The following is a 56,430-nucleotide window of genomic DNA, read 5'->3' on the forward strand; positions in this document are numbered from 1 at the left end:
ATGCACGAAAACACGGCGCTTTCGTTAAATTCAACGATGACCTGTTCTGGAACCAGCCCGTACTCTTTAATTGCCTGCACGATAAATTCAGCGGCACCAGGAACCTTGACCAGCGTCATGGGTAGCAAATTTACCGAGAGCGTCTGCGCACCCAGCTTTAACGCCGCGGCCATCGCGAAGGCGACGCGCTTACTTTGTAAATCGGCGGTGTAAATATCATCCCCGGCCATATCGTCGAACCAGTCCTGCGGCGAGCCGCCTACACGGGTGCGCAGCAGCGCTTCGACAGAGACAATCTGGCGGGCAAAGGGATCAACAATGGGCTGGAAAGCAAAATGGCAGTCGGCATGGCTATCCGGGACGCCTGGCGGCAGGGTTATCGCGTTGTCATCGGCAATAAACTCCCAGGCATCACCCGGTGGAATTTCGTAGTAGAACTCTTTCTCGCTGTCTTCAACGAAGGTCTGGAAGAACTGCAACGCGCGATCGCCGTAGGTCAGTTGGTATCGCGTTGTGCCTTTATCAAACACGGTCTGCAATACCGCTTCACGGTCGTGATCGCGCAAGTCGAACAGCTCCATCCCGGTTTTACCGAAGCGTCTTGACGGTGCGTAGTCCCTGAGTACTTCGACCAGATTGTAATGACGATCATCGCCACAGATGTCCTGATAAATAGCCGCAACGTTTTCTTCAGGCCCTTCAAGCAGTTGAAAGAAATGAGTGCCATTGAACAGCAGGATCCCCGTTACGCTGGCCTGACTATTTTTGATATTGGCGGCTGCGACCATCTCTTCAAGCAGCGTAAACGAGACATGGTCATGCAGGTGGCTGCGGTAAATGATGGTGGTAAGCATAGGAGTTCCGGCGGGATATTTAGGAATATTTACCTTAGCAGAGGATGCCCGGGTCGTCGCGCCGTTATTCCATTTGTTTTCAAATAGTTCGCGTATGTCCGCAGGCGATTATGCAGAAATGTTAACAACAACGCAGGCACCGATACAGGGAATTTGTACAAATCTGGTGCGCTTATAGATTCATGTTTTGTTTATAAGGCAATGATAAACATAAAGTTATTTGGTGTTTCTATAGGCGGCTAACTATTTTGTACAATTTCTATGTACATATTAGCAATCTTTGTATAACTTTAATTGTACTTACCTGACTCATGGACTTTAGAGGATTAACAGATGCAACAGAATGGTTTCCTTCCGAACACAGCGAATGCGGTTACGCGCTATTTTGAGAAAGCGACGCTGCCGACACAGCAAGAAACTTTAGGACGCATTGCTGTCGAGATCCTGACCGAAGGCCGCAATCTGAACCGTAAGGCTATTTGTACTAAATTGTTGTCGCGGCTTGAAAAAGCATCTGGCCCGGAAGAGGAGAGCCACTATCACACGCTGATTGGTTTGCTGTTTGATCGTTAAGATGAAAAGACCAATCGCAATAAATCACCTGGTTATTTGAGTCAATTCTCACGGGGCGCCATAAGCTCTGGCAGAACGCTACCACGTGAGAATTGGCTTCATGCCGCAATTGCACTTCGGCAACGGGCGGCAACCCGAGATGCAGTTATGAACAGTAGTGAAATAGAGCAACTGACAGATGAACTTATCGGAGTGGCCGTGTTGTCGCTCCTGAAAGACAACTCTCCTATCAGCACCCAGGCTCTGATAGCCCGGCTACGTTCGATGGAGAGCAGTGAACCAGACAGCCAACGGCGCAAGATGCTGGGGCGCATTATTGCCGAAATTAGCAATAACACGCTGGGCGAAATGCGCCATGGCGCAGACGCGGTAGGCATGGAATGGAATGAGGATCGCAGGGATAACATTTATCCACTGTTTGGCAACAAGCAGCCGGGCAGTAGTAAAAAACACTGACTTAAGTGCTGATAAGCATGCACTCAACATGGGGTAATGAAATGAGCCAGGCTATGCTTGAAAGTTCTGATGGGTACGAAAATCTTACCGATCTTCCTCTCATGGAATATTTTCGCAGCGGTGGTGAAAAACTTGCAGAGGAATCCGCCATTCTTGGTGTCGCCATCAGACGCATAGTTGCAGCCGATGAACGTATAACCCATAAGGCGTTGATTCTTGAACTTATCCGGATGATCGAAAGCACGGATGATGTGGTACGAAGCGACATTATCCGCAATACGCTGGAAATTGTTGTACACCATACGACGGATGATATCTGACCTCAGGAACGAGGGGTTATTGCCACCGCCCGCGAAACCAGGCGGTGGCAATGATCGGCCAATAGCGGTTTTTTGCCTTCCTTTATTGGCTTCTACTGGTCCTACTTGTTGAAACACCTATTTGCCAACACCTGCCACACCAGGGTTTTTTTACGCTTGCCTGCTGGCTTTGGGATTTGCCGCAATCTGAAAAGAGGCACTATCCTCTGTGCACAGTTTCGTAACGGCATCGCCGCACTTTGTGGCGATAAAGGGCAACAATGTTAGGTTTTAAGCTCATCCCACTTGCCAGAAAGCTTGCCGTTGGGCTGCTTGTGCTCGGCATCGTTTTTTTTATTGGCCGCGTTTATCAATCGGAAAAAGGCCCTTCGTTGCAGTCATGGCACCGCTGGTCTGCCGATGAAATGTCTGCCAAAGCGATCGACCACGCCAGTTTCGCCGACTATCTGGCGCACGAAGACACGCTTTTCCGCGACATGAAAACGCAGCTGACGGATGCGCTTAGCGATGATGAGAAAACACCGCTTAACCGGTTTTACGCGCAAAGCCAGGTTTACCCCGCACGTTTTCAACCCAACTGGAACCGTTCGCAAGTATTGATGCCGCAAGGCACCATTCGCGGCGCGGCGGTGTTACTGCACGGGCTGACGGATTCGCCCTACAGTATGCGCTACCTGGCGCAGGTCTGGCAGCAGCAGGGGTTTGTGGTGGTGGTGCCGCGCATGCCGGGTCACGGCACCGCACCGGGCGCGCTGACGAAAGTGGATCGCGACCAATGGCTGGCGACCGCGCGCCTGGCTGTGCGAGAAGCCACAAGGCTTGCGGGATCGTCTGTACCGCTGCATCTCGTCGGCTATTCGAACGGGGGCGCGCTGGCGATTCAGTATGCGCTGGATAGCCTTGGCAACACTGCGCTGCGCCGACCGCAACAAATCATTCTGTTATCGCCGATGATCGGTGTTCCGTCCTACGCGCGTTTTGCCGGGCTTGCTGGCTGGCCTGCGGCGTTTCCGGCGTTTGCGAAAGCGGCGTGGCTTAATGTGGTGCCCGAATTTAACCCATATAAATACAATTCGTTTCCGGTTAACGCCGCCCGACAATCATGGCTGTTAACGCAGGCGTTACAGCAGCGAATCCAGCAGGCTGCGCATAGCGGACAGATAAAAGACTTGCCGCCGGTGCTGACGTTCCAGTCGGTGATGGATTCCACGGTCAGTGCCCGCGCGGTGGTCGACGCGCTGTACCGCTATTTGCCGCCAAACGGCAGCGAGTTAGTGCTATTTGATATTAACCAGGCGGCCAATGCCGGTGCGCTGTTTCGTCCGTCATCCTGGCAAGCGGTGAACACGCTGCTGCCCGCGCCGCCACGTCGCTACACGACAATCGTCATTGCCAATGCCGCCGCCAACAGTTTTGAAACGGTTGCCCGCACGACGCCCGCGCAAGCGATGCAGGAGACGCAGGAGGACTTACACATCGCATGGCCGTCGGGGATGTTTTCGCTGTCGCACATTGCGCTGCCGTTTCCACTGAATGACTCCCTGTACGGCCTTTATCCGGCCGAGAATAACCAATACGGAATAAGCCTCGGTGCCTTTTCGCTACGCGGCGAAACCAACACGCTGGCGGTAAGTCTTGATACGCTGATGCGCGCCAGCTCCAACCCGTTTTTCCCATGGATGATGGCGCAGATAAACCAGCGCATTGCGTGCAGCGATAAGCGTGATATCGCCGCGTGCATTAGTGCTTTTCGCCCCCTGCCAACCGTCAGGGGCGCAGAATAATGCGCCCCAGCACGCGGTTTTCCTCGGCGTAGCGGTGGGCTTGCACCACCTCTTGCAGGGAAAATTCTCTGTCGATGATCACGCTGAATTTTTTATCCCTGGCATCCATCAGCAGCGTATCGACGGAATCTCTTGCCTGCTGGTGGGCAAGTTCGCGTCCCCAGAAAAGCCCACTCACTGTTTGATTGGCTTGCTGCAATGCCGCCAGATCGGCGCGGGCATTTCCCCCGGCGTTACCGGCCAGCACCACGGTTCCCCATTCACGCAGACAGGCGATCGATTGCTCCAGTGTCGACCCAACCAGATCGAGTACACCATCCACGCCGGCTGCGTTTGTCAGCCGTTTCACCTCGGCGACAATATCCTGCTGGCGGTAATCCAGCGCGACATCAAGCCCGAGTGTGGTCAGTTGGCTCACGCGGGCATCGCCGGAAAGTGTGGCGAGCACGCGTGCGCCTTGTGCCTTCGCAAGCTGAATGGCGGCAACCCCAACGCCGCCTGCGCCGCCCTGGATAAGCACACTATCGCCAGCTTTGATCTTTAAGCGTGAAAAGAGCGCCCAGGCCGCCGTGCCAAAACTTACCGGGATAACGGACGCGGAAACGACATCCAGCCCGTCGGGAATGACCCATGACCATTGCGCGGGCGTAACGCGGTACTGGGCATGGGAACCTTCCAGCGCGAGCGTCGCCACGCGTTGCCCTGCGTGGCGATTCTTTACCTGTTCACCGACTTCAATAATCGTACCCGCAGCGGAATAACCAGGAATGCAGCCTTGCGCGCCGGGGAAGGCCGTGGCGCGATTAATCACATCGCCGCCCTCAAGGGCAATGGATTCTACGCGGATCAGCACATCGTTCGGACCACAAACAGGTTCGGGGACGTCGGTATAACGTAAAACTTCGGGTTTCCCCGGCTGAAAATAGAGTGCGGCTTTCATCGTTGCCTCCTGTTTTTAGGTCTGGGTGATCATTACTACGCCGCAAGCTCAGCGACGCTATGTCGGCGTATGATGGTTCGCGACGACGTTCAGCGCTGTTCCTGTTTTCGCCGCAGGGTGAGTAACGGCGTGACCGAAATCCCATGTACCAGCACGCTTAACGTCACGATGGTGATGGCGGTATCGGTGATCGCTCCCGCGTTCTGAAGGCCATGCGTCCAGGCATAGGCGATATAATTAAGACTGCCGATCCCGCGAATGCCCAACCAGCCAAGACTTAACCGATGCAGCACGGATTCACCCGAACGCCAGGTCAGCAACCAGACGGCGAGGGGCCGGATGATGATAAACACGGTGAAGGCCAGCAGCAGCGCGTTGGCATCCCAGTGGCGTGACAGTGTCACACCAAGCACGATCACCAGCCCGGCGGCCAGCAGTCGCTCAACGGTATCGCCAAAGGAGAGCGCATCGCCCACCACCAGACCCACGGATTTGATCGGGTTATGCTCTTCGAGCCCGTGCCGGGTATGCGGATTCACCTGCATCTCGGCGGGCAGGTCGTGATCATCCTCGCTGGTATGGCGTTTTTGTACGCTCATCTCCGCACTGCGCAGGCCGATACCGGCAGCGAACGCCGCGAGAAAACCGGATGCGCTGAGCATCATCGCCAGCGAAAAGCTCAGGCAAATCAGCGCTAACGCAATAAAATCGCTGGGTGCCACTTCCCCCTGCGCGTGGCGTGAGCGTGTGGCGACCAGGCCAATTAAGCGTCCGAGAACAAAACCGATACCCAACCCGCCGACCAGCGCCCAGAGCAGATCGACACTCAACCAGTGAAACCATTCATCGGCGCTGATTGCGCCACCGGCTTTTTGCCAGACCAGCGCCAGCATCAAAAAGGGCAGCGCGGTGCCATCATTGAGACCCGCTTCACTGGAGAGCGCGATGCGCAGGCGGTCATCATCCTGCGCATCGTTGATAGCCACCAGGCTTGCCAGCACCGGATCGGTAGGGGCGAGAATGGCCGCCAGCGCCAGCGATAATGGCCACGAGAGATCGGCCATAAAATGGGCGGCGAGCATAATCCCGGCAATGGTCAGCAGCATCGCGGGCAGCGCCAGTATGATGCCCATTCGCCAGTAAGGCGAGGTGAGCGGCAGGCGGATTTTTAGCCCGGTGATAAAAAGCGACGCCGCCATTGCCATTTCCGTTATCCGGCTGGTGAGCGGGGCGTGGCGAACAATATCGATGCCAATCAGCCCCAACATCCACGGCCCGCAGGCGATGCCCACCAGCAGATAGAGGCCAAAAATGGGCACCGGGACACGGCTTATCCAGCCGTAAGAGAGAGACATAAACAACAACAAACAACCCGCCGCAGCGGTCCAGGCCAGATATTCCATACAGCTCCCGAGCAAAATCATCTTCTTAACAGGTATAGCTGCTACCAAACGATGTGCCAGCAGAGCGCTTCCCGACACCAACACGCCGCTCTTCGTAAACGGCGTGTTGGTTGATTAATACATCGGGAAATGCGCGTGCAGGTTGCACGCCTGTTTACTCCGGTACGTTGCCTTCTCCTTGCTGTGATGGCCATTTCCAGTTCTGCACTTCAGGCAAGTCTTCGCCATATTCACGGACATACTGATGGTGCGCGGCAATTTTTTGCGCCAGCACCTCAAGGATGTCATCCGCTTTGCCCTGCAACGACGGCACGCGCAAAATCGCCTCCTGCGCCAGGTGAAAACGATCCAGCTCGTTGAGCACGGTCATATCAAATGGCGTGGTGGTGGTGCCTTCTTCCATAAAGCCGTGCACGTGAAAATGGCGGTGATTATTGCGCTGATAAGTGAGGCGGTGAATCAGGCTCGGGTAGCCGTGGAAGGCAAAAATCACCGGCTTATCAGCAGTAAAAATCGCTTCGAAAGCCTCTTCGCTCAGGCCATGCGGATGTTGCTCCTGGGTTTGCAGCGCCATTAAATCCACGACGTTCACCACCTGAATACGCAGATCCGGCAGGTAATGACGCAGCAGATCGACCGCCGCGAGGGTTTCCATAGTCGGTACATCGCCGGCGCACGCCATCACCACATCCGGGGTTTCGTTCTGCTGCACGTTTCCGGCCCAGGGCCAGATGCCCATTCCTGCGGCGCAGTGTTTTGCCGCGTCGTCGAGATTTAGCCACTGAGGCGCAGGCTGTTTCCCCGCCACGATGACATTAATACGATCCCAGGTTTTCAGGCAGTGGTCGGCAACACACAACAGCGTGTTGGCATCGGGCGGCAGGTAAATGCGCACAATATCCGCTTTTTTATTGGCGACATGATCGATAAAACCGGGATCCTGGTGGCTGTAACCATTGTGATCCTGGCGCCAGACATGCGAAGAGAGCAGGTAATTGAGCGACGAGATCGGCGCGCGCCAGGGCAGGCTGCGCGTCACTTTTAACCACTTCGCATGCTGGTTAAACATCGAGTCGACAATATGAATAAACGCCTCATAGCAGTTGAACAGCCCGTGACGCCCGGTCAGCAAATAGCCCTCAAGCCAGCCCTGGCATTGATGTTCGCTCAGGATCTCCATCACCCGGCCATCGCGTGCCAGTTGCTCATCATAGGGTTTAAGCGGCTCCTGCCAGGTGCGATTCGTTACGTCGAAGACTTTGCTCAACCGGTTTGACGCCGTTTCGTCGGGGCCAAACAGCCGGAAATTGTCGCGGTTGTGTTCGAAAATAGCGGCCAGGTACGCGCCCAGCGCGGCAGTAGATTCTGCCTGCGTCTCGCCCGGTGAGCTTACTTCGACGGCGTAGTGGTGCAACTCTGGTGTCACCAGCTCCCGGCGTAAGCGGCCACCGTTGGCCCACGGCGACGCGCCCATGCGTTTGTCGCCTACCGGGGCCAGTGCTTGTAGTTCTGTTTTGAGTTGCCCCGATGCATCGAAAAGATCGTCGGGCTGATAGCTGCGCATCCAGTCTTCCAGCAGTTGCCGGTGTTCATCGTTTTCACGGCATGACGAGACCGGAACCTGGTGCGCGCGCCAGAAATCCTCCACTTTCTTACCATCGACAGTTTGCGGGCCTGTCCAGCCTTTGGGGCTGCGCAAAATGATCATCGGCCAGCGCGGCACGGTGGTCTGCGCGTTGTCGCTTCGCGCCTGTTGCTGATAGTCGCGGATGTTGTTCAGCGCCTGTTCGAGCGTTTCCGCCATCTGGCGGTGCATTCTTGCCGGTTCATGGCCGCTGACAAACAGCGGTTCGTAGCCGTAGCCGCGAAAGAGCTGGTGTAAATCCTCATCGCTGGTGCGCCCGAGAAGCGTAGGGTTGGCAATTTTGTATCCGTTCAGGTGCAGGATCGGCAGCACCGCGCCGTCGCGGGCGGCGTTAAGAAATTTTATGCCGTGCCAGCTGGAGGCCAGCGGGCCGGTTTCCGCTTCGCCATCACCAATCACGCAGGCGGCGATAAGGGACGGGTTATCGAACACCGCGCCAAACGCATGAGAGAGTGAGTAACCCAGCTCGCCGCCTTCATTAATCGAGCCTGGCGTTTCGGGTGCAGCGTGGCTGGGAATGCCGCCGGGGAAGGAAAACTGGCGGAACAGCTTCTTCATGCCCTCGGCGTTCTGGCTTATCTGCGGGTAAATTTCGCTGTAGCTTCCCTCAAGCCAGGTGTTGGCCACCATCCCTGGCCCGCCATGGCCGGGGCCGCAAATATAAATCATATCGAGATCGCGCTGGCGAATGGCGCGGTTGAGATGAACATAGATAAAATTCAGCCCCGGCGTGGTTCCCCAGTGGCCCAGCAGGCGCGGTTTGATATGTTCTGGCCTGAGCGGCTCGCGCAGTAGCGGGTTATCCATCAGGTAGATTTGCCCGACAGAGAGATAATTGGCCGCGCGCCAGTAGCGATCAAGCAGCTGAATTTCGTGGTCAGAGAGAGACGATATCTGTGTCATGCTTTCCTCGCGTCGTCAGAAGGTAAACCAGGTTTTGCCTTTGCAGGCGAACAAATTTCCCTTTAAGCCTGGCACACCGTGTTTTCTGATGACGAAATGAACAGATTCACGCTCCCTTTTCCGCGCAAAGCCGGACGATCAACCGGGTCCTTCACTGCCTGCGGCCAGCAGCGGGACCACCACATCGCTGATGGGCGTGGCGATGCCATGCGTGCGACCATAGCGCTGCACCACGCCGTTACGGATATCCCACTCCAGCGGACGGTTCGCCTGGCGGTCGGCGAGAATTGACGTCCCCAAATCCGCAGGCGCACGGTGAAAACCGTCAACAATCTCCTGGGCCACGTTATCGCTGAGCACCGCACCTTCCGCCCGCGCAACCGTCAGGCATTCGCGCAGGTACGCCAGCGCCAGCGCGGTAATATCCTCGCGCGAGAACATGCCGGCACGGCGATTGGCGAGCACCATCAGACCGGCGACCGCATTCTGCAACAGCTTGCGCCAGGCAATCGACGTAAAATCTTCTGACAATTCCACCGCGCAGCGTGTACCGCTGAGTGCTTTCGCAACCCGTTTTGCCTGCGGCACATCCGGCAGCGTCAGACGCGGACTGGCGCGCAACCAGACAGACGCATCCGGCTCGCGCTGCGCCGGAAACCAGACGACGGACGGCAGCACGCTTGCGCCGTTAACCAGCGGGGCCAACTGGTTTTTCTGCTCGACGCCATTTTGCAACGCGCATACAACGGTGTTTTCATCGCATAACGTCGCCAGCCAGGCGGCGCTGTCCGCAACCTGCGTGGTTTTCACCGCCACAAATACCAGATCGAACGGCTTGTCCAGTGCTGCCGGATCGCTCAATACCGGGCCGGGTACCACAATTTCCCCCTCATCGTGGCGAAGTATTAGTTGCGGGTGGGCGGTACGCCCGCATAAAACGGGCGCACGGCCCACTTCATGCAGCGCCGCCGCGATAGTGGTGCCGATAGCCCCGGGGCCAAGCAGCGCAATTGTCGGAAAATCAGACATGGTGAGTTCTCCTGATGTGGTTAACCAATCATTACCGTGCCGGTCGCGATCACCGTACACGCCAGCACTTTTCTTAGCGTTAACGTTTCGCCGAGAAACAGATAACCCAGTAGTGCGGCAAACAGAACGCTGGTTTCACGCAGCGCTGAAACTGCCCCCATTGGCGCGGTCGCCATCGCATAAATAATGATGCCGTAAGCCAGCAGCGAAACCAGTCCGCCTGTCGCGGCAAGCAATACATCGGGATGCCAGCGCAGTAAACTTTTTGCGCCGCGAAGCCAGGTATAGAGCGCTGGCATCAACACGCCCCATAACGCACTCATCCACACGGTATAGGCGATGGCATCACCGGCGATGCGCACACCAATGCCATCCACCACGCTGTACGCGGCGATAAACGCGCCAGTGGCCAGTGAATATTTCAGACCCGTCAGCGCCAGACGGCGGTGTTGCAGGGCAAGCAGCAGAATACCGCCGGAAATCAACCCAATGCCAGCCAGCGCGTTCACGGCCATCTTTTCCCCGGCAAACAGCGCCGCTCCCGACGTCACCATCAGCGGTGAAGAACCCCGCGCAATCGGGTAGGTTTGCCCGAGATCCCCGCTCTGATAACTGCGTACCAGACACAGGTTATAGCCGACATGCAGCAGCGCTGACAGCAGCGCGTATTTCCAGCTGGCATAAGCCGGTAAGGGTAAAAACGGCGCGGCAGCAACGCAGGTGAGGGCTATCGTCGCGCACATGATGGTCATCGACCATAACCGATCCGTGCCGCCGCGTAAGAGCGTATTCCAGCTGGCATGCAGCAGCGCGGCGAATAATGTCAGCAAAACAAGGTAAGTGGGCATGTATCGATGCTAATCAGCACATGCCCGGATGAAAAGTGAAGTGTCGTCATTTGACCATGAGTAAATACTCATGCTTAGCGATAATTAAGCTGTGCCTGTTGTGATTCTGCCAACAGCCAGCTGCGGAAAGTCACAATATGCGGTTGCGTTTCGATCCCCTGCGGGCAGACAAAATAATAGGCAGCGGGCGACGGAAAAGGGACGTCAAAAAGCCGTACCAGCGAGCCATCGGCTATCTCTTTTTCAACGTGCCCACTGCGCGCCAGCGCAATTCCCTGGCCCAGCAATGCCGCTTCAATAGTCATATTGGTATCGGCGAAACGCACGTTCTCATGCAGCACATCCGTATTTACGCCAACCTGCTTAAACCAGGCGTCCCATTTGGGAACCAGATCGGCGCCATCGCGCGTCAGCAGCGGGTAGCGCAGCAGTTCGGCAGGTTCATCCGGCGTGCCAAAACGCTGCAAAAGCGCCGGGCTGGCGACCGGGAAAAGCTGCTCGCGGAACATAAATTCCGTGTGCAGCGCCGGATAATTCCCGTGACCAAAGCGGATCGCCACATCGGCATCGGTGCTGGCGAAGTTAATGGCCTGATCGGTGCTTTCCAGCGTCACCAGAATTTCCGGGTGTAAGCGCGCCAGACCCGGCAAGCGTGGGAGCAACCATTTCAGCGCAAAAGAGTAAGTGGTGTTGACGCGCAGCCGCACCCGGCCTTTTTGCTCGCGCAAATCCGCCAGCGTGGTTTCCAGTTTGCTGAAAAATTCACGCACCAGCGGTGCGAGCGCGGCACCGGCGGGTGTCAGGCTGAGGGTCTTTCCGCGCTGAAACAGCGGCAGTCCCCAGATTTCCTCGAGGTTTTTTAGCTGATGGCTGACGGCACTTTGCGTAATACACAGCTCTTCTGCCGCCGCGGTAAAGGTGGTGTGGCGGGTGGCCACTTCAAAGGCGCGCAGTGTCGCAGTGGGGGGAAGATCACGCATCATTCGGTTCCTGTTAATGAGCTAATGCTCATAACACCCTATGCCGAAACCGTGGTGAAAGCTACGCGAACCGAACAATAAACTACCGCGATCAGAGCAGGGTAACGGTGCTGTCTAACCAGACTGGCAGGTTTTCCCGGTACCAGTCGAGATAGCGCGGAAGATCGGTTTTCTGCCGCTCAGCAAGCAGCGTGACCACTTCGGTGACAATCCACGCTTTGGCAATGGCAATCTCCCGGCTGAGTTCACGCGGTGTTGCATGACCCGAAATACGACAATAGCGCCCGGCAAGCGCCTGAAAGGCGTGTGTGGCGCCCATCCCTTTTATCAGGGGGGCGAGGTCGATCGCCGGGCTTCCTGTGGAAAATCGCTCCCAGTCGAAAAGCACCAGCTCGCCGTTATCCCGTCGTCCCCAGTTACCCGCATTGCTATCGCCGGAAATTAGCCCCGGATGGCGAAAGAGCCCCTCGCTACATTGCTGAAAACAGCGCAGTTGTTGCGAAGCCTGTTCCGGCAACGCCAGCAGCGCCAGCGATTTTTCCAGCGCGGAAACTGACCAGCTGTGAGTGTGATAGCGCCATGCCGCGTCTGGCGCAAAGCGATGTAAGCGAGCCAGCATCGCTAACATCTCATCGCCTGCCACAGCATCCTGAGAAACCGGGTGGGGAATATACTCAAGCCTCAATAAATGCCGCGCAGGATTGGCGAATAACAACCCTGGCGAGGCAATCTTTGCTGCGTTGAGCCGGTTCGCCGCATGTTGATAGAAAGCATACTCGACCTCACTGACAGGATATTTTTCAATGACGCGCTGGCCGTGTTCATCAACAAAAAGCGCCACCTTTGCGGCGCCCATTTTTGATAAATCCTGAGCTGTCATCCCTTTTCCTTTGCGCGCTGGTCGAGCGTTTCAGTGTAGCCTGGATGGTGGTGACGCGAAGAGCGGTTTACTCCTGCGTCGCCTGCTCCTGAGCACGCAGGCGATACTGTCCTGGCGTTAATTGATACTGTTCGCGAAAGGCGCGGCAGAATGTCGATTGCTGCTGATAACCCAGCTGCAGCGCAATATCCGTAATAGAGCGATGCGTTTCGCTCAGTAACGCTTTTGCGATCATCATGCGGCGATAGCGGATATACACGCCAGGCGACATGCCGGCGATTTGTTTAAAACCGCGCTGGAAATGCCAGGCAGAGTAACCGGATTTTTTCGCTAACACGCCAAGCGGTAACGGCTCGGCAATATTGCTCTCTATCCACTGGAGAATATCCTGGATGGTTAATCTCATCAGATATAACGAGGACTTTTTTCTCATATTAATACCTGCTGTTAATACGCAGCGTTTGGGGAAGCCATCAATATTTCCTCCTCAAAACGCAAAAGAGTAATCACGGCACTCTATTAGCGGGCGGATGATATATTTCTGCCCGTCAGATTATCCGCATCAGCAATCTTCAATAATTAAGTAGACGGCATTCAGCGGCCCGTGGACGCCGACGACTTTAATCAGCTCAATATCGGCCGTCGAACTTGGCCCGGCGATAAGATTGATACACGAGGGAAGCGTTTCGCCTTCCTGCACCCGCTGGCGCAAAACGTGCGCCAGTTGCGTGACGCCGTACAGCAATCTGCTCTTATCGATAACGAACACGGTGGTGGTGGGCAGCAGGCTGATAGCGCGCCCCTGTAGCGGGGAGGAAAAGAGCACCACACCGCCGGTTTCGCACAAACCATATTCGGCGTAGACCACGCCAATACTGGCTTGTGCGGCACGACGCAGGTTCTCTTCTCCGCCCGCTGAGTCCCAGCAATGTGCTGGAAACGTGTTCCGCAAATGCGCGGTGATCCCGACGTTTGCCAGTCGGGCGTCGCCGCTAATCAGCAGCGGACCACCGCCGTATTGGTTACAGATCCGTTCGGCAAGCTGGGGAATTTTTGCCAGCGGAGCCACTTCGCAGTGAGCCTGCATAACCGTTGTCGCGTATTCGATAAAACTGTCGCAGGGGTGCTGCTGGATCTGCCCGGCATAGCGGCTTGTCAGCGGAGCGTGCCCGGCAAACTCCAGCGGCTGCGGTATCTGACGCGGTTCGCGACCGAGTCGACCAGCAATTTTTTGCATAAAAGCATCACGGTTTTCCATCAGGCTTGCTCCCCGTTTTGTTGCTGTTTTTGGTGTTTTTTAAACCAGCTACGGAAACTCTCACCATCGGCAGCGGGCAGATCGCGCGCCTCCGTCCACTTGCCGATGGCTGAGATGGTAAAGGGCATTTTGCCGTTGCGGATCATCAGTTGGGCGGCGCGCGCGCCAGCGACCATGCCTACTTTCCACAGCCGGGGATGGCGGTTGGCGTAATTGAACAGGTGTACGGTGTGCCTTTCCATCGCCGGCGTTCTTCCGCTTTCCGCCAGCGTGCGGCGGTGCTCAAGGATCAGTGACGACAGCGGAATGCGCACCGGGCAGACATCATCACAGGCGGTACATAATGAGCAGGCATAAGGCAGATTTTTGAAATCATCATAACCGCCGAGCAACGGCGTGAGCACCGCGCCAACCGGGCCGGGATAGATCGAGCCGTAACCATGTCCGCCAATATGACGGTAAGCGGGGCAGGTATTCATGCAGGCCCCGCAGCGGATGCAACGCAGGATGTCCTGGAAAGGCGAGCCCAGCACCTGTGAGCGACCATTGTCGACAATAACCAGATGGAACGATTCCGGCCCGTCGCTTTCCATGCTGCCTTTCGCGCCGGTAAGCCAGGTGTTATATCCCGTAAGACGGGCACCAACCGCGCTGCGCGCCAGCATGGTGAGGATGACGTCCAGCTCGGCGAATGTCGGCACTACGCGCTCCATGCCCATCACGGCAATATGTGTTTTTGGCACGGTGGTACAGAGCCGGGCATTGCCTTCATTGCTCACCAGGCTGAGCGTGCCGGTTTCCGCAACCGCAAAGTTGCAGCCGGTAATGCCGATATCGGCGCTGAGGAAATCCTCGCGGATCTTCTGGCGAATAAAGCGCGTCATGGCTTCCGGGGTTTCGGGGCCGTTATAACCCAGCTTTTCGCGCAACACGTGCTGAATTTGATGGCGATCTTTATGAATGGCCGGTACCACCACGTGCGAGGGGGCATCTTTGCCGAGTTGCAGAATATACTCGCCCAGATCCGTTTCCACGACCTCAATGCCAGCCGCTTCAAGCGCGGCGTTCATGCCGATCTCTTCGGTCACCATCGACTTCGATTTAACGATTTTGCGCGCCTGCTTTTCCCGGGCAATCTGCAAAATATAGCGGGTGGCATCTTCACGCGTATCGGCGAAAAAGACGTGACCGCCGTTAGCGCGGATTTTTTCGCTTAACTGGTAAAGATAGGCATCGAGATTATCGAGAACATGGGCGCGAATTTCAGCGGCGCGCGAGCGCCAGTCGGGCCAGTTTTCCAGTTCATCGACCATTTTCTGCCGGTTGATACCGATCCGATCCTGCGCGTTCGCCACGGCATGGCGCATTACCGGATCGTCAATTTGCTGCTGTACCCGGTCATAAAAAGGAACATTGCTGGTTTTTAGCGACATAGTGTTTCCTTAGCGGCTCATCAGCACATCAGCGATATGCAGCACACGCACGTTCTGGCCTTCACGCTGTAAACGCCCGCCGATATTCAGCAGGCAACTGGCATCCGCGCCGATCAGGTAATCCGGCCTGGCTTGCATGATATGCGCGACCTTTTCTTTCACCATTTCGCCGGAAATTTCGGCCATTTTGACCGAAAAAGTGCCGCCAAATCCGCAGCAGGTTTCCTGGGCGCCAAACGGCACAATTTCCAGCTCACGCACCTCGCGCAGCAGTATTAGCGGTTCATCACGCACGCCGAGCTTACGAAACAGGCTGCACGAGGGGTGATAGACCGCCCGCCCCGGCAGGCGCGCGCCGACGTCGGTTACGCCAAGCTGGTTAACGATAAAGGAGGTCAGATCAACCATGCGGCTGGCAACCTTCACGGCGCGCATCGCCCACTCAGGTTCATCGACCAGCCAGTCCGGGTAGTGGCGGATCGCGTTCATGCAGGAACCGGCAGGCGAGATAATCGGGTCGTCGTTGATTTCCAGCGCCGCAATCTGCGCTTTCATACCCGGCAAGGCGTCACGAATGTAGCCGCTATTAATTGCCGGTTGACCGCAGCAGCCCTGTTTTTCAGGAAACTGAACATGGCAGCCTAACTGTTCGAGTAGCAGGACACTGTTTCGCGCCATGCGCGATTTAAGTGCGTCCCCAATGCAGGTAACAAAGAAATTTACGTTCATATTATTTAGCTTCCAGCGAAGATAACGGCATAACGTTATTTTTCATTTCAGGCAGGCGGCGAGGGGGTTTGTGTTTGCCTGATTAATCATCTCTTTAGCGCGCCACTCGCAGTCCGCCGGTGACGCCGCGGCTTAATACGATTTGCCAGAGCTGGATATTTCTGGCGCGAAATGCGCCCGCGCAGGCGGTGAGGTAATAATTAAACATGCGGTGAAATTGCGTGGAGTAATTGCCTGCTATTTGCGGCCAGGCCTGATTAAAACGGCGATGCCAGGCCATTAATGTTTTGTCGTAATCGGCGCCGAAATTATGCACATCTTCGATAACAAAATAGGGTTCGCTGGCACCAGCAATTTGTTTAATGGAGGGCAGGCAGCCATTAGGGAAAATATATTTGTTGATCCAGGGATCGACATTATGCAGGGTTTTATTCGACCCAATGGAGTGCAGTAAAAACAGACCATCCGGCTTCAGGCAGCGATCGACGGCGTTAAAGTAGGTCGCATAGTTTTTCGGGCCGACATGTTCGAACATGCCGACGGAGACGATGCGATCATAACGTTTATCCAGATCGCGGTAATCCTGCAACAGGATGCGGATATCCAGCCCTTCGCTGTGGCTTTCGGCGTAGGCTTTTTGCTCTGCCGAAATGGTGATGCCTTCCACGCTGACGTCATAATGGCGCGCCGCGTATTGTGCTAAACCGCCCCAGCCGCAGCCGATATCCAGCAGCGTCATGCCCGGTTTAAGCTGCAGTTTTTCACAGATCAGCGCGAGCTTATCCTCCTGCGCCGCACAGAGTTCATCGGCGTTTTTCCAGTAACCGCACGAGTACTGCATATGCGGATCGAGCATGCGGTTAAACAAATCGTTACCCAGATCGTAATGGACTTCACCCACTTGCCAGGCGCGGCGACGGGACTGAGGGTTAATAATGCGCGCCGCGGCGATGCGCATCAGGTCGGCGAAACGCGCCGGGCGCTGCTCATCAAGCCTTGCGCGCAGCAGCTTGTCAAAAAACGCATCGAGCTGTTTGCAATCCCACCAGCCCTCCATATAACTTTCACCGAGCCCAAGTGAACCCTGCTGCAACACGCGCTTGAAAAAACGCGTGTCATGCACGCGGATATCCCAGGGTTCGGGGCCATTAATCCTGATGCCTGCCTGAGACAGCAGTTCCTGGACGATCCGCAGCCAGTGGCCGGGTTTACTGATCACATCGACGGTACATTCGTTAGCCATCATCTTTCCTTCAACGTAGCGTGCGCTCAGCCGGTAATTTCCCCGTCATTCACTGCCCGTCAGTGCGAAAAGGGCTTATCGCTCAGGCAGCTGGCTGGTAAATTGTTCACAACGGGTGAAATATATTTATGACCCGCTCATTATTCAGGAAACCCGTTTTGCCTGCGCTGTGCTATCAAGACAAACTTCATCGAATAGAGGTCAGGTTGTTATGTGCTCTAAGCTTGTGTTGCCGCCTCGTCAGCCCATTAGTGGCCAGCCCGCGCCGGTGCTGATGGCCTTGCCGCGCCCGGTGTACTTTCGCAGTTATCCTTTACGCGGCGATACGGGCGTGGACATGCACGAGCATCCGTTCGCGGAATTTCTCTATGCGCGCGAAGGAAGTATGCGGGTGGAAATTGAAGGCAAGACGCTGGTGGTGCCCGTGCTTTATGGGGTCTGGATCCCGGCGCGTGTGCCTCATCGTCTTCTTGCCGGCAGCGACGTATTGCTGGAAAGCCTGTATGTGGAAGCCGATTTCGCCACTATCCCCTTTAGCGCCAGTAAGGTGGTGGTGGTGAGTGATTTTGTGCGTGAATATATTCACTACGCCACGCAAAACGTGCCGGAAAAGTATGATGCTGCAGGCGATGACGCGCAGTTAGTGCAGGTGCTGATTTCATTGCTCAGAGGCTTACCCGACGCCGGGTTATCGGTCTCCTGGCCGGTATCACCGTTGCTGACGAAAGTTTGCAGCCAGATCCAGAAAACGCCCGGCGACGCGCACAGCATTGAACAGTGGGCCTCCTGTAGCGGTATGTCGGTGCGCACGTTTTCACGTCGTTTCAAAAAGGAGACCGGCGTGGCGTTCAGCGAATGGAAAAAACGGGTGCGGTTGCTGGAATCCGTCGTGATGTTAAAAAACAAGCGCAGCGTAACTCAGGTGGCGCTTGAGCTTGGCTATTCAAGCCCGGCCTCGTTTACCTTTGCGTTTCGCGCCATGTTCGGCGTGCCGCCAACGCGCTATTAATTAACCGCCGCCGCGCTTTTTCAGCCGGACGTCAATCATACTGCCGCGCTGTGCGAACGCCGGAAAAAAGACGGCGTAGCCACCAGATAACCAGCGCCAGCAGGGCTATTGCGCCCAGCACGGCAAACGCCACGCTGTAGGAGTATTTTGCCGCTATTGTTCCCGCCATCGCCGGGCTGAATGCGGCCCCGACACCTTGTAACAGCATGATAAAGCTCTGCCCGGCGTTGGTGTGCCCGCTGCCTTCCAGCAATTTAACGATATAACCGGGTACCGCCACGCCCAGTAGCCCTGCGGCCACGCCATCCAGTATCTGAACCGGGATCATAAAAAGCGGCCCGGCCGAGACGCAGGCCAGCGCCGCGCGCAGCGGCAAAACCAGTAACGCTGTCGTAATCAGCCACGGGTAACCATATTTTCCCGCCCTGGCGGCGGCGAATAAGGCGACGGGAATCATCACCAACTGCGAAATAATGACGGTCGCCGCCGCATACACACCGGCGCTCATTTCCCCGCCTGGCGCGGAGGCCACGCGCATACTGAGCATCGGCAGCAGCGCCGCGTTAGCCAGATGAAACAGCATCAGCGTCACGCCGGTCGCGATAAGGGCGGGGTGCGTGATAATCGCGGAAAGTCGGGGGACGACCGCCGGATCTTCATTGTGACCGAGACCCCGAGCGGCGCGGTTATCAATATCGTTATTGCGAATAGCAAACACCGCGAACGTTGCGCATATCGCCATGCCGGTCATCAGAATAAAAACGGCATCAGTACCGAAGTACCACACCAGTATGCCGGCCAGCATCGCGGCGCTCATATTTCCGCCGTGATTAAACGCCTCGTTCCTGCCCATCTGATGGTTAAACCCTGACGAGCCGGTTAAGCCAAGCGTAATGCCCATTAACAGCGGCGCAATAAACGCGGCGGATACGCCGGTGACAAGTTGTGAAAAACCAACGACAAAAAAAGTCGGAAACGCCCAGAGCAGCAGCGTGGCGGCAGTGATCAGCAAACAGCAGGCGACGAGAATGCCGCGTTTATGCCGCGTGGCGTCAGCGACCAGCCCGGAAGGCATGGTCGCCACCAGACCTGCCAGACCACCGGCTGTCATCATCCAGCCAATGTTGTCGGCTTGCCAGTGATGTTCAGTGAGAAAGATCCCCAAAAAAGGGCCAAGACCGTCTCTGACATCCGCCATGAAAAAGTTCACTAAACAGAGTGCCTGCAGCGATCGTAACGGCATAGAAGCCTTTTTTGTGTCCATGGTGCAGCGTTCCTGAGTATCGGTGGGTTCCGCATCCTGAAAGCGTATTGTTATCCCTTTCGGCGGCTGGCAAACAAAACAGATGCCGTATCGCACACCTGTGAGAAGGGATAATAATCGGCTTTCACGTCAATCATGTGATACATAAATGTAACATTCTGTCGCGCTGGCGAAGGGGCGTGTGAAAGGCGGTCGACTACAAACGTGTGATAAATCTGCATCGTCAAAGCGACTGACGATGCAGACGGTGTGTAACGGCTATGCCAGCAAAATCACGCCCCAGACAACGGCGACCATCAGCAGCGCCGTCGTTTGGGCGGCACTGCCCATATCTTTGGCGTTTTTAGAAAGCGGGTGGCGTTCCAGTGAAATGCGATCGACCACCGCCTCGATGGCAGAATTTAGCAGTTCCACTAACAGGCTGATAAAGCACACGGCCAGCAGCAGCGCGCGCTCAACCCCGCTGACGTTGACAACCAAAGCGGTAACCATCAATACGCTATGTAAAACAAGCAGCTGGCGGAACGCCGCCTCGCCATACACGGCGGTAAGAAAACCGTCGCGCGAATAAATTAGCGTACCGACAATCCGCGCGATGCCGGTTTTGCCGTGAGAATATTTGCCAGTTGCGCTGGGGCCTGACGATTGCATGTGCATCTCCTGAAGAAAGAGTTGAGCGCGCAGTATGCAAAACGAGATGTCAGGAAATTGTCAGAACCGTATCGGAAACAGAAACCTGGCAATAAACAGCCGTGGTTAGCGCGTGCGCTGCATATCCAGCGTAAAGCGGCAGCCTTGATCTGAGCTTTCAACCGTCATGCGCCAGCCAAGATGTTCCACAATGCGTTGCACAATCGATAAACCAAGCCCCTCGCCATTTTGCTGCGTGCCGGACTGAAAGCGCTGAAAATGAAGCGGATCGATACTCGACGGCAGGCCCGGGCCGGTGTCTGAAATGGTCAGGGTTGCGCCGTGCAGCGCCAGGCGGATCTCTCCCGCTGCGGTGTACTGACAGGCATTGCGCAGCAGGTTCCAGAAAACGCTGCGCGCCAGCTCAGCATTGGTCTGTATGTGGGTCTGCTCCGTGGCGTCCAGTATCAGCGCGACGGGCTTTTTTGCCAGCCAGGGCTGGCAGCGCGCGATGCACTCTTCGAGCACAGGACGAAGCGCGACCTCGCTGCGGGGAAGGGTTTGCGGATCGCGTGAAAGCAGCAGCAGGCACGTCAACTGGCGCTGCATCTCCTGGGTGGTGCGCACGATCCGCTCCGCGCCTGGCACAAGATGGCTGTCGGCAGGTAACTGGTGCACGATGGTTTCCGCGGCTCCGCCAATGATCGCCAGCGGGGTGCGCAATTCATGACTGGCATCGCCGACAAAGCAGCGCTCACGCTGGAGAAACCGCTCCAGTTCATCGCTGTGTTGGGCAAACGCGCGCGCCAGCACGCCGATCTCATCACTCGCGTCCTGGAAAGGTAACGGCTTTTGATTGCGCTCGACGGCGTTGGCCAGCCGTGTAATGGGAACGGTAACGCGCGCCGATGTTAAACGGCCAATCCAGAAGGCGCACAGCACGCACAACAGAATGATAAGCGGCGCGAAACCGTCAATCATCCACTCCAGCCAGGCGTAACGATTGCCATCCTGCAGCAGGTAGTAGCGCTGGTTATGCAGCGTGAATACCAGCAAGTGCTGTTCGTCGGGTGCTTTCAGCCGGTGGTAGCCTGGCGTGTACTGGCGCAGCGCATCGGGCGCGGTCTGTGCGTTGTAGAGCTGGCTGCCTTGCGGCATGGCGGGGAGGATGCCGCTGGCAATCTCCTCTTCCAGCCGGGGGGCTTCGTCGCGCAGGCTTTCCGCCATCGCCCAGGCGCGGAGTTCGTCGTAGTCGAGTTGCTCGGCCACGACCACAAATGCCATCACCGCGACCATCAGCAGCACAAATGAAACAGTAATGCGCGTATTGAGCGTCATCTGCTGGTAAAGGGATTTCATGGTAGATGCTCTGCCTCTGATGATTATTCTGCACAAGCCTCCCCGGGCTTGTGCAGACGTAAACCGATGCCATGTACCGTTTCTATCAGTGCAGATGTGAAGTTTTTGTCAACTCGCTGGCGCAGGTCATGAATATGTGTGCGCAGTGCGCCGCTTTCCGGCGGCTCGTCGCCCCACAGCAGGTATTCCATCTCCTGCTTTTTGACGACGCCGGGTGCGGCGCGCATCAGACTCAGCAGTAATTTGTGGGTGGTCGGCGTCAAATTGATGGTCTGGCCTTGCCGCCACGCCTGCGGCGCGCGGGTATCTACCAGCAGATCTTCCCAGCTTAGCGTGCCTTGCACCTGCCGCCCCTGGGCGCGGCGCACCAGCGCCTGGATACGTGCATCCAGCTCTTTGAGTGAAAAGGGTTTTACCAGGTAATCGTCCGCGCCCAGCGCAAAACCTTGCACGCGGTCATCGACCGGATCGCGCGCGGTCAGCATCAGTACCGGCACCGGGTTTTGATATTCGCGGCGAAGTTTGCTGCACAGCGTCATGCCGTCCAGGCGCGGCAGCATCAGATCCAACAGGATGGCATCGTAGTCATTCTGCGTGGCCATACGCAGTCCGGTGGCACCATCACGTGCATCATCCAGCACGTAGCCCAGCGGCTCAAAGAAGTCGTACAGGTTGGCCACCAACTCAGGGTTATCTTCGATAATGAGCAGGCGAGTCATAGAAAACCGGCATTGGGAAAAAGAGCCGGCTACCTTAACAACTTCCTGACACCGGGGCGTTGATACTGCGCACATTTCTAACCCACTGAGAATTGCGCATGTTTCAACGTCTGTCGTCGTTTCGGCTCAACCCGGTGCAACTGACCTGGGTCGCCGCTCTGTTCTTTACCACCTTTGGCAATATTGCGCTGTGGCAAACGCTGTGGTCCAACGTTGAGATCAACAGTCTGCACAATTTACTGTTTGTTATCAGCCTGCCGGTTTTCCTGTTCTGTTTTTTTAACGTGTTGCTGACACCGGTAATGATGCTGCCGTACTTGCGTAAACCGCTGCTGGCGGCGCTGGTCGTCATCAGCGCCAGTTGCAGCTATTTTATGCTGCGCTACAACGTGCTGATAGACCGCAGCATGGTGCAGAATTTCTTTGAAACTAACCAGGCTGAGCTCACTTCTTACCTTTCTGTTCCGCTGGTTCTTACGCTGCTTTTTCTGGGTGTGGTGCCGGCGGCGGCGATGGTGTTGTTGCCTGGCAAAAAAATCGGCCGTCCCGTACAACACCTGTTCTGGTGGCTATGCCAAATTATTGTGACGTTAACCCTTTTTGCCGCCGTGACGCTGGCGTTCTACAAGGATTACGCTTCGCTGCTGCGCAACAATATGCAGATAAAAGATCAGGCGCTGCCGTTTAACGTGGTCCGCAATACCAATGGCTACCTGAAACGCAAGTACAGCGTGAAATCGCAGCCTTTACGCACGGTGGCGGAAGATGCCACGCGAACGGCTGCGGAGCGGCCAAAACTGGTGATTGTTGTTGTCGGGGAAACGGCGCGGGCGCAGAACTTCCAGCTTAATGGGTATGCGCGCCCGACCAACCCAATGCTGTCGCAGCGCGAGGATATCATTAGTTTCAAACATGTCTCATCCTGTGGCACGGCGACGGCCATTTCGCTGCCGTGCATGTTTTCGCGCATGACCCGTTCGCAATACAACGACGTGCGTGCCGCGACGGAAGAGAACCTGCTCGACATCCTGCAACGCACCGGCATTCATATTCTCTGGCGTAACAATAACAACGGTGGCTGCAAAGGTATCTGCGAGCGCGTGCCCACCGATGATATGCCCGCGCAGAACGTTGCTGGCCTCTGCGTTAATAAAGATGGCACCTGTTATGACGAAGTGCTGTTGCACCAGCTCACAGCGCGCATTGATGCGATGGCGGGGGACGCATTAATTGTGTTGCACCAGATTGGCAGCCATGGGCCGACGTACTTCGAACGTTACCCGGCGCAGGCCAGCATCTTCAGCCCTACCTGTGATAGCAATCAGATTGATAAGTGCAGTAACGAGGCGCTGCTCAATACGTACGACAATACGCTGGTCTACACCGACCGGATGCTAGACAAAACCATTGCGGTGTTGCAGGGCTATTCCGCACAGCGCGACGTGGCGATGATTTATGTTTCCGACCACGGCGAGTCTTTGGGCGAGCGGGGGATGTACCTGCACGGTACGCCGTACATTATTGCGCCCGAGGAGCAAACTCATGTCCCGCTGGTGATGTGGTTTTCGCCCGCATTTGCACAGCATGCCGGGCTCAGTCTCTCCTGTATGCGCAGCCATGCCGATAGCAACAGCTATAGCCATGACAATCTCTATCACTCGATTCTTGGGCTCTTCACTGTGCAAAGCCGTGTTTATCAACCCGCACTGGATATCTTCGCCGGGTGTCGAACCGTGATGCAGCGGCAATAAAGCGGCTGCGCATTTATCTGGTTGAAAAGCAGGCCATCTGCGGTGCTTTGAGCAAAGTCACCGCCGCAGGTTACGCCAGTGGGTCTCTTTTGCGATATAGTAGAAAATTATCTTTTTATATCAGGTGGCACTGGCAATGGCTTTGATCCCAAAAAACTACGCGCGGCTGGAAAGCGGTTATCGTGAGAAAGCACTTAAAATTTATCCGTGGGTGTGCGGGCGCTGTTCCCGCGAGTTTGTCTATTCAAATCTGCGAGAATTAACGGTTCACCATATCGATCACGACCATACCAATAACCCGGAAGATGGCAGTAACTGGGAGCTGTTATGTCTGTTTTGCCACGACCACGAACACTCAAAGTATACGGAAGCCGATCAATACGGCACAACCGTGGTGGCGGGTGAAGACGCGCAAAAAGATGTTGGAGCCGCAACGTATAATCCCTTTGCCGATTTAAAATCGATGCTCAATAAGAAGAAATAGCGCCAGCAACGTTCGTTTCTGCCCACAAAATCAGTGCGGTGCAGGTCGGTAACATGTTGTCAGTCGTGGCGTTAAGTAAGCGTGCTAAACAGGTTTTGCTCGCAAGCTGGCAGGTAAGTACAGACAAGGATCCCAATGATTAACTTCAGCAAGCCTCTTCTGGCGCCGCCTCTTCAGGTCGGAGACACCATTGGTTTTTTCTCTTCATCTGCGCCGGTAACAACCACGGCTCCAAATCGGTTTAGCCGTGGAAAACGCTTCCTGGAGGAGAAAGGGTTTCGTCTTAAAGCCGGTTGCCTGACTGGCAAGTCTGATTTCTATCGCTCCGGCACGATTGCTGAGCGGGCGCAGGAGTTCAACGAACTTATTCGCGATCCGCACATTCGCTGTGTGATGTCGACAATCGGGGGAAATAATAGTAACGCTTTGCTGCCTTTTATTGATTATGACGCCCTGAAAGCAGACCCGAAAATAATCATCGGTTATTCAGATACCACCGCCTTACTGGCGGGAATTTATGCGCGAACGGGATTAGTTACCTTTTATGGCCCGGCGTTGGTTGCTTCATTTGGTGAATTTCCGCCGCTGGTTGATGCCACATATCACGCTTTTATTGAAATACTTTGCGGACAGAATAACGGTCACTACGGCTATGTTTTACCGGAAAAATGGACGGATGAACGGCTTAACTGGGATGATGCCGAGCCGGTACGAACTAAAACACTGTATGCGAATAACTGCCGGTTTATCGGTCAGGGGGTACAAACAGGGCGTGTTATTGGCGGTAACCTGAATACGTTATCGGGTATCTGGGGTAGCGAATGGATGCCTGAAATACGATCCGGTGACATTCTGTTCATTGAAGATAGTTTAAAAGACATTGCCACCGTTGAACGTTCATTCGCCATGCTGAAACTCAATGGCGTCTTTAAAAAAGTGCGTGCGATCCTTCTTGGCAAACATGAATTATTCGATAACGCGGGAAGCGGTCGGACGCCTTACGATGTATTGCGGGAAGTTTTAGGGGACGAAAACGTTCCGATCGTTGATGGTTTCGATTGTTGCCACACGCATCCGATGCTGACATTGCCGCTTGGGGCAACACTCGCCATTGATTTCGACAATCACAAGGTATCTATCGTCGAACCGTATCTGTCAGACAGGCAATAGGCAGCTACCTGTTTATGACCAGGCCGTGAACCGTGCCCTCCTCATCAGGAGGGCACTTACTGGAAAGAGCAATCGTCAGAACGACTCCCAGTCAGCACTATGACCGGTCGACGTTGCGGGCTTCAGATCAACCTTGCGGTGAGGCGCCGCTACGCTGTTTTTCGGCTTAACGGTATCGGAACGCAGTTTGAACACCGAAACCAGTTGTGCAAGCTGTTCAGCCTGTTGTTCCAGAGATGATGAAGCCGCCGACGACTCCTGAACCAGCGCGGCATTCTGCTGTGTCGTTGAATCCAGCTCGGTGACCGCTTTACCAATCTGATCGATACCTCTGCTCTGTTCTTCCGAAGCGCTTGAGATTTCGTTCATGATGCCACTCACATTGGTGACAGAAGAGACAATCTGCTCCATCGTCGTCCCGGCTTTATTGGCCATTTCTGAACCGGTTACCACGCGTTGTACAGACTCTTTGATCAGGCTTTCGATCTCTTTGGCGGCCTGGGCGCTGCGCGATGCAAGGCTTCTTACTTCTCCTGCCACCACGGCAAAACCGCGACCCTGTTCACCTGCGCGCGCCGCCTCAACGGCTGCGTTAAGCGCAAGGATATTGGTCTGGAAAGAGATGCCATTGATGACGCTGATAATATCCGTGATCTTGTTTGAGCTTTCGGTGATGGTCTCCATTGTGCTGACGACATCCCAGACAATTTTCCCACCGGAACGCGCATGTTCCGCCGCCAGCACGGCGAGCTGACTGGCTTCGCGCGCGTTGTCGGCATTACGCTTAACCGTTGAGGTCAACTCTTCCATGCTTGCCGCCGTTTCAACCACGGCGGCAGACTGCTGCTCTGTGCGGGAGGCCAGATCCGTATTGCCTGCTGAAATGTCCGATGAGGCATTTGCAACATGCACCACCGACTCTTTTATCTGAGTGATCATTTCGCGAAGCTTATCGTTCATCACGCCCATGGCCAGCGTCAGGCGACCCAGTTCATCTTTAGACTGCGGCTCAATGGTTGCGGTCAGGTCACCTTCGGCAATACGTTCTGCCAGTGTCAGATTGTGTTTTATCTGCCGCGTCATCTGCCGCGTAAGCAGCCAGGCAACCAGTAACCCCGTCAGTACGGCGCAAAGGGCAACCACGCCCATAATGATCATCACCCGCTGAATAATATCGATATTTTTCTGCGTCTGGCCTGTAACCAAATTCGAGGTAACGGTATTGATTTTTTCTGCAACGGTCGTCAATTCCGTCGCTGCCTTCTGCGACTCTTTTAATGCAGCGGCATATGCAGCAACGTGTCCCTGCATACTACTGAGAAAAGCCTGCGCCATCGTTTTGTCTTCAGCGCTAAACACCGCATTTTCAGCGTTAAGCATTTTTGTCGCTTCATCGTGTTGACGGGCAAAAGCATCCATCCCTTGCTTACCGACAGATGACTGGATTTCATACGCCGTTGCCCAAATGTTATTGAGGCGATTCAGCAACGCTATCTCATTTTTGGAGGTGGTTTCCTGCTGCTCAAGGCGGGTATTAAATTGATTGAGCAGGGTTTTCATATCCGCTGATGTCAGGCTCTGTGACTGCGCGACGGTCACTTTTTCCAGCTTAACAAACGTGTCCCGGTGCGTGGCGTAATCAGGGATAGTGCTGCGCAGTTCATCAAACAAAATGTGGGCGTCATCATCCCAGGTGTAGTCCAGGCCAGTAATCGCTTGCTGGTCCATTTTTTCAATGGCGATTTTGTTCGCCTCAAGGGATTTTTCATCGTGGTTTAATTGATACGTCAAACGGTTACGCCGTGCGGTATTTAGCTCTGTACTGATTTCATTGATTAATTTTCCTTTCAGGGCGTGATCGCGAATATTACTGGATTGCTGAATACTGATAAGTGAAGACAGAACAATGATAATTATCAAAACCGCAAATCCACCAAATAGCTTGGCAGCAACAGGCAGGTTTTTTATTGACGGTAACAGCTTTGTCATAGAGGTATCCTCAATATTAATTCTTAATATTCAAAAGACGGTTTCATTTTCACTTCTTATCATGTTGCAGGTGTCTTCACTTCTTAAGAGGACGCGAGAGATAGGGCTCATCAAATTACTTATCGACAATTGCCGCATTTTGTTTAATGAAAAAAAAGAAAAAATCACAGGTGAGGAATATATTTTAAGTAAATGAAGTACATTGCATTATGGATATCAAAAAAGCAGGGCGCTTATATTCGATCACCGTTGTAATCATGAGTCAGCAAAGGTTTTATTGGCATTGGTAAAATGGAGAGGGAATATATTATATGTGCCGTTATCCATGTTGCCGGGCTTGTGAAATTACCGCTTAGCCTGGTTTTAATGAGTGTTCTATGTTCTTTGGTGATAGCGGTGAATTAAATGTGGGCGGGCTCGCAATATTTATTAGCCTGGCAGGATATTTCTCAATGTTGCTTTTCTGGTTTTCTGCTCTGCCAGAACAGCACCATGCCTGTTTTGCAGCAGTGTTGTCAGTTTTCCCGATATGCAGGCAACAAAAAACCCGCACCAGGCGGGTTTTTTATTCTCAGTCGCGCTTAACTGCTCAGGCTGTTTACCGTCATCGCTGTGGTAAGCACTGCTGATAAAGGGCGGGGCTTACAGCGCGGTAACGTTACCAGCTGCCGGGCCTTTCGCGCCGCTTTCGATGGTGAAGGAGACTTTCTGACCTTCATCCAGGGTTTTGTAGCTGTCGCTCTGGATTGCAGAGAAGTGAACAAACACATCTTTGCTGCCGTCGTCCGGAGTGATAAAGCCAAAACCTTTGTCAGAGTTGAACCATTTTACTAAACCAGTCATTTTATTAGACATTGATATTTCCTTAATTAATGAGCCACGAAGCGCGGCGATAATGGCCTGTGATTATAGAGTGACTTATTTGGCACTTAGGAGGAGGCTCATGAAGAAGGGTATCTTTGGATAACTCTTGAACTGAGGACTGCTTTACTAAAACTGCTTTCATAAGGTCTGTATTCCAAACCGATGGCACTATTAAGACATAGCGAGTTCGATTTGGCAATGTTTATGTTTTTTTATTTTAACCACTTACACACCCGGATGGCTGCATGGCTGTCTGTTTTGCTCGCCTGTAAGTACTTTCTTAAGCCTGTTATTTCGCAAAGTTTTAGCAAGACTGCGCTCCCAATTCGCTTATCGGACAAACAAAAAGGCCACCGCAAGGTGGCCCCAGTCGTCATTTTCTCGGTTTACCCGCGTCCGAGCGTTTCTCACGAACCCTTCCGTCATTGTTGCGATCGCGAGGTTGTTTACCACCACCAGGTTTAGGTACGACGACGTCTGGATTAAGTGGTCTTCTGTCAGCCATGTTTCCGTCCCCAAGAATGGCAAAAGTGCCATCGACGGTGATACGCCTCGCTTGTTTGCCTTGCAACGCGGATCGGACTACATATTGAGCAGCATCAAGTTTATCCGCGTATCGGCGCAGCATGCAGCCGCCCGTCGAATCAGCCTGGATCCGGTCATCAGAGCGGAAAGCAGGTCATTAAACGAAGCAGAATCAACGCTGCCAGGTGGCAGATTTATTTTCTCAGAACAGAATGGAGGGCTTTATGGATCTGACCACGCATTTTACAGAGGTTGATGGGGTCTTTTATCGCGCAGTTGATCCGGCTTACCGGCACTTGGTATTAGCAGGCTCCAGAGCGCCAGGGCGTTATTCTGACCGCCATCAACCGACGCTGTATCTGAGTTCATCGCCTGCAGGCGTAGAGGCAGCCATGCAATCCCACCGTGGCAACAGGAGTGACAACCTTGAAATAGTCAAAGTCAGGGTTATTGCGAATAAAATTTTTGATCTGAGGAATACAGATGCGCTGCTGGCTGCGGGCATTAACCTTCACGATGCACTTGCGCCATGGCAAAACATTGTGACGGAGGGCGGTGTTCCCGGTTCATGGGGTGTGCGTAATCGTCTGGAATCACTCGGCTTTAATGGCTTAATTGACCCTTCCCGTAAAGCGCCAGGACTCTGGCATCTGGTGCTTTTTGCCTGGAATAACAACAGTCAATGTCATGTCCATATTATTGAATAAAGCATGACGCCGGGTGACATGCGGGAACGGGCACCCGCATCGCCCGTTCCCTTTATGCCGCAAGCAAATTTTATTCAGTCCGTTTTGGCGTTGTTAAACAAACACTGCCGGGATTACCGGCCTGTTTATCCGTCACGCTTTTCGTCCATTTAAGGAACGCAAACGCCCGTCAAAAAAGGTGGTCACCACGATAAAAAATACCGGCACGAAGAAAATTGCGAATAAGGTGCCGCTGATCATGCCCCCGAAAACCCCAATACCGATGGCATTCTGCGTGCTGGCGCTGGCACCGCTGGCGAGTATCAGGGGAACAACGCCCAGCGTGAAGGCTAGCGAGGTCATCAAAATCGGACGCAGCCGTTGTCGGGACGCCAGTAACGTTGCCTCCAGAGTGCTCATCCCCTGGTGGCGTAGCTGACGGGCAAATTCGACAATTAAAATAGCGTTTTTGGCCGAAAGACCAATCAGGGTAATCAAGCCCACTTTGAAAAACACATCGTTGGTCATACTGACCGCGCTGACAGCAATCAGCGCGCCGATAAGCCCCAACGGTACAGCCAGCATCACGGAAACGGGAATTGACCAGCTTTCATACAGTGCCGCCAGCACCAGAAATACCACCAGCACAGAAAGGAGAATTAATCCTGGCAACTGAGAAGCCGAGGCTTTCTCCTGCAACGAACTGCCTGCCCACTCGCCGGTAAATCCTGACGGTAATGTCTTTGCCAGCTGCTCCATGGTTTTCATCGCATCACCACTGGCGTGGCCCTGAGCAGCGCTGCCGGTAATGCGAATGGCCGGGTATCCTTGATAACGATTGAGTTGCTGCGGGGCCTGGTGCCATGACGAGGTGACAAACGCTGAAAGCGGCACCATTTCCCCGAGCCTGTTTTTTACGGATATTTTTAACAGCGTTTCAGGCTGCATTCGGTAGGCTGCATCGGCCTGCACAATGACCTGCTGGACACGGCCAGCATTGGTGTAGTCATTAACGTAGTTTGAACCCGAGGTAACCGAAATGGCCTGATTGATCTCCTCAAACGATACGCCTAACGCTTCAGCTTTCTCCCGGTCAATGTTCAGGGAAATAGACGCGCCCTCGGGTAATCCATCGATATAGACATCCGCAAGATTCACACGCTTGTTTGCCTGTAAAACCAGCGTGTCTGCGGCCTGTTTCAGCGCCTCGTAGCCTTTGCCAGATCTGTCTTCAACATAAAAGGTGAAGCCGGAAGAGGTGCCCATATCGGAGATAGCGGGCGGCAGCAGGCTCATGGCTACGGCGTCGGGTACGGACTGCATTTTTGACTGGATGAGATCGGCCTCATCCTGGGCTGCGATCCCCTTGCGGGATGACCACTCTTTTAATGTCGTAAAGGCCAGCGCGGAGTTTTGCCCCGAGCCTGAAAAACCGAAACCGAGGATCATAATATTGCTTTCAATGGCTTGCCGTGCGGCTACCTCATCTTCATAGCGTTTCACCACCGCGAGCGTGCGCTGCATCGTGGCCTCGGAAGGGAGCTGAATGGAGGACATAAAATATCCCTGATCCTCTTCGGGCAAAAAAGAGGATGGTAGCGTGATTAACCCCATCAGCAGGGCCGCGCACAGCGCGGCATAGAGCAGCATCATCCGCCCGGTTCGCTTTACGACATACCCCAGCCCCGAGGTATAGCGCGAAGTGAGCAGGTGAAAATGACGGTTAAACCAGGCGGCAAATCTTCCCGCTGAAGTCGCATTTTTTGGGTGCGGCTTCAGCAAGGTGGCGCAGAGCGCGGGCGTCAGCGTTAAGGCTAAAAAAGCGGAGAACAGGATCGATACCGCCATTGAAACCGTGAACTGGCGGTAAATCACCCCGACCGAACCACTGGCAAAGGCCATCGGGATAAATACGGCGGTGAGCACCAGCGTGATGCCAATAATCGCCGGTGTGATTTCCCGCATCGCTTCGCGGGTCGCCTCGCGCGCAGAAAGACCTTTTTCTGCCATCAGGCGCTCAACATTCTCGACGACGACAATCGCGTCATCGACGATGATGCCAATGGCTAACACCATGCCAAACATGGTGAGGATATTGATGGAATAGCCGCTTAACAGCATCACGGTGAATGAGCCGAGCAGTGCCACCGGGACAACAATGGCCGGGATGAGCGTGCAACGGATGTTGTGCAGAAATATCAGCATCACCAGAAAAACCAGCACCATCGCTTCGGCTAACGTTTGTACCACTTTCATGATCGACACTTTTACAAAAGGGGCGGTGTCGAACGGAACGGTAAACGTCATGCCCTGCGGCAGCGCGGTGCTCAGTTCGGCCAGCCGCTGATGAATCCCGGCGGCAGTGCTGATGGCATTCGCGCCAGGCGAAAGCTGAATCGCAGCTGCCGTCGCCGGAACGCCATTTTCCCGGATGCCGTAGGTGTAACTCTGTAACCCTGACTCCACGCGCGCAATATCGCCGAGCGTCAGACGCGCGCCGTCCGTGGACGCTTTAAGCGTGATATTTTTAAATTCCGCAACAGAGGTAAGTTGCCCTTTCACGGTTAACGGATAAGTGACGTCCTGGCCTGGCAGCGCCGGTTCGTCTCCCGATCTGCCGGGTGAAACCAGCACATTCTGCTGGCTAACCGCGCTGATAACGTCGCTGGCCGAAAGCTGGTAATGGTGCATTTTTACCGGGTCAAGCCAGATGCGCATGGCTTTTTCACCCCCGAACAGCTGAACCTTACCTACGCCCGGCACGCGGCGAAGCGCATCGCTGATATTCCTGGCGAAATAATCACTCAGATCTGCCTCCTGATAGGTACCCGTATCGGATTTCAGACCGACCATCAGCAGAAAACCAGACTCGGCTGCTTCAACGCTGACGCCGTTTTGTCTCACCGCTTGTGGCAGACGCGGCTCCACCGTTTTTATCTTATTTTGCAAATCCATCTGCGCGAGTTTGCTGTCCGTTCCGGGTTTAAAGGTCACGGTGATGGACGCCATCCCAGTGGTGTCGCTGGTGGACTCGAAATAGAGTAAATTGTCTACGCCCGTGATCTCGCGCTCAATAAGTGAAACCACCGAGCTATTCATCATGTCAGGTGACGCGCCAGGAAAACTGACCGAAATAATAATACTCGGCGGCGCAACCGCCGGGTATTGCGCGACCGGAAGATGCGGGATGGATAAACACCCACTCAAGATAATGAACAGTGCAACAACCCAGGCAAAAATAGGCCGGTCAATAAAAAACTGTGGCATGAATTAATTTCCGAACAATTAAGGCGAGATCATTAAAATCAAGATTTCTGCTGCGGTGATAATGTCCCGGTATCAACATCATCTGTCTTGACGCGTTTACCTATGTCTTTAAGTTGTGAAAATTTCTCCAGAAGCTGCGGAGCATCATCAAGACTGGTGGCAAACATCCACATATACGTCATTACTGAGTAAATATGCCCGGCGTTCACGCCCTGGGTTGAGGTCATTACTATGATGGTCAGGGTAAAGAGCAGGGCGATCAGTGCGCCGATTGCAAGGTATCCCAGCGCTTCACGATCGGAAAGGCTAATTCGCAAGCGGGCAAGGGATGAATAATGGCGATTAAGCGAGAGCGTGGTGGCTTTATGCACATAGTCCACTTCCTTCTCCAGCCGGTTATTCAGCCGGTTAAACAGCAACTCATTTTTACGGGTATAACTTTTAAGAAAGCACGACAGAATAATGACGATAACCACACACATCGCCCCGGCGTGAAACTCAATAATGAGCAGCATAATGGCGGCGCCGAAAAGGGAAATAATCGAGGTCATCAGCATCGGCAGATGCATCTCAAAGAAATCAACAAATTCACGGGATAACACCACCCGCGCGGCGATGGTTGAGTGATTAAGCTGATATTTACGCTGAGCAACAATAACCGATACGGCAAGGCTGGCATAAATACGTGCAAACGTACGCGTATCGATACTGCGTCGGGTTGCGCCGAGGATCCAGATAAAGAGGATCATCAGCCCATACAGCGCGGCTGTGAGGGCATTCCCCGCCAGAATCGCATTGATAGCGATGCCTGCCAGCACCGGATACAACAAATAGGTCACATTTTCCGCGAAAACCAGCAAAAAAGTCACAGTGAGCTTTTTCCAGTTTTTTACGGCCAGATGTTTTAATGTCCTTTTCATATTTTCAGTAGAGGACGGAGGGTTTTTATTTATCGACGTCATTATAAAAAATTATCTGCACGGTATGGATGAACAATCCTGGATTGCTTTTATCGTTAATCACCCATGCTCGTTCATTGCGAGCCGATTAAGATATGCGCCCGGATTACACTGCGTTGATACACTCTATCGTTTTGATGTTTACGCAGAATGCATGTTTTATGGAGGTTATATGGAGGCGGCTAATTCCCTGGAGTTGTTACGATGCAGGATTTTCTGACTCCCTGTCACCACGCACATCGGAAAAGTTCACCGCTTCACATTCAATAATATTCAGAGGATTCTTAATAAAAGATACATCGGCGTAACGCCGAGGAAAATAATCAAAAAACACTCATAATAAAAACTAACGTCATAAATATCAGGGAACCTGAGCAAGAGAATGTTAAAGATAAGAATAAGATGGAGAAAAATGATAACCAAAAAGAAGGTTACGATAGCCAGCTCTTTCAGTACGCCCGCTTTTTCTTGTAGCAAAAACAATATAAGAGAAACGCTTAATGCCGCATAGATAAACGGCGATGAAAGTAGCGTCGCGCCTACTTTCTCCTCAACGTTGTGCATCAAAATAAGCCATGCATAGAACATTCCCCATAACCATAAAGAAAATATCATCAATGAACTGATTTTTTCAACGGTGAGCTTCCGTAGGTACTTCATTGATATTTCTACTCCGAGAGAGCGCGCTACCAGTAATGAAATGACATGTTTTTACCGTGTTTATTTATGTCATCGTTTTCCAGTAACGCGTTATTTTATATGCCTTACTTTCTATTGTTATCCAGGACTATGGAAAATTGATTACCCGAATGTGGAGCGAGTGTGTATGCCAGCCTGATAAATATTCGCTTGCGGATGTTGCCGTCAGACATTGAGAAAAAATAAGACGCCAGCGCGTTTATGTGGATGCAACTTTCGTCGCACAAGCAGGTCTCATGTTCGCTGATGAGCTGCGCGTTATTGCCAGGCTTCAGAAACAGCTTAGAAAAACCGCATTTGTATGAGTGTATTAACTGAAGCGAAAACATCGGTGTATGCTTTCGCGCAAGCCAGGTCACAGAATGCCTGCCATATCAGGGGTGAGTGGAGAAATCATGAACGATAATTATCTTATTCTTGTTGCTGAAGATGATGATGAAATAGCGGATATTCTGACCAGTTATATTCAGCGTTCAGGAATGCGCACCCTGCGCGCGGCGGACGGTGAGCAGGCAATAGATACCTGCCGGCTGAAAAAGCCCGATTTGGTGTTACTCGATATTCAACTGCCGGTGTTCGATGGCTGGACTGTCCTTTCCTCGCTGCGAAAAGAGAGCAATATTCCGGTCATCATGGTAACGGCACTGGATCAGGACATCGACAAACTGATGGGGCTGCGGCTTGGCGCGGACGATTATGTCGTTAAACCCTTCAATCCCTCTGAGGTGGTTGCACGTATCGAAGCCGTGCTGCGCAGGGCAAAGGGGAGTCATGAACAACTCCACAATAAGCCTATCCGGACATCCTGTTTAACGGTGTATCCGCAAGACTTTTATGTGGAGATCAATGGTAGTGGCGAGGTTATCTCTCCCATCCTGACCACGACCGAATTCAAGCTACTCGCCTACCTGGCGCGGAATCCGCGCAAAGTCTGCTCCCGTGAAGAGTTGCTTAATGCCTGCCTGCCGGAAGGCGATACACTTGATCGCACGGTGGACAGCCATATGAGCAAGCTGCGCAAAAAACTGGAAAACTGTGGGTTGAAAGGGGTGCCGGAAAGTATTCGCGGCATGGGTTACCGGTTAGGTGAAAACAAATGAACAGAGGCCATCCGTTAAGCCGCCAGGTTCTGGCGTTTATGATTTCGCTGACGCTGACGGTTATTGCGGTCTCGGTTATCGGCTCCTACCTGTTTTATACCTTTATCATTTATTACATTCCCGGCGGGGCAATGGCCGGGAATGAGGACCAGATGACCTATCTGGACTGGTTATGGATCCTGATTGCCTCCGCGATAAGTTTATCGATCTCGCTTTTTTTTACCGTAAAGCTGTCGGCAAGAATATTGACCCCGTTAAGCTCCGTTGCGACCAGCCTGCGCAGGATAGCGCAGGGCGATCTGGGCGCGCGGGCGTTTTGCGCGAGTTCCCATCTGGGCGAGCTTAATAATCATTGTTAATGATTTCAACGATATGGCTGAAAAACTACAGACCATGGATGCGCAGCGCAGATCCTGGAATGCCGCCATCGCCCATGAACTTCGCACGCCCGTTACCATTCTGCGAGGCCGCTTACAGGGGCTGGTGGACGGCGTGTTCGAGCCAAATCCAACCTTGTTTAACAATCTGCTTAAACAAACCGAGGGTTTATCCAGCCTGATAGAAGATCTGCGGGTGGTGAGTTCATCCGGTGGGGCCGAATTTACGTTAACGCTTGCGGATGTGGATTTGCAGGAGATTATTCAGAGCGCGGTGGATTCCTTTGCGCTGGAATTTAAACGCAGCCATTTTAACGTCGAGACCGAATTACACCCCCAGCAATGCCAGTGCGATCCGCTGCGAATTATTCAGTGCCTGACCGTCCTTTTCGATAACGCGATAAAATATGCCAGCTCTAAAAGTATGGTGATCCGCCACGGTGCGAATGAACACGAGAACTTTATTCTCATTGAGGATGGGGGGCCGGGGATCCCTGAGGCGTTTCACAAATTTATGTTTCACCCCTTTCAGCGCGGCGCCAGCGCAAGAGACACCAATCCGGGTGGTTGCGGACTGGGATTATCAGTGCTGAAAGCCATCATGCTTGCTCATCAGGGCGACGTAACCTACACGTTAACCGAACAGGGCCATTCCATTTTTCGCCTCTCATGGCCCTTACGCAAAAAACAGTGATTACGCTTTCTGTGTATGCCACTGCGGGTTGGTTTGTCTCGCGGTCATTTTCCACATCTCACCCAGCCGGATATCCCACTCTGGCGGTGAGATTTGTAACTTGCCGCGCCGGGGGCTGAGGGTGATTTCACTGAAATAAATGGCATCACGCTGCAGCATAAGATCAATCCGGCAATAATCGATCCCGGTGGAGAGCTCCTGCGCAGCGGTTATCGCTTTGTGCAATAATTCCGGCTCGGGGATCGCCCCTGGCGTATTGGGATATTCCATCTGAAAGGGCTGTAATTGCCAGCACCGATTGTAGACATTAATAAAACCATGACCGGAAGCATCGGTAAAATCTGCTTCGATAAAACCCGCGATGCCATGAAAACAGTGTATTCTCAGCATTTCAGGTGTTTGGCTTTTGTCTCTTTCGGAAAATAAATCAATGTATTTTTCGCACAATATAACCGGTCTGATATTTTTATACTGCCATTCCCGGGTGGTGTAATACATATTTTTTCGCAGGGCAAAATCCAGCTTCTGCAACGCGCGTGGAATATTAAGTTTATCCTTATCGGTGCATATTACTGCGCTACCGCTGTCGTGATTACACTTCAGCACAAATTTGTCCGGTAATTGGCTGAAATCGATGCTTTGCACGTTGTCATAGACGCAAAGTAACGTGGGTAATTGTACTCTTTGCGTACGCGCAGAAACGTAATCGCGCACCGCCAGTTTATCTGCCAGCCGCGTGTAAAGCGGGTTATGGTCATACATCATTCGGTAGCATATTTTTTCGCTCAGCGTCACCGGATTAACCAGATCGGGGGTTCTGCCCGTGATCCTTTTTAATCTTTTGCTGTGAAATTGTTGATCCTGAACCATACCGGTTAAAAGTTTTCGACCCAGATACTCGGTGTATTTCATGAAATATTTAAAGTTGTTCATTTTTACCTCCTGCGGACAATGAATATTCTGCAGAGGATTTATTGATTTATATTGCCGCTAATATGGAGTGACGATGGAGTGGCTATAGGCAACACATCCTTAAACGCGCTGGACAGCTAATGCTTATCGAAGGGAAACGATCAATAACTGGCACTTAAGCTAAACCTGAATACGGCTATCGCCGTGTTAGCCACTCAAAAAAGTGGCTGGAGTAAAGAAAGAAAAACGCGAATTATCCTTGCAGGAAGGCGCAGGGTAGAGAAAGAAAAAGATGTTTCTTACCGTGTTAACAAATTACGCAGAAAACAGGTTCAGAATTCGCTTAAGCCAGATATATTACCTGTCAGGTAACCTTTTCTGTGAGGGAGAGAGAAATGACGGATTACAGTTTTTATCAAAAAGGTAAGCAAATCGTTGTGCTGAAAAGCGCAGAAGTGGATGCCGCTTCTCAACTGGTGGCGCAGGGTTTCGAAAAACAGTTTGAAGAGATCAGCGCGACCAGTGAAAAAAACGCGCTTGCCCGCTTTGCGGATATTCGCCGTGATAACCAAATCGATCGTGAAAACTTCCTCGCAGGCGCGGGACCGATGCCGCTTATCGGCGGATTGACGGCTATTATTACGTCTCTTGTGCGCAAAAAAGAGCAGTGAAAGAAAATAAAGCGCTGACGGTTACGTTAATTGATGGAGAACGAGGCCGCGCACTGTTCACACAAACGCGAATTGCCGCGTAGTTACGCCGATAAGAGGTTCAGGATGAAGAGAATTGATGAATTAAAAACTGCGTATCCCGGCGCACAGGCATGGTCATTTGGCGATAACCCGGAGATGGGAAACGCGCTTGCAGGCTTAGTAGTGAGTGGCAGAAAAACGGCCTCCTGCGGCTCGCTTGCCTCCTACCTGACTGAAGAGCCGGCACCCAAAATCGGCAGTTACCATATTATTCTCGACGGGCAACATTCCCCGGTATGCGTCATCAGAATGCTATCGATGCGCCTGGTACGTTTTTGCGACGTGACGGAAGAGTTTGCCAGAAAAGAGGGCGAGGGCGATTTAAGCCTTGAATACTGGCGCAAAGAGCACAAAGCCTTTTTTACCCGCGCGGGATTTTTCTCTGAACAGATGGAACTTGTCGCGGAAGAGTTCGCGGTGGTTGAGGTTCTCTAAAACCCTGCATCGACGGGTGCTCCGCATTTTCCAAAACAGGCGAAACGCGTCGGGCGCGTTTCGCCTGTTTTACCTTCAAAACTCAGCACTTCTGAAACATCAGCGTGATGCACAGATACCCGCGCTCTTTTTCTTCACCCCGTTCAGCGGGGTTAACAATCCCTGATTTACGCAACATATATCGCAAAACGCACAGAAACAGGTTTTTAAAAATCCGCTCAATACGCAAACTTTTGCGGCCAGCCTTTGTGGGTGACATTTATCAGATACACGTGCTGGCGTCAGGCTAAAGCGTGGGGGGAATGCGCTAACACGTTCTGCCTTAACAACAAATACAATGAGGGAGTGGAATATGAAAACAAACATCACCTGGCTGGCGCTTACCGTCAGCGCGCTTGTTGCGGGCGCGACGCTTCCTGCTGTTGCCGCGCCATTACCGGCGACGCCGGATTTATCTGTGCCGGTTAGCCAGTATGTGACCCAGGTTAACGCCGACAAAAGTATTACCTTTCGCCTTTTCGCGCCGGGCGCAAAACGGGTATCGGTGGTGACCGGTTCTACCCCAGGCGGCGTTGTCTCACACGATATGCAAAAAGATGAGCACGGCATATGGTCGTGGAAAAGTGCCGCGCTGGCTGCGAATCTTTACGAATATTACTTTGATGTCGATGGTTTTCGTTCGGTGGATACAGGAAGCCGGTTTCAGAAACCGCAGCGCCAGGTCAATACCAGCCTGATTCTGGTGCCGGGTAGTATTCTCGACGATCGCGCTGTGCCCCATGGCGATCTGTTAACGGTGACCTACCACGCAAATGAACTGCGTTCAGAGCGTCGCATGTATATCTGGACGCCGCCGGGTTACAGCGGTAAAGGCGAACCACTGCCGGTGCTCTATTTCTACCATGGCTTTGGCGATACCGGCCTTTCCGCCATTGATCAGGGGCGGTTGCCGCAGATAATGGACAACATGTTGGCCGAAGGGAAAATCAAACCCATGCTGGTGGTGGTGCCGGATACCGAAACGGATATTCTGCAGGCGATTCCTGAAAATTATCCGCCGAAAGAGCGGCGCAAAATGTTCTATCCGCTTAATGCCAAAGCGGCAGACCGCGAACTGATGCATGACATCATTCCGCTGGTCGATGCCCGCTTTAATGTGCGCAAGGATGCTGGCGGACGTGCGCTGGCCGGGCTCTCACAAGGGGGCTTTCAGGCTCTCGTTTCCGGGATGAACCATCTGGACAGTTTTGGCTGGCTAGCGACATTCAGTGGCGTCACCACTGCCACCGTCCCGGATGCCGGTGTGACGGCGCAGCTCAATAAACCGCAGGAAGTGAATAAGCAGTTGCATAACTTCACGGTGGTGGTTGGCGAAAAAGATACCGTCACCGGGAAGGATATTGCCGGGCTTAAAAAAGAACTGGAGCAAAAAGGCATCACGTTTAGCTATAAAGAGTATCCCGGCCTGGGACACGAAATGGATGTCTGGCGTCCCGCCTATGCCGAGTTTGTGCAGAAACTGTTTAAGTAAGACTCTGCAGCCTCGTCCGCTGGCGCTGGACAGGCTGCCAGCGGACAAAATCAAGACAACATTTAACGCTTTGGTTATTCACCGGTTATTCGTGCGAGTAACGACGGGGACGTTTTCTGCCCGGCAGGCTCTACCGACACGCTGGCGGATAAACCCGCCACTAACTCCACGCCTGCGGGCAGCTTGTCGATATGAATACGGACCGGTACGCGCTGCGCAAGGCGTACCCAGTTAAAGGTGGGGTTAACGTCCGGCAGGCCAAGACCGCCCGTTTCGTCATTGCTGTCGCCGATGCCGTGCCCGATGCTCTCAACGTAACCGGTGATGACGGGCTCAAACCCCATCAGCGCGATGTGCGCGCGATTTCCGACATGAATATGCCGCAGTTTTGTCTCCTCAAAATAGCCCACGACCCAGAAACTGTTCGCATCTATGATGGCCACTTTGGTTTCCCCGGCGGTGGCGTAGTCGCCCGGGCGCAGCCGGAGATGCGTGACGTAGCCCGCGACCGGCGCGCGCACCGTGGCATGCGCTAAATTAAGCTGTGCCAGTTCCAGCGCCGCCAGCGCGCCGTGATAATTTGCCGCCGCGATGCTGGCCGCACTGCCTGTTTGTTGTAAGTCTTCGCTGGAGATCACGCCTTTTATCTGTGACCGCCTTGTCGCCGCATCCTGGCGCATTAACATCTCATGGCGTTTTGCCTCGACATCCGCCTGCGCGCTGGCCACCGCCAGCTTTAGCCAGTGCGGATCGATTGAATAAAGCACATCGCCCTGATTAACCCACTGGTTATCGCGAACGGCGACATTGGCCACCGGCCCGGAAACATCCGGCGCTATCTGCACCACATCAGCACGCACCCGGCCATCGCGGGTCCAGGGACGCTGCGCGTAATGTTTCCACATCAGGTAAGCGAGGAGGGTTGCCACCAGCACAGCGCTTAACGTCAGTGCATAACGGCTTAAAAGAGAAAAAAAGGATTTCATGCGACTAACCCCAGCGCGTTCAGCCCCTGCATAAGCAGGAAAAAAGTAACAATGTAAGTGGACAAACTCATCAGCGGACGCAAGGGCAAACGGCGATAGCGCCTGCTGAAAGCGAAAAGAGGCAGCCATAACAGCGTGCAGAAAAGGGCTGCCAGGGCGATGACCAGCAGCCCCGGGACGTAAACACCACCGAGATTAATATCATTAATCATGGGCACGCTCCGTGTACGGTTCGCGTAATGCGCAGTGCAGATCGACCAGACAGTTAACGAGCTGGCGCGACTGTTGATGGGGCTGCAGGGATGAGAGGCCAATCATGGCCTCAATCCGCTGACGTAACGCACTGGTTGCGGTATCGCGGGCAAGCAGAGAGAGGATCTCGCTAATTTCATGGGCTTTTTTGCGGTCTTTCTGCGCCTGAAAGCGGCGCAAGTGCATCACGGAAAGGCCAATGCGTAACGCGTGCAACATCTGGTTGAGCGTTTGCTCTGCGGAGTGCCCGCTTCGCTGCAAGCGCGGCAGTAACAGTGCGGTCCGGTCTATCATCAGATTGGTCCAGTGGGTTTCATCGGGTTTGAATACACCTTTCACGCTGCGTCGAACGTCGCGTCGGCAGGCGCGTAGCAAGCGTTCAATGGCGGCGTCAGCCTGCACGGTTTGTAGCAAGCTCATCGTGATCACCGCAAAGCCGGTGGCGGCAAAGAGCGCGATGGCGGTATTGACGGCCACGGCGAAATCTCCGCTGTAGTGGGCACCCAACTCGCACAAAATAGGCAGTGTCAGGGTGATCCCCATGGCCATGAAGGTGGTGGCTGGTCGGGCCTGCAACGATCCCGCCAGCAGATAAGCCGGGGCGAGCACCGCAACCAGCACCGAAAACTCAGTCACCGCAGGCAGCAGGGCAAAGCTGTAGAGCAGGCTTATCATTACGCCCCAGGCGGAACCTATCATATATTTCACAATGTGCGGCGCCGGGGTATCGAAACTGCCAAACAGCGTGCAGCAGACTCCGAGGATTGAAACCGCCGTCGCGCCATCGGGCCAGGCTGTGTCAATCCAGATAAGACAACCACTCAGGATAATGACGAAAGCACCCAGCGCAGTGCGCGCCGCAGAGAGGCTATCGCGGTGAAATACATAGCCTTTCGCCGGTTTATCTTCTGCCGGCAGTTGCGCCGGTTTTGCCTGCGCGAGTGCGTCAGCGAGCCGCTCGCATTGCAGCAACAGGATAATGGCGTCATGGAGGTGACGGACAAGGTTCATCTGGAGCGCCGTTTCAAAGGTCAGTGCCTCTGCGCCGGCGAGTTGTTTGGTTAGCGCTGCACTGCGTTCTGCCAGCGCTTGCCCGGTTATTTTCCGTTTTGCGCTCTCTTCCCCGGCGAGCCAGCTTTGCACCGCTTCCAGCAGCGTCTGAATATCGGCGGACAGCGCAGTGACCATCAACAGGCGATCGTGTAATTCACCGCTGACGATCAACAAGCGCGCCAGCTTGTCATGCAACGCCTTTCGCGCATGACGCACCGGCGCTGAGAAGGCAAAGTCGTAAGGGATATGGTGGCTCAGGCCTTGCAGAAACTGTAACGCCAGCGCCAGTTTCAGATTAGCGGCCGCTTCGTTGGCACTTCCCGCCAACGTGTCTGCCAGCATCTGGCGTGCAGAATCCAGCGTTTGCGCGATTTTGCTGTTGAACAGGCCGGAGATCCGTTTTGGCAACACATAGCGGTGAATCAGCGCCGCGCAGAAGATGCCAATGCCGATCTCCTGCACACGCACAATGGCGGTATCAAAAATCTCGCCGGGGTGAAATACCGCCGGAAAACCAATCAGACTCGCCGTGTAACCGGCCAGCACAAAGGCGTAGGCGCGGGGTGTGCGCTCAAGCAGCGATAAATAGAGGCAAAAAGTGATCCAGCCGGTGAGTATCACGCTACAAAAAATCGGCGTGTTTACGAAAGTGGGCACAATCAACACCGTCGCGCCGGCACCCACTATCGTACCGGCTAAGCGGTAGACGCTTCTGCTCAGCGACGCGCCAACGGAAGTTTGCGACACAATATAAACGGTAATGATCGCCCACGAGGGTTTTTCAAGGCCGATTGATAGGGCGATGTAATAAGCGAGCATCGCCGCTGCAAAGCTCTTGGCGGAATAAAGTAATGCATTGGCATCGCCCGTTAATGCGACTGAACCAAACATTCTGCCTGTACGACGAAGCAGGGCAGATAAATCGCGCAACAAATGGCTGGGGGAGAAATCGATTTTGTTCATGCCGCAAAGTATTACCGGCTTGCGCCCGCCATTAAATACTCTATTCTGTCAAAAAATACCTAAATGTTGCCAATCGTATGCAGCCTAACTACGCTACAACCGTGTTTGACCCCGATGACACACACAGGCCGGCAGTTGCCCGGCGTCTTGATTTCGTGGATTACGAAGCCGAGGTGCCGGTTCATACGCACCGAAAAGGGCAATTAATCATTGCGCTGTATGGTGCGGTGACCTGTCGTGCAGAAAACGAGATCTGGATAGTGCCGCCGCACTGCGCGGTATGGATCCCCGGCGGGGTACCTCACAGCGCCAGTGCCACCTGGAATGCGCATCTGAATTATCTTTTTATTGAACCCGGGGCCGCAGCACTGCCGAATCGCTGCTGCACGCTGGCCATTTCTCAGCTCATTAAAGAGTTAGTTGATCGCTTAACCCGGGAAAATGTCGATTACCCGCCAGATAGCCATGCCGCGAGGCTAACCCGGGTCACGCTTGATGAGCTGGTCACCATGCCGCAACAGAACTTCAGTTTACCGGTTTCTGCGCATGCCAAAATTCGCGCCATGGCCGATACGTTGGTGAGCCATCCGGAAGATCGCAGCACGTTTAAAGAGTGGGCGAAGCGCCTTGCGCTCAGTGAGCGCTCTCTGGCGCGTTTGATGTTGCGCGAGACGGGGCTGACCTTTGGGCGATGGCGTCAGCAACTCCATTTGATTATTGCGCTGCAGGCGTTAGCCAGCGGCGAATCCGTGCAAAACGTGGCGACAAAACTCGGCTATGAATCCGTGAATGCGTTTATCACCATGTTCAGAAAAACGATGGGCAGCACGCCAGCACACTACTTTGCCGAACGAAAAACACCGTAACCTGCAAGCGTGAATAACCGTTGTTGATGCCTGGGCGCGACATTAGCCCAGCCATTGACAGACAAAGGCAACATTCACTGCATCAGCACGGCAATGAATGCGAGCAGTGCCGGAAGTGCCTGAACAAAGAGTATTTTCCGGCTGGCTGTTACGGCACCGAAAATCCCGGCAATCAGCACACAGATCAGGAAAAAGAGGGTAACCGGCACGCCGCTTGCACCCAGCCATAATCCCCAACATAGCCCCGCCGCCAGAAAGCCGTTATACAACCCCTGGTTCGCAGCCAGCACGCGGGTGTCGCGCGCAAACTCTGCGCTAAGATTAAAGGCTTTGCGGCCTGTTCTGGTGTCCCACAAAAACATTTCGAGCACCAGAATGTACAGATGAATGGCGGCGACAATCGCAACGAGAACAGTAGCTAACACAGGAAACCTTACTGGAAAAGGGCAGGTGACGTGGAGTATAGATAATCGCGGCGGCTGGCGCAGCGGGCACGATGAGGATTATGTTGTTTTTCGCGCTTCATCGCGTTTTGCCCCATCGACAATATAACTGACAACAGGCTTGAGCAAGGTAGCGGTTAATAATGAATATCTACGAAACACAGTATCAGGAACGAATAGCAAACGGAGAAGCCGCCTGGGCCGGAGAGGGATATCTGAGGGCGAAGGCGCAACAGGAGCAGGTTTTTTCATGGCTTGGGCAGCATCAGTACCTCCCGCAACCCGGTGCAACAGTCCTTGAGTTGGGGTGTGGCAATGGCGCGATGGCTGCGGAATATTTTGCCCGGCGGGGTGACGATGTGTGGGGCGTGGATTTCGCGCAAACCGCGATCCGTTGGGCTGAAGAACGCTTTACGCAAGCAGGTCTGCGCGCGCACTTTTGGGTCGGTGATGTCTGCCATCTTCCTCAGTGCAGAGCGGCAACGTTTGACCTGATCATTGATGGCAGTTGTTTGCACTGCCTGATCGGCGAGGCAAGGCAACGCTGTTTTGCTGAAGTGCGACGATTGCTCAAACCCGCAGGACATTTCATTGTCAGTTCGATGTGCGGGATGCCGCGTTATCAGGAAGACAGGGAGAATTACGATACCGAACACCATTATTTGCTCAGAGAGGGTCAACCCTGGCGCACGTTAAAACCCCTCCCGGACTTAATGGAGGAGCTGCAGAAAGCGCGATTTACCGTGCTGGCAAGCCGCGTTAATGCTAACCCGTGGTGGGATCATGCGACCTTAGTCTGCTCAGTGTGACCTGCGGGTAGTGATTTGCCGCGACGCGCTAAAGCGAAATATCAATCACGGCATGCGCAGAACCGCTGGCCGTCGCGCTACGCGCAGCGAAAAAAAAGACGACAAGAGATGTCGTCTAAACGTGGAACGAGAGGAGCCCGTATCAGGGTCATTCGAGCTTTCTTGTCATGGTATTCAGTTGACGGTCAGACGCAGCCCAAGCACGTCCGGGTAGGGGGCAAAGTAATTTTGTTTTAACAGGTAGCGATCCGGGTATTCGGCCAGATAGTGCTTCAACAGGGTTATTGGCGCGAGGATCGGCAGCAGCCCGTTGCGATAATGGAGGATCACATCGCGCAATTCACCCCGCTGGCGGCTGTTTAAATGTTCACGGAAGTAGCCCTGAATGTGCATCAGCACGTTGGTATGATTTTTCCGCGACGCGGTTTTTTTCAGGATCGCCATCAGCTTCTCGCGGTATGCCACAAAGAAGGCGTCCAGATCTTCCCATTCGTGCAGCGAAGCGACGAAGGGGCCAATCTCCCGGTAACCGGCCTGGTCGTGCGCCAGCAACTGGAGTTTGTAGCGGCTGTGATAATCCAGCAGCGCGCGGCGGGTCAGGCCGTTAGCCTTGAGCGTATTGAGTTCGTGCAGAGCGAAAACGCGCTCGACAAAGTTTTCCCGCAAAAGCGGATCGTGCAGGCGACCATCTTCTTCAACCGGTAACCACGGGTAATGTTCCAGCAATGCACCGGTAAAGAGGCCCACACCCTCTTTACGTCCGCGATTGCCTTTTTCATCATACAGCCGCACGCGCTCCATGCCGCAGCTCGGCGATTTCGCGCAGACGATAAAGCCGGATAACACGGCCACTTGCGGAAGATACGCCCGGGTGAAGTCGGCCATTTTCTGCGTCACATCGTCATGCGGGGCATGGCTGAAGCGCATGAGGATCGCTGAATCGCTGTTCTGAACCAGGCGCAGCGCCGGGCGAGGTACGGGCAGGCCGATAGACATTTCAGGGCACACTGGTTTGAACGTTACCCACTGTGCTAATTCATCCATCACAAAACCCATGCGTTTGTGCCCGCCGTCAAAGCGCACCGCCGAGCCGGTTAAACATCCGCTAATACCGATGATGGGTTGCGTGTTCATCAGGTTATCCTCTTGCTGCGCGTTATGGACGAAGAAAAGTGTCGCTCTGCAAATGGCATGGCAGATTTCTTCATCCCGGTTGTATTACCTCAATGCGTGCCGCCCTGCGAAACCATCCTTTGACTGCTGCCGTTGCCTTTCAGCCGCCTGCTGCTGACTCGCTGATTTATTAGCGTTGGCACTTATGCACCTTTCCGCATGCGTTAAAAATCGTGGAGTAACGGCATACTTAAAACTTACACAATTAAATTTATTTGTCCAAGTTTTACTGGAGATATTTTTTATTGAGTAATAAATTCAATAAATTGTTAATGCCGTTGTTATGCGCTTTTAATGCGAGTGGCAGACCCGCAACGTTTCACTGTTGTGTCGCGAAGCGGGAGAGTGGTGTGGAACGGATTCAGAGAGAGATAACCTCGAGGGAAACGACAGCGGCTTGCCAGAGCGCGATCTGCTTTTTTCGTGCGGCGGAGAGTTTGCCCGTGGTGACCAGCAGCCACTTTCGCTGCGGGAAAATCTCCGGAGCCAGCGTGGCGGGCGGCACCGGAAGCACGTCGATACGGTGTCCCTGGCCGGTACGTTTTAGCGCTTCTAGCCAGATTTCGCACGGGTCGGTAAGGTGCCATCCAGTGATGAGATAGTTATCGCCCGGCGCTTTTTTGTCCCCTTCGAGGCAAAACGAGGTGTAGGAGAGGATGATGCCATCCAGAACTTCGCGCAGGGTCATCATGGTCGGGATATTGGCCGAAACTTTGCTGCGCAGCGGACGCAACACTTCGCTGACCAGCTCCGGGCGCGGGTATTCGCGGCCTGAATCGTAAATCAGCTGGCGCAGAGATTCGATTTTTCCCTCTTTCAGCCGCTGCAACATGTTCTCCTGCAGGGTGAGCCAGTTGTTTGTCCTGTGTGTTTCCGGACGCGCCAGCAAGGGTTTCACCTGGCTTACCGGAACCCCTTTTTTCACCCAGTCGAGGATTTTCAATGCCAGCTGGACATCATCGTCGCTATATAGCCGGTGACCACCACTGGTGCGTATCGGCTTAAGCAGGCCGTAACGACGCTGCCACGCACGCAGCGTTGTCGGAGTGATCCCGCAAAGTTGAGCAAATTCGCCGATGGAGTAAGACATGAGGGAAACCTGATAATAGAGAATGCTCTCAATATACTACGAATACTAATGGGTTGAACGAAGAGCGGAGCGTTTGCACTACACTTTACTCCTAACCGCGACGATGAAAGGAGTTCTCATGAAGCTATGGCCTGTGGTGACCGGTGTTGCTATCGCCCTGACACTGGTTGCCTGTAAATCCCCGACGCCGCCAAAAGGGGTGCAGCCGATCACTGGCTTTGACGCCAGCCGTTATCTTGGAAAATGGTATGAAGTCGCCCGTCTGGAAAACCGCTTTGAACGCGGGCTGGAACAGGTGACCGCAACCTATGGCAAGCGCAGCGACGGGGGCATCAGCGTTCTCAACCGCGGCTATGATCCGCAAAAGCAAAAATGGAGCGAGAGCGAAGGGAAAGCCTATTTCACCGGCAAACCTTCAACAGCCGCGTTGAAAGTCTCTTTCTTTGGTCCGTTTTACGGCGGCTATAACGTCATTAAACTTGACGATAATTACCAGTACGCGCTGGTGAGCGGCCCGAACCGCGACTATTTGTGGATCCTGTCGCGCACGCCAACGCTGCCCGAGGCGGTGAAACAAGATTACCTGAATACCGCGCGGGGTCTCGGTTTCCGGGTTGATCAACTGGTGTGGGTGAATCAGTAACTGGGCGTTAAAAACATCCATTATGTTGCGCTGAAAAACGCTCGTCGGGGATTATCTGCTGGCGAGTCTGCCGCGTAGTTCAAACGCGGGTTTCGGCTTTATCAGGCAGCAGGGGATTGTGGCTGAGCTTATGTGAAATAACAGCGAAGTGCTGCAAACAAAAATCCACGCAATTGCGTGGATTTTATAGAGTTTGCCAGTCTGCATGCTATTTAATAATACCGCATCAGACAAGAGGCGTGGTTAGACGTTGAACAGGAAGTTCATCACATCGCCATCTTTTACGATGTACTCTTTGCCTTCTGCACGCATCTTGCCGGCTTCTTTCGCGCCTTGCTCACCTTTGTAAGCGATGAAATCTTCATACGCGATGGTCTGCGCGCGAATAAAGCCTTTTTCGAAGTCGGTATGGATTTTACCCGCCGCTTGCGGCGCGGTTGCGCCAACCGGGATGGTCCAGGCACGCACTTCTTTCACACCGGCGGTGAAATAAGTTTGCAGGTTCAGCAGGGAATAACCTGCGCGGATAACGCGGTTAAGCCCCGGCTCTTCCAGACCCAGTTCGGCCATAAATTCGTCACGCTCTTCGTCGTCCAGCTCGGCAATATCCGCTTCAACGGCGGCACAAACCGGCACCACGACGGAGCCTTCTTGCTCTGCGATAGCGCGAACTTGATCGAGGTACGGGTTATTTTCGAAGCCGTCTTCGTTCACGTTAGCGATATACATGGTCGGCTTCAGCGTCAGGAAGCTCAAGTAACGGATCGCTTCTTTCTCTTCTTTGCTCAGATCCAGCGCACGCAGCATACCGGCGTTTTCCAGTTGCGGCAGGCATTTTTCCAGCGCGGCCAGCTCAACTTTCGCGTCTTTATCGCCGCCTTTCGCTTTTTTGGACACGCGGTGAATCGCGCGTTCGCAGGTATCCAGGTCAGAAAGCGCCAGCTCGGTGTTAATCACGTCAATATCTTCCGCCGGGTTCACTTTGCCCGCAACGTGGATGATATTGTCATTCTCAAAACAGCGCACAACGTGGCCGATAGCTTCTGTTTCGCGAATGTTGGTTAAAAACTGGTTGCCCAGACCTTCGCCTTTGGACGCGCCTTTTACCAGACCGGCGATATCGACGAATTCCATGGTGGTCGGCAGAATGCGCTGCGGTTTCACGATTTCCGCGAGTTTATCCAGACGCGGATCGGGCATCGGTACGACACCGGTGTTCGGCTCAATAGTACAGAACGGGAAGTTCGCCGCTTCAATACCTGCTTTGGTGAGCGCATTGAACAGGGTGGATTTACCTACGTTGGGCAGGCCAACGATACCGCATTTGAATCCCATGATGTAATTACCTTAATATCTTGATAATCAACCTGTTGCGAAAAACAGATTGTAGAAAAGTGAATAACTTTGGCTATTATACACGTAACCGCTGTTACGCGCGGCAAAAATGCCGCCACAACCCGCTTACTGCGCCTTAAAGGCGTGCAGGCGATTGGTGGCTTTGGTTAAACCTTCTTTCAGCCAGATCTCGGTACAACGCGCCGCTTCGTCTACAGCTTCGTCAATCAGCTTTTGCTCGGAAAGCGGCGGTTTGCCCAGAACAAAACCGACAACCTTGTTTTTATCACCCGGATGACCAATTCCAACGCGTAAACGGTGAAAATTGGGGTTATTGCCCAATTTACTGATGATATCTTTCAGACCATTGTGGCCACCGTGGCCGCCCCCCAGCTTAAATTTTGCCACGCCAGGCGGCAGATCCAGCTCATCGTGGGCGACAAGGATTTCGTCCGGGTTGATGCGGTAAAACGTTGCCATTGCCGCGACCGCTTTGCCGCTCAGGTTCATAAACGTGGTGGGAACCAGCAGGCGCACGTCTTCACCCGCCAGATTGATGCGCGAGGTATAGCCGAAAAACTTCGGCTCGTCGCGCAGCGGCGCGCGGGCTCTCTCCGCCAACAAATCAACATACCAGGCGCCTGCGTTATGGCGCGTCGCGGCATACTCAGCGCCGGGGTTCGCCAGCCCGACAATCAGTTTAATCGTCACTTTTTATTCCTGACCAGATCAATGTCCGGCGCGTAGTTTACGTTGTGCGGGACGCGAAGACAAAATTCTCCCGGCGAAACGCGAAAAATGATAATGATTGCTCACATCAACCATTCGAATTTCATGTAGTTCAGTAGGTTATTTGTAAATTTGTGTTAGTCATAGATGTGTAATTGTGATCGTGCCCGCAACCGCTAAAAGGGGGGCTGTCTATACTTTACGCACAAGGATTGGGGTTATCCCATCCAACCCGTCGTTCCGGAGGTGACAGATGAAACGCAAAAACGCTTCGTTGCTCGGTAATGTGCTTATGGGGTTGGGGTTGGTCGTGATGGTTGTCGGCGTTGGTTATTCCATTTTAAACCAGCTGCCACAACTTAACCTGCCGCAGTTTTTTGCCCATGGCGCTGTGCTGAGTATTTTCCTCGGAGCCGTGCTCTGGCTCGCTGGCGCCCGCGTAAGTGGTCATGAGCAGGTGTGCGATAAGTACTGGTGGGTGCGTCATTATGACAAACGCTGCCGCAGGGACCGCCAACATCATAGTTAAAAAGTCAGTTTCGATAACGGTTCCTGCGGGAACCGTTTTTTTTGGCTTTTTACTTGACCCTCACGTAACGTGAGGCTCGATAGTCCAGTCTGTGGGCAAGAAAGGAGCAGCTATGTTGATTCAGGTGGGGGAGTTAGCGCGACGTGCGGGGATCAGTGTGCGTACGTTGCACCATTATGAGCAAATCGGTCTGCTTTTGCCTTCTGCCCGAAGCGCCGCCGGATACCGGCTTTATGCGCTCGCTGATGTCAAACGCCTGCATATGATCCAGGCGCTGGCGAAAGCGGGCATGGAACTGGCGGCAATCGGGGATTATCTGGCGCGGGAAACGCGCCCGCTGGCGGAATTACTGAATGACCAAATCACGCTGCTCGACAAGCAAATGCGCAATATTGTCACTCTGCGCGAACAGCTTGCGCTGTTGCGTGATGGCCTCGCCAGCGGCGTGGAGCCCGATCTGGAGTCCTGGCTACAGACCCTGGAGTTAATGAAAATGTACGATCGTTGGTTCAGTCCGCAAGAGTTACAGGAATTACCGTTTGCCTCGCGCGATGAGGCTCGCGAACGGTTCTGGGCGCAAATGGTGAGCGAAGTACAAACCCTTTTAGCGCAGAAGTGCCCGGTGGATGATCCGCGTGCGATGGATCTGGCAACCCGCTGGATGACGCGGCTGGAGCAGGATACCGCCAACAAACCGGAGTTTCTGACCCGCTTAAATGAGATGCACCGCGTGGAACCCCAAATGCGTGAGCAAACGGGCATTACGCAGGAAGCGGTCGATTTTATTACCCACAGTTTTGCGGAAAGTAAGCTCGCTATCTGGCAGCGTTATTTGTCTTCGCAAGAGATGGCGTTTACCCGGGCGCACTATTTTGACCGCATGATGGAGTGGCCGCCGCTGGTGGCGAAACTGCATACCGCTCAACGTCAGGCAATAGATCCAGAGTCTGACGAAGCGCAGGGGCTGGCCGCTAACTGGCTGGAACTGTTCCAGTCTTATGCCGGAACCGATCCGCAAACGCAGCAAAAATTCCGCAGTGCAATGCAGCAGGAGCCGCATCTGATGAAAGGAACCTGGATGACGCCCGAAGTGCTGCAATGGCTACAACGGGCGATCGAGGTGATGATGCGCCGCCGCGCATCATGATTACAGGTCGGCTAAGGCCGCATCGCGGTTAGGGAAGAACGACAGACGGCCAGGGATTGGCTGTATACCCGCGCGTGCCAGTGTGCGCAGCGGCTGGAACTCAAGGTTGCTGACGCGTAGCTCAGTACCCTGCGGCAGGCGGTTAACGAAGCGGCGGAAAGCATCCAGCCCGCCCGCATCCAGCACCGGCACCGCATCCCATTTCAGCACCACAATGCGCTTCCCGGCGATACGGGTTTCCAGATCGCTGAACACACTTTCTGCGGCAGCAAAAAACAGCGGGCCGATGACGCGCAGCACCAGCACATCATCCGGTACGCTGACGTTCACCACGGCCAGGCGAGTCATCCGCGCGATACGGCGCATAAACAGCAGCGAGGCGAGCACAATCCCCACGCTGATGGCGATCACCATATCGAACAGCACGGTCAGTGACATACAAATCAGCATCACCACTATGTCATCCACCGGTGCGCGGCGCAGCAGGTCAATCACTTTGTGCGCTTCACTCATGTTCCACGCCACCATCAGCAGCAGCGCCGCCATCGCAGACAGCGGCAGCCAGGAGAGCAGGGGAGCCAGCGCCAGTAGCGCCATGATTACTAACAGAGAGTGGATCACTGCCGAAATGGGTGATGTCGCACCGGCGCGGACGTTGGCTGCCGAACGGGCAATTGCAGCGGTTGCGGTGATCCCACCGAAGAACGGCGCGGCGATATTCCCCAGCCCCTGACCAATTAGCTCGCTGTTGGCTTTATGTTTGGTGCCGGTCATACCGTCCAGCACGACAGCACACAGCAGCGATTCGATAGCGCCGAGCATGGCCATAGAAAATGCCGCTGGCAGCAAGGCGCGCAGCGAATCCCAGCTCAGGGTAAATTCAGAACCGGGCAGATCCCACGGCAGCACCAGTTGCGGCAGAAGCTGCGGGATGCCGTTGCCCTGTGAACCATCAGCCAGCACGTAGTGAAATTGTGAACCGATGGTCGCGACGTGACCGCCGAGCAGATTGACTCCCAGCATCACCGCGCAGCCCGCCAGCAGCGCGGGCAAATGTCCCGGCAGGCGTAAACGCAGGCGCGGCCACAGCACCAGCGTGGCGAGGGTGACGATACCAATTGCCGCGTCACCCGGATTGATCGTGGGCAGCGCCATTACCAGCGCGCCGACTTTTTGCAAATAGTGTTCCGGCACGTGCGGCATTTGCAGGCCGAGAAAATCTTTTATCTGCATGGTGGCAATGGTGATGCCGATCCCGGAGGTGAAACCGAGCGTCACTGAAAGCGGAATGTATTCAATTAGCCGGCCAAAGCGCGCCAGCCCGAAGAGGATCAGAAACACGCCAGACATCAGCGTCGCCACCAGCAGGCCCGACAGACCAAACTGCTGCGACACCGGATACAGAATAACCACGAAGGCGGCCGTCGGGCCGGAAACGCTGTAGCGCGAGCCACCGCTCAGAGCGATAACAATACCGGCAACCGCTGAGGTATAAAGCCCGTATTGCGGCGCCACGCCGCTGCCGATCGCCAGCGCCATCGCCAGCGGGATGGCGATAATACCAACCGTTATGCCGGCAATCAGATCGCGGGTGAAACGGGCGGTGGTGTATTTCTCTTTCCAGCACGCGTCGATTAGCGCGCGAAAAGGCATGACATGAGGTGAGAACAATCTGTTCACAATGATCTTGCGTCCCCTGGAAATCATTCGATAACTAATTAATAAATCATACAAATAATCTTCAAAGCTAAAAAAACCCGCCTGAGCGGGTTTTTTATACAGCAACGATTAATGTTCGAACATAGCCGAAATTGATTCTTCGTTACTGATACGACGGATAGCTTCAGCCAGCATGCCAGACAGCGTCAGCGTACGTACGTTTGGCAGCGCTTTGATCTCATCGCTCAGCGGAATGGTGTCGCAGACAACCACTTCGTCGATCACAGAGTTGCGCAGGTTATTTACCGCATTACCGGAGAAAATCGGGTGAGTCGCATAGGCGAACACGCGTTTCGCACCACGCTCTTTCAGCGCTTCCGCTGCTTTGCACAGAGTACCGCCGGTATCGATCATATCGTCAACCAGAACGCAGTCGCGGTTTGCCACGTCACCGATGATGTGCATCACCTGGGAGACGTTCGCGCGCGGACGGCGTTTATCAATGATCGCCATATCGGTATCGTTCAGCAGCTTGGCAATCGCACGGGCGCGAACCACACCGCCGATATCCGGGGAAACCACAATCGGGTTGTCCAGATTCAGTTGCAGCATATCTTCGAGCAGGATCGGGCTACCGAATACGTTATCTACCGGAACATCAAAGAAGCCCTGAATCTGTTCAGCATGCAGGTCAACGGTCAGTACGCGGTCAACGCCGACGCTTGAGAGGAAATCGGCAACCACTTTTGCGGTAATCGGTACACGGGCGGAACGCACGCGGCGATCCTGACGGGCATAGCCAAAGTAAGGAATGACCGCGGTGATACGACCTGCGGAAGCACGGCGCAGGGCATCAACCATCACAACCAATTCCATCAGGTTGTCGTTGGTAGGGGCACAAGTGGACTGGATGATGAAAATATCACCACCGCGTACATTTTCATTGATTTGTACGCTGACTTCGCCGTCGCTAAAGCGGCCTACGGCGGCGTCGCCGAGAGAAGTGTACAGGCGGTTGGCAATACGTTGTGCTAGTTCCGGGGTAGCGTTACCAGCAAAAAGCTTCATATCAGGCACGAGAAGAACCTCAGGCATGCGTCCAGTGGTGGATAGAATCGGCCAAAATGTGCGGTCAGGGCTGAATTCTATCCATGCGGTGTATTAAAGAGCGCGATGCAACGTCTGGAACAGGTGTGACGTTGTCACCGGAGCTCAGCTTGCCCGGCGATGGTCTGCGCTAGCGGCGAGAGGTTGACGCCTCGCGCGACAAAACCGTGCAGCCATTCCGGGGCTTGCTCAAGCACCTGACGAGCGGCGGATTCGGTGTCAAATTCGGAAAAGACACAGGCTCCTGTGCCAGTCAGGCGCGACGGCGCGTATTCTAACAGCCAGGAAAGCGCGGCATCAACCTCGCGAAAACGTTTTCTTGCGATAACCTCGCAATCGTTGCCGAATTCACATTTTAATAACGTATCAATTGACCTTTGCGGCGTATTTCTCGGCAGTTCCGGATCCTTGAAAATCACCGGCGTGGGAATGCCCACACCAGGGTGCGCCACCAGATACCATTTTTCCGGCGGATTGACCGGGGTGAGGATTTCGCCAACCCCTTCGGCGAAAGCCGCGTGACCGCGCACAAACACCGGCACATCGGCACCCAGACGTAGGCCGAGTGTGGCTAACTCATCGACGCTCAGCTTGCAACCCCACAAGTGATTGAGGGCAACCAGCACGGTGGCTGCATTCGACGACCCGCCGCCGAGCCCGCCGCCCATCGGCAGACGTTTATCGATAGCGATCTCCGCGCCGCTACCCGCAGGCAGACGACCGCTTTCTGCCGCGCGCTGCATAAGCAGACGTGCGGCGCGTACAATCAGGTTCTCTTCGTCCGGCACGCCTTCGACCGGTGTCAGCAGGCGGATCTCTCCATCGCTGCGCGGTTCAATGCTCAGCGTGTCACCATAATCAAGAAACTGAAACAGGGTTTGCAGCGTGTGGTAGCCATCGGCACGCTGGCCGGTAATGTATAAAAACAGGTTGAGTTTCGCCGGAGCGGGCCACGTCGTCATTTGGCAATCCAGTTGTCCATTTTCAGCTTGATGCGCTGTTTGCCGTCGCTCAACTCCATATTGGCCGGCAGGGAAGGCTGGCTGTTGTCATACCCGCCATATACCACTTTCCAGCTTTTGCCGCCCTGGTTGTAATTCAGCTCGCTCAGGCGGTATTGCGCATCAAGTTTATAGTCGGTGGCATCGCCTGGCAGACCAAGGATCCACTGGCGCAGGCTGTTAAGCGGAAT

Annotated in this window: 54 protein-coding genes and 1 pseudogene (2 of these 55 only partly in view); 20 read left to right on the top strand and 35 right to left on the bottom strand. The window is 54.0% G+C overall.

All coding sequences use genetic code 11. The features are described from left to right. Positions 1-854 carry the 5' portion of a diguanylate phosphodiesterase gene (locus tag JKP81_RS04640; protein ID WP_200550758.1) on the bottom strand. 370 nt of this gene lie to the left of the window's left edge, so only the first 854 of its 1,224 coding nucleotides appear in the window; it begins with the start codon at positions 852-854; its stop codon lies off the left edge, out of view. Positions 855-1,187: 333 nt separating this feature from the next. Between JKP81_RS04640 and ycgZ the strand changes: the two genes are divergently transcribed. The 4 genes from ycgZ to JKP81_RS04660 all read left to right on the top strand — a co-directional run bounded on the left by ycgZ (position 1,188) and on the right by JKP81_RS04660 (position 3,987). Next, the gene (gene ycgZ / locus JKP81_RS04645) at positions 1,188-1,427 is read left to right on the top strand and encodes a regulatory protein YcgZ (RefSeq protein WP_200550759.1); all 240 of its coding nucleotides are present in this window, start codon (positions 1,188-1,190) and stop codon (positions 1,425-1,427) included. Between the two features lie 147 nt (positions 1,428-1,574). Then, positions 1,575-1,883 (top strand): hypothetical protein, encoded by a 309-nt coding sequence (locus tag JKP81_RS04650; RefSeq protein WP_045509656.1) that lies wholly within the window; start codon positions 1,575-1,577, stop codon positions 1,881-1,883. Between the two features lie 41 nt (positions 1,884-1,924). Then, entirely contained in the window at positions 1,925-2,203 is a 279-nt protein-coding gene (locus JKP81_RS04655; RefSeq protein WP_200550760.1) for a biofilm development regulator YmgB/AriR family protein, read from the top strand. A gap of 260 nt (positions 2,204-2,463) precedes the next feature. Continuing rightward, positions 2,464-3,987 (top strand): carboxylesterase, encoded by a 1,524-nt coding sequence (locus tag JKP81_RS04660; protein WP_200550761.1) that lies wholly within the window; start codon positions 2,464-2,466, stop codon positions 3,985-3,987. On the opposite strand, the gene JKP81_RS04665 is transcribed toward JKP81_RS04660, so the two are convergent. The 12 genes from JKP81_RS04665 to cfa form a co-directional block, all read right to left on the bottom strand. Beyond that, positions 3,971-4,927 carry a zinc-binding alcohol dehydrogenase family protein gene (locus JKP81_RS04665; RefSeq protein WP_200550762.1) on the bottom strand — a complete coding sequence of 319 codons (957 nt, stop codon included), beginning with the start codon at positions 4,925-4,927 and terminating at the stop codon, positions 3,971-3,973. The two genes, JKP81_RS04660 and JKP81_RS04665, sit on opposite strands and share 17 nt — an antisense overlap. An 89-nt stretch (positions 4,928-5,016) precedes the next feature. Further along, complete coding sequence (locus JKP81_RS04670; RefSeq protein ID WP_200550763.1) at positions 5,017-6,330, bottom strand: sodium:proton antiporter; 1,314 nt, start codon at positions 6,328-6,330, stop codon at positions 5,017-5,019. Between the two features lie 154 nt (positions 6,331-6,484). Beyond that, entirely contained in the window at positions 6,485-8,878 is a 2,394-nt protein-coding gene (locus tag JKP81_RS04675; protein ID WP_200550764.1) for a phosphoketolase, read from the bottom strand. Between the two features lie 138 nt (positions 8,879-9,016). Next, entirely contained in the window at positions 9,017-9,907 is an 891-nt protein-coding gene (locus JKP81_RS04680; protein ID WP_200550765.1) for an oxidoreductase, read from the bottom strand. A gap of 20 nt (positions 9,908-9,927) precedes the next feature. After that, positions 9,928-10,755, bottom strand: coding sequence for a DMT family transporter (locus tag JKP81_RS04685; RefSeq protein ID WP_200550766.1), 828 nt, complete (start codon positions 10,753-10,755; stop codon positions 9,928-9,930). A 74-nt stretch (positions 10,756-10,829) separates the two neighbouring features. Beyond that, on the bottom strand, positions 10,830-11,735 hold the full coding sequence (gene gcvA / locus JKP81_RS04690) for a transcriptional regulator GcvA (RefSeq protein ID WP_200551065.1): 906 nt from the start codon (positions 11,733-11,735) through the stop codon (positions 10,830-10,832). A gap of 91 nt (positions 11,736-11,826) precedes the next feature. Beyond that, positions 11,827-12,615 carry a phosphotransferase gene (locus JKP81_RS04695; protein WP_200550767.1) on the bottom strand — a complete coding sequence of 263 codons (789 nt, stop codon included), beginning with the start codon at positions 12,613-12,615 and terminating at the stop codon, positions 11,827-11,829. A 67-nt stretch (positions 12,616-12,682) separates the two neighbouring features. Beyond that, entirely contained in the window at positions 12,683-13,048 is a 366-nt protein-coding gene (locus tag JKP81_RS04700; RefSeq protein ID WP_200550768.1) for a helix-turn-helix domain-containing protein, read from the bottom strand. 129 nt (positions 13,049-13,177) lie between these two features. Continuing rightward, positions 13,178-13,873, bottom strand: a complete 696-nt coding sequence (locus JKP81_RS04705; RefSeq protein ID WP_200550769.1) for a lactate utilization protein C — start codon at positions 13,871-13,873, stop codon at positions 13,178-13,180. Continuing rightward, positions 13,873-15,306: a LutB/LldF family L-lactate oxidation iron-sulfur protein gene (locus JKP81_RS04710; RefSeq protein WP_200550770.1), complete on the bottom strand. Its 1,434-nt coding sequence runs from the start codon at positions 15,304-15,306 to the stop codon at positions 13,873-13,875. Before JKP81_RS04710 ends, JKP81_RS04705 begins: the two co-directional genes overlap by 1 nt. 9 nt (positions 15,307-15,315) lie before the next feature. After that, positions 15,316-16,035: a (Fe-S)-binding protein gene (locus tag JKP81_RS04715; protein ID WP_200550771.1), complete on the bottom strand. Its 720-nt coding sequence runs from the start codon at positions 16,033-16,035 to the stop codon at positions 15,316-15,318. Positions 16,036-16,129: 94 nt separating this feature from the next. Continuing rightward, the gene (gene cfa / locus JKP81_RS04720) at positions 16,130-17,278 is read right to left on the bottom strand and encodes a cyclopropane fatty acyl phospholipid synthase (RefSeq protein ID WP_200551066.1); all 1,149 of its coding nucleotides are present in this window, start codon (positions 17,276-17,278) and stop codon (positions 16,130-16,132) included. Positions 17,279-17,489: 211 nt separating this feature from the next. Here cfa and JKP81_RS04725 point away from each other — a divergent pair, with 211 nt between their 5' ends. After that, on the top strand, positions 17,490-18,287 hold the full coding sequence (locus JKP81_RS04725; RefSeq protein WP_200550772.1) for an AraC family transcriptional regulator: 798 nt from the start codon (positions 17,490-17,492) through the stop codon (positions 18,285-18,287). A gap of 31 nt (positions 18,288-18,318) precedes the next feature. On the opposite strand, the gene JKP81_RS04730 is transcribed toward JKP81_RS04725, so the two are convergent. The 4 genes from JKP81_RS04730 to JKP81_RS04745 form a co-directional block, all read right to left on the bottom strand. Beyond that, positions 18,319-19,530, bottom strand: coding sequence for an MFS transporter (locus tag JKP81_RS04730; RefSeq protein WP_200551067.1), 1,212 nt, complete (start codon positions 19,528-19,530; stop codon positions 18,319-18,321). Positions 19,531-19,809: 279 nt separating this feature from the next. Then, positions 19,810-20,202, bottom strand: a complete 393-nt coding sequence (locus JKP81_RS04735; protein ID WP_200550773.1) for a diacylglycerol kinase — start codon at positions 20,200-20,202, stop codon at positions 19,810-19,812. 105 nt (positions 20,203-20,307) lie between these two features. After that, a complete protein-coding gene (locus JKP81_RS04740) occupies positions 20,308-21,540 on the bottom strand; it encodes a HAMP domain-containing sensor histidine kinase (RefSeq protein ID WP_200550774.1) in 1,233 nt (410 codons plus the stop codon). A gap of 23 nt (positions 21,541-21,563) precedes the next feature. Further along, positions 21,564-22,259, bottom strand: a complete 696-nt coding sequence (locus tag JKP81_RS04745; protein ID WP_017457108.1) for a response regulator transcription factor — start codon at positions 22,257-22,259, stop codon at positions 21,564-21,566. A gap of 98 nt (positions 22,260-22,357) precedes the next feature. Here JKP81_RS04745 and JKP81_RS04750 point away from each other — a divergent pair, with 98 nt between their 5' ends. The 3 genes from JKP81_RS04750 (at position 22,358) to JKP81_RS04760 (ending at position 25,664) form a co-directional block, all read left to right on the top strand. Continuing rightward, positions 22,358-24,010, top strand: coding sequence for a phosphoethanolamine transferase (locus JKP81_RS04750; RefSeq protein ID WP_200550775.1), 1,653 nt, complete (start codon positions 22,358-22,360; stop codon positions 24,008-24,010). Between the two features lie 136 nt (positions 24,011-24,146). After that, positions 24,147-24,494 (top strand): HNH nuclease YajD, encoded by a 348-nt coding sequence (yajD, locus tag JKP81_RS04755; RefSeq protein ID WP_013365700.1) that lies wholly within the window; start codon positions 24,147-24,149, stop codon positions 24,492-24,494. A 135-nt stretch (positions 24,495-24,629) separates the two neighbouring features. Further along, the gene (locus JKP81_RS04760; protein ID WP_200550776.1) at positions 24,630-25,664 is read left to right on the top strand and encodes a S66 peptidase family protein; all 1,035 of its coding nucleotides are present in this window, start codon (positions 24,630-24,632) and stop codon (positions 25,662-25,664) included. Positions 25,665-25,739: 75 nt separating this feature from the next. Here JKP81_RS04760 and JKP81_RS04765 read toward each other — a convergent pair whose 3' ends face one another. Beyond that, complete coding sequence (locus JKP81_RS04765) at positions 25,740-27,653, bottom strand: methyl-accepting chemotaxis protein (RefSeq protein WP_200550777.1); 1,914 nt, start codon at positions 27,651-27,653, stop codon at positions 25,740-25,742. A 377-nt stretch (positions 27,654-28,030) separates the two neighbouring features. On the opposite strand from JKP81_RS04765, the gene JKP81_RS04770 reads away from it, so the two are divergent. Beyond that, complete coding sequence (locus JKP81_RS04770) at positions 28,031-28,282, top strand: hypothetical protein (protein WP_200550778.1); 252 nt, start codon at positions 28,031-28,033, stop codon at positions 28,280-28,282. Between the two features lie 13 nt (positions 28,283-28,295). Here JKP81_RS04770 and cspA read toward each other — a convergent pair whose 3' ends face one another. Next, positions 28,296-28,508: an RNA chaperone/antiterminator CspA gene (gene cspA, locus JKP81_RS04775; RefSeq protein WP_016495754.1), complete on the bottom strand. Its 213-nt coding sequence runs from the start codon at positions 28,506-28,508 to the stop codon at positions 28,296-28,298. Between the two features lie 758 nt (positions 28,509-29,266). Between cspA and JKP81_RS04780 the strand changes: the two genes are divergently transcribed. Beyond that, entirely contained in the window at positions 29,267-29,749 is a 483-nt protein-coding gene (locus JKP81_RS04780; protein ID WP_200550779.1) for an RES family NAD+ phosphorylase, read from the top strand. A gap of 132 nt (positions 29,750-29,881) precedes the next feature. Here the strand turns inward: JKP81_RS04780 and JKP81_RS04785 are convergent, their stop codons facing one another. The 3 genes from JKP81_RS04785 to JKP81_RS04795 form a co-directional block, all read right to left on the bottom strand. Then, positions 29,882-32,995, bottom strand: coding sequence for a multidrug efflux RND transporter permease subunit (locus JKP81_RS04785; RefSeq protein WP_200550780.1), 3,114 nt, complete (start codon positions 32,993-32,995; stop codon positions 29,882-29,884). A 38-nt stretch (positions 32,996-33,033) separates the two neighbouring features. Continuing rightward, entirely contained in the window at positions 33,034-33,915 is an 882-nt protein-coding gene (locus tag JKP81_RS04790; RefSeq protein ID WP_370568826.1) for an ABC transporter six-transmembrane domain-containing protein, read from the bottom strand. Between the two features lie 312 nt (positions 33,916-34,227). Continuing rightward, positions 34,228-34,614, bottom strand: a complete 387-nt coding sequence (locus JKP81_RS04795; RefSeq protein WP_200550782.1) for a transporter — start codon at positions 34,612-34,614, stop codon at positions 34,228-34,230. 434 nt (positions 34,615-35,048) lie between these two features. Between JKP81_RS04795 and JKP81_RS04800 the strand changes: the two genes are divergently transcribed. Both JKP81_RS04800 and JKP81_RS04805 read left to right on the top strand, forming a co-directional pair. Continuing rightward, a complete protein-coding gene (locus tag JKP81_RS04800; protein WP_200550783.1) occupies positions 35,049-35,753 on the top strand; it encodes a response regulator in 705 nt (234 codons plus the stop codon). Continuing rightward, a pseudogene (locus tag JKP81_RS04805) lies at positions 35,750-36,824 on the top strand (ATP-binding protein). Before JKP81_RS04800 ends, JKP81_RS04805 begins: the two are co-directional and overlap by 4 nt. On the opposite strand, the gene JKP81_RS04810 reads toward JKP81_RS04805, so the two are convergent. Next, positions 36,825-37,757: an ATP-grasp fold amidoligase family protein gene (locus tag JKP81_RS04810; RefSeq protein WP_200550784.1), complete on the bottom strand. Its 933-nt coding sequence runs from the start codon at positions 37,755-37,757 to the stop codon at positions 36,825-36,827. A gap of 374 nt (positions 37,758-38,131) precedes the next feature. On the opposite strand from JKP81_RS04810, the gene JKP81_RS04815 reads away from it, so the two are divergent. From JKP81_RS04815 to JKP81_RS04825, 3 genes are all read left to right on the top strand, one after another. Next, a complete protein-coding gene (locus tag JKP81_RS04815; RefSeq protein WP_017457120.1) occupies positions 38,132-38,407 on the top strand; it encodes a hypothetical protein in 276 nt (91 codons plus the stop codon). A 105-nt stretch (positions 38,408-38,512) separates the two neighbouring features. Further along, positions 38,513-38,923, top strand: coding sequence for an ASCH domain-containing protein (locus JKP81_RS04820; protein WP_200550785.1), 411 nt, complete (start codon positions 38,513-38,515; stop codon positions 38,921-38,923). Positions 38,924-39,275: 352 nt separating this feature from the next. Next, positions 39,276-40,454 (top strand): alpha/beta hydrolase-fold protein, encoded by a 1,179-nt coding sequence (locus JKP81_RS04825; RefSeq protein ID WP_234455473.1) that lies wholly within the window; start codon positions 39,276-39,278, stop codon positions 40,452-40,454. Positions 40,455-40,528: 74 nt separating this feature from the next. Here JKP81_RS04825 and JKP81_RS04830 read toward each other — a convergent pair whose 3' ends face one another. The 3 genes from JKP81_RS04830 to JKP81_RS04840 are packed head-to-tail and all read right to left on the bottom strand — an operon-like array spanning position 40,529 to position 43,708. Continuing rightward, positions 40,529-41,440: an HlyD family secretion protein gene (locus JKP81_RS04830; protein WP_200550786.1), complete on the bottom strand. Its 912-nt coding sequence runs from the start codon at positions 41,438-41,440 to the stop codon at positions 40,529-40,531. Continuing rightward, positions 41,437-41,652, bottom strand: a complete 216-nt coding sequence (locus JKP81_RS04835) for a DUF1656 domain-containing protein (RefSeq protein WP_200550787.1) — start codon at positions 41,650-41,652, stop codon at positions 41,437-41,439. Before JKP81_RS04835 ends, JKP81_RS04830 begins: the two co-directional genes overlap by 4 nt. Then, on the bottom strand, positions 41,645-43,708 hold the full coding sequence (locus JKP81_RS04840) for an FUSC family protein (protein ID WP_200550788.1): 2,064 nt from the start codon (positions 43,706-43,708) through the stop codon (positions 41,645-41,647). Before JKP81_RS04840 ends, JKP81_RS04835 begins: the two co-directional genes overlap by 8 nt. A gap of 77 nt (positions 43,709-43,785) precedes the next feature. On the opposite strand from JKP81_RS04840, the gene JKP81_RS04845 reads away from it, so the two are divergent. After that, positions 43,786-44,574, top strand: coding sequence for a helix-turn-helix domain-containing protein (locus JKP81_RS04845; RefSeq protein WP_200550789.1), 789 nt, complete (start codon positions 43,786-43,788; stop codon positions 44,572-44,574). Positions 44,575-44,648: 74 nt separating this feature from the next. On the opposite strand, the gene JKP81_RS04850 is transcribed toward JKP81_RS04845, so the two are convergent. After that, positions 44,649-44,999, bottom strand: a complete 351-nt coding sequence (locus JKP81_RS04850) for a DUF1304 domain-containing protein (protein WP_200550790.1) — start codon at positions 44,997-44,999, stop codon at positions 44,649-44,651. Between the two features lie 161 nt (positions 45,000-45,160). On the opposite strand from JKP81_RS04850, the gene JKP81_RS04855 reads away from it, so the two are divergent. After that, a complete protein-coding gene (locus tag JKP81_RS04855) occupies positions 45,161-45,826 on the top strand; it encodes a class I SAM-dependent methyltransferase (protein ID WP_200550791.1) in 666 nt (221 codons plus the stop codon). 174 nt (positions 45,827-46,000) lie between these two features. Here JKP81_RS04855 and JKP81_RS04860 read toward each other — a convergent pair whose 3' ends face one another. Then, a complete protein-coding gene (locus JKP81_RS04860; RefSeq protein WP_200550792.1) occupies positions 46,001-46,960 on the bottom strand; it encodes a DUF523 and DUF1722 domain-containing protein in 960 nt (319 codons plus the stop codon). Between the two features lie 400 nt (positions 46,961-47,360). Beyond that, a complete protein-coding gene (locus JKP81_RS04865; protein ID WP_200550793.1) occupies positions 47,361-48,089 on the bottom strand; it encodes a MerR family transcriptional regulator in 729 nt (242 codons plus the stop codon). A 118-nt stretch (positions 48,090-48,207) separates the two neighbouring features. Here JKP81_RS04865 and JKP81_RS04870 point away from each other — a divergent pair, with 118 nt between their 5' ends. After that, entirely contained in the window at positions 48,208-48,732 is a 525-nt protein-coding gene (locus JKP81_RS04870; RefSeq protein WP_017457132.1) for a lipocalin family protein, read from the top strand. A gap of 243 nt (positions 48,733-48,975) precedes the next feature. On the opposite strand, the gene ychF is transcribed toward JKP81_RS04870, so the two are convergent. Further along, a complete protein-coding gene (gene ychF / locus JKP81_RS04875; RefSeq protein ID WP_017457133.1) occupies positions 48,976-50,067 on the bottom strand; it encodes a redox-regulated ATPase YchF in 1,092 nt (363 codons plus the stop codon). A gap of 126 nt (positions 50,068-50,193) precedes the next feature. Beyond that, entirely contained in the window at positions 50,194-50,778 is a 585-nt protein-coding gene (pth, locus tag JKP81_RS04880; RefSeq protein WP_200550794.1) for an aminoacyl-tRNA hydrolase, read from the bottom strand. Positions 50,779-51,049: 271 nt separating this feature from the next. Between pth and ychH the strand changes: the two genes are divergently transcribed. Both ychH and JKP81_RS04890 read left to right on the top strand, forming a co-directional pair. Beyond that, positions 51,050-51,325, top strand: a complete 276-nt coding sequence (ychH, locus tag JKP81_RS04885; protein WP_016495800.1) for a stress-induced protein YchH — start codon at positions 51,050-51,052, stop codon at positions 51,323-51,325. A gap of 112 nt (positions 51,326-51,437) precedes the next feature. Beyond that, positions 51,438-52,472 (top strand): MerR family transcriptional regulator, encoded by a 1,035-nt coding sequence (locus JKP81_RS04890; RefSeq protein ID WP_200550795.1) that lies wholly within the window; start codon positions 51,438-51,440, stop codon positions 52,470-52,472. Here the strand turns inward: JKP81_RS04890 and dauA are convergent, their stop codons facing one another. The 4 genes from dauA to lolB form a co-directional block, all read right to left on the bottom strand. Continuing rightward, on the bottom strand, positions 52,473-54,152 hold the full coding sequence (dauA, locus tag JKP81_RS04895) for a C4-dicarboxylic acid transporter DauA (protein WP_200550796.1): 1,680 nt from the start codon (positions 54,150-54,152) through the stop codon (positions 52,473-52,475). A gap of 108 nt (positions 54,153-54,260) precedes the next feature. Beyond that, the gene (prs, locus tag JKP81_RS04900; RefSeq protein ID WP_017457137.1) at positions 54,261-55,208 is read right to left on the bottom strand and encodes a ribose-phosphate diphosphokinase; all 948 of its coding nucleotides are present in this window, start codon (positions 55,206-55,208) and stop codon (positions 54,261-54,263) included. A gap of 125 nt (positions 55,209-55,333) precedes the next feature. Next, positions 55,334-56,200 (bottom strand): 4-(cytidine 5'-diphospho)-2-C-methyl-D-erythritol kinase, encoded by an 867-nt coding sequence (ispE, locus tag JKP81_RS04905; RefSeq protein ID WP_200550797.1) that lies wholly within the window; start codon positions 56,198-56,200, stop codon positions 55,334-55,336. Continuing rightward, positions 56,197-56,430: the 3' portion of a lipoprotein insertase outer membrane protein LolB gene (gene lolB, locus JKP81_RS04910; protein ID WP_200550798.1), read on the bottom strand. Its footprint extends 387 nt past the window's final position; the window shows 234 of its 621 coding nt (coding positions 388-621); the start codon falls outside the window, past its right edge; its stop codon occupies positions 56,197-56,199. The genes ispE and lolB overlap by 4 nt, the downstream gene beginning before the upstream one ends.

The sequence above is a fragment of the Kosakonia sp. LAM2021 genome (assembly GCF_016620385.1).
In the GTDB taxonomy this organism is placed as follows: Bacteria; Pseudomonadota; Gammaproteobacteria; order Enterobacterales; family Enterobacteriaceae; genus Kosakonia; species Kosakonia sacchari.

What these genes read in the sequence shown, in the direction of transcription:
- ycgZ (WP_200550759.1), top strand. Translation starts at nt 1,188, where the DNA reads ATGCAACAGAATGGTTTCCTTCCGAACACAGCGAATGCGGTTACGCGC.
- JKP81_RS04650 (WP_045509656.1), top strand. Translation starts at nt 1,575, where the DNA reads ATGAACAGTAGTGAAATAGAGCAACTGACAGATGAACTTATCGGAGTG.
- JKP81_RS04655 (WP_200550760.1), top strand. Translation starts at nt 1,925, where the DNA reads ATGAGCCAGGCTATGCTTGAAAGTTCTGATGGGTACGAAAATCTTACC.
- JKP81_RS04660 (WP_200550761.1), top strand. Translation starts at nt 2,464, where the DNA reads ATGTTAGGTTTTAAGCTCATCCCACTTGCCAGAAAGCTTGCCGTTGGG.
- JKP81_RS04665 (WP_200550762.1), bottom strand. Translation starts at nt 4,927, where the DNA reads ATGAAAGCCGCACTCTATTTTCAGCCGGGGAAACCCGAAGTTTTACGT.
- JKP81_RS04670 (WP_200550763.1), bottom strand. Translation starts at nt 6,330, where the DNA reads ATGGAATATCTGGCCTGGACCGCTGCGGCGGGTTGTTTGTTGTTGTTT.
- JKP81_RS04675 (WP_200550764.1), bottom strand. Translation starts at nt 8,878, where the DNA reads ATGACACAGATATCGTCTCTCTCTGACCACGAAATTCAGCTGCTTGAT.
- JKP81_RS04680 (WP_200550765.1), bottom strand. Translation starts at nt 9,907, where the DNA reads ATGTCTGATTTTCCGACAATTGCGCTGCTTGGCCCCGGGGCTATCGGC.
- JKP81_RS04685 (WP_200550766.1), bottom strand. Translation starts at nt 10,755, where the DNA reads ATGCCCACTTACCTTGTTTTGCTGACATTATTCGCCGCGCTGCTGCAT.
- gcvA (WP_200551065.1), bottom strand. Translation starts at nt 11,735, where the DNA reads ATGCGTGATCTTCCCCCCACTGCGACACTGCGCGCCTTTGAAGTGGCC.
- JKP81_RS04695 (WP_200550767.1), bottom strand. Translation starts at nt 12,615, where the DNA reads ATGACAGCTCAGGATTTATCAAAAATGGGCGCCGCAAAGGTGGCGCTT.
- JKP81_RS04700 (WP_200550768.1), bottom strand. Translation starts at nt 13,048, where the DNA reads ATGAGAAAAAAGTCCTCGTTATATCTGATGAGATTAACCATCCAGGAT.
- JKP81_RS04705 (WP_200550769.1), bottom strand. Translation starts at nt 13,873, where the DNA reads ATGGAAAACCGTGATGCTTTTATGCAAAAAATTGCTGGTCGACTCGGT.
- JKP81_RS04710 (WP_200550770.1), bottom strand. Translation starts at nt 15,306, where the DNA reads ATGTCGCTAAAAACCAGCAATGTTCCTTTTTATGACCGGGTACAGCAG.
- JKP81_RS04715 (WP_200550771.1), bottom strand. Translation starts at nt 16,035, where the DNA reads ATGAACGTAAATTTCTTTGTTACCTGCATTGGGGACGCACTTAAATCG.
- cfa (WP_200551066.1), bottom strand. Translation starts at nt 17,278, where the DNA reads ATGGCTAACGAATGTACCGTCGATGTGATCAGTAAACCCGGCCACTGG.
- JKP81_RS04725 (WP_200550772.1), top strand. Translation starts at nt 17,490, where the DNA reads ATGTGCTCTAAGCTTGTGTTGCCGCCTCGTCAGCCCATTAGTGGCCAG.
- JKP81_RS04730 (WP_200551067.1), bottom strand. Translation starts at nt 19,530, where the DNA reads ATGCCGTTACGATCGCTGCAGGCACTCTGTTTAGTGAACTTTTTCATG.
- JKP81_RS04735 (WP_200550773.1), bottom strand. Translation starts at nt 20,202, where the DNA reads ATGCAATCGTCAGGCCCCAGCGCAACTGGCAAATATTCTCACGGCAAA.
- JKP81_RS04740 (WP_200550774.1), bottom strand. Translation starts at nt 21,540, where the DNA reads ATGAAATCCCTTTACCAGCAGATGACGCTCAATACGCGCATTACTGTT.
- JKP81_RS04745 (WP_017457108.1), bottom strand. Translation starts at nt 22,259, where the DNA reads ATGACTCGCCTGCTCATTATCGAAGATAACCCTGAGTTGGTGGCCAAC.
- JKP81_RS04750 (WP_200550775.1), top strand. Translation starts at nt 22,358, where the DNA reads ATGTTTCAACGTCTGTCGTCGTTTCGGCTCAACCCGGTGCAACTGACC.
- yajD (WP_013365700.1), top strand. Translation starts at nt 24,147, where the DNA reads ATGGCTTTGATCCCAAAAAACTACGCGCGGCTGGAAAGCGGTTATCGT.
- JKP81_RS04760 (WP_200550776.1), top strand. Translation starts at nt 24,630, where the DNA reads ATGATTAACTTCAGCAAGCCTCTTCTGGCGCCGCCTCTTCAGGTCGGA.
- JKP81_RS04765 (WP_200550777.1), bottom strand. Translation starts at nt 27,653, where the DNA reads ATGACAAAGCTGTTACCGTCAATAAAAAACCTGCCTGTTGCTGCCAAG.
- JKP81_RS04770 (WP_200550778.1), top strand. Translation starts at nt 28,031, where the DNA reads ATGTTCTTTGGTGATAGCGGTGAATTAAATGTGGGCGGGCTCGCAATA.
- cspA (WP_016495754.1), bottom strand. Translation starts at nt 28,508, where the DNA reads ATGTCTAATAAAATGACTGGTTTAGTAAAATGGTTCAACTCTGACAAA.
- JKP81_RS04780 (WP_200550779.1), top strand. Translation starts at nt 29,267, where the DNA reads ATGGATCTGACCACGCATTTTACAGAGGTTGATGGGGTCTTTTATCGC.
- JKP81_RS04785 (WP_200550780.1), bottom strand. Translation starts at nt 32,995, where the DNA reads ATGCCACAGTTTTTTATTGACCGGCCTATTTTTGCCTGGGTTGTTGCA.
- JKP81_RS04790 (WP_370568826.1), bottom strand. Translation starts at nt 33,915, where the DNA reads ATGAAAAGGACATTAAAACATCTGGCCGTAAAAAACTGGAAAAAGCTC.
- JKP81_RS04795 (WP_200550782.1), bottom strand. Translation starts at nt 34,614, where the DNA reads ATGAAGTACCTACGGAAGCTCACCGTTGAAAAAATCAGTTCATTGATG.
- JKP81_RS04800 (WP_200550783.1), top strand. Translation starts at nt 35,049, where the DNA reads ATGAACGATAATTATCTTATTCTTGTTGCTGAAGATGATGATGAAATA.
- JKP81_RS04810 (WP_200550784.1), bottom strand. Translation starts at nt 37,757, where the DNA reads ATGAACAACTTTAAATATTTCATGAAATACACCGAGTATCTGGGTCGA.
- JKP81_RS04815 (WP_017457120.1), top strand. Translation starts at nt 38,132, where the DNA reads ATGACGGATTACAGTTTTTATCAAAAAGGTAAGCAAATCGTTGTGCTG.
- JKP81_RS04820 (WP_200550785.1), top strand. Translation starts at nt 38,513, where the DNA reads ATGAAGAGAATTGATGAATTAAAAACTGCGTATCCCGGCGCACAGGCA.
- JKP81_RS04825 (WP_234455473.1), top strand. Translation starts at nt 39,276, where the DNA reads ATGAAAACAAACATCACCTGGCTGGCGCTTACCGTCAGCGCGCTTGTT.
- JKP81_RS04830 (WP_200550786.1), bottom strand. Translation starts at nt 41,440, where the DNA reads ATGAAATCCTTTTTTTCTCTTTTAAGCCGTTATGCACTGACGTTAAGC.
- JKP81_RS04835 (WP_200550787.1), bottom strand. Translation starts at nt 41,652, where the DNA reads ATGATTAATGATATTAATCTCGGTGGTGTTTACGTCCCGGGGCTGCTG.
- JKP81_RS04840 (WP_200550788.1), bottom strand. Translation starts at nt 43,708, where the DNA reads ATGAACAAAATCGATTTCTCCCCCAGCCATTTGTTGCGCGATTTATCT.
- JKP81_RS04845 (WP_200550789.1), top strand. Translation starts at nt 43,786, where the DNA reads ATGCAGCCTAACTACGCTACAACCGTGTTTGACCCCGATGACACACAC.
- JKP81_RS04855 (WP_200550791.1), top strand. Translation starts at nt 45,161, where the DNA reads ATGAATATCTACGAAACACAGTATCAGGAACGAATAGCAAACGGAGAA.
- JKP81_RS04860 (WP_200550792.1), bottom strand. Translation starts at nt 46,960, where the DNA reads ATGAACACGCAACCCATCATCGGTATTAGCGGATGTTTAACCGGCTCG.
- JKP81_RS04865 (WP_200550793.1), bottom strand. Translation starts at nt 48,089, where the DNA reads ATGTCTTACTCCATCGGCGAATTTGCTCAACTTTGCGGGATCACTCCG.
- JKP81_RS04870 (WP_017457132.1), top strand. Translation starts at nt 48,208, where the DNA reads ATGAAGCTATGGCCTGTGGTGACCGGTGTTGCTATCGCCCTGACACTG.
- ychF (WP_017457133.1), bottom strand. Translation starts at nt 50,067, where the DNA reads ATGGGATTCAAATGCGGTATCGTTGGCCTGCCCAACGTAGGTAAATCC.
- ychH (WP_016495800.1), top strand. Translation starts at nt 51,050, where the DNA reads ATGAAACGCAAAAACGCTTCGTTGCTCGGTAATGTGCTTATGGGGTTG.
- JKP81_RS04890 (WP_200550795.1), top strand. Translation starts at nt 51,438, where the DNA reads ATGTTGATTCAGGTGGGGGAGTTAGCGCGACGTGCGGGGATCAGTGTG.
- ispE (WP_200550797.1), bottom strand. Translation starts at nt 56,200, where the DNA reads ATGACGACGTGGCCCGCTCCGGCGAAACTCAACCTGTTTTTATACATT.